General features: G+C 66.5%; 49 protein-coding genes (2 of these 49 running past the window's edge). 29 read left to right on the plus strand and 20 right to left on the minus strand.

Annotated elements, in window-relative coordinates; translation table 11 throughout:
- On the minus strand, positions 1 to 3,222 hold the 5' portion of the coding sequence (locus AC06FB_RS03120) for a phospholipase D-like domain-containing protein (protein WP_478053385.1). 87 nt of this gene lie to the left of the window's left edge; the window shows 3,222 of its 3,309 coding nt (coding positions 1-3,222); the start codon lies at positions 3,220 to 3,222; its stop codon lies beyond the left edge, outside the window.
- 2 nt (positions 3,223 to 3,224) lie between these two features.
- Positions 3,225 to 6,404 (minus strand): type VI secretion system Vgr family protein, encoded by a 3,180-nt coding sequence (locus tag AC06FB_RS03125; protein WP_478053371.1) that lies wholly within the window; start codon positions 6,402 to 6,404, stop codon positions 3,225 to 3,227.
- A gap of 297 nt (positions 6,405 to 6,701) precedes the next feature.
- Between AC06FB_RS03125 and AC06FB_RS03130 the strand changes: the two genes are divergently transcribed.
- From AC06FB_RS03130 to AC06FB_RS03155, 6 genes are all read left to right on the plus strand, one after another.
- The gene (locus tag AC06FB_RS03130) at positions 6,702 to 7,688 is read left to right on the plus strand and encodes a PhoH family protein (RefSeq protein WP_053516587.1); all 987 of its coding nucleotides are present in this window, start codon (positions 6,702 to 6,704) and stop codon (positions 7,686 to 7,688) included.
- The gene (gene ybeY, locus AC06FB_RS03135) at positions 7,685 to 8,170 is read left to right on the plus strand and encodes an rRNA maturation RNase YbeY (protein WP_053516586.1); all 486 of its coding nucleotides are present in this window, start codon (positions 7,685 to 7,687) and stop codon (positions 8,168 to 8,170) included. Before AC06FB_RS03130 ends, ybeY begins: the two co-directional genes overlap by 4 nt.
- Positions 8,171 to 8,234: 64 nt before the next feature.
- A complete protein-coding gene (locus AC06FB_RS03140; protein WP_053516584.1) occupies positions 8,235 to 8,789 on the plus strand; it encodes a hypothetical protein in 555 nt (184 codons plus the stop codon).
- A 64-nt stretch (positions 8,790 to 8,853) separates the two neighbouring features.
- Positions 8,854 to 9,735 carry an HlyC/CorC family transporter gene (locus AC06FB_RS03145; RefSeq protein ID WP_053516583.1) on the plus strand — a complete coding sequence of 294 codons (882 nt, stop codon included), beginning with the start codon at positions 8,854 to 8,856 and terminating at the stop codon, positions 9,733 to 9,735.
- The gene (locus AC06FB_RS03150) at positions 9,732 to 10,961 is read left to right on the plus strand and encodes a lipoprotein N-acyltransferase Lnb domain-containing protein (protein WP_478053372.1); all 1,230 of its coding nucleotides are present in this window, start codon (positions 9,732 to 9,734) and stop codon (positions 10,959 to 10,961) included. The genes AC06FB_RS03145 and AC06FB_RS03150 overlap by 4 nt, the downstream gene beginning before the upstream one ends.
- A gap of 6 nt (positions 10,962 to 10,967) precedes the next feature.
- Entirely contained in the window at positions 10,968 to 11,990 is a 1,023-nt protein-coding gene (locus AC06FB_RS03155; RefSeq protein ID WP_053516581.1) for a magnesium and cobalt transport protein CorA, read from the plus strand.
- 57 nt (positions 11,991 to 12,047) lie between these two features.
- On the opposite strand, the gene AC06FB_RS03160 is transcribed toward AC06FB_RS03155, so the two are convergent.
- The 10 genes from AC06FB_RS03160 to AC06FB_RS03205 form a co-directional block, all read right to left on the minus strand.
- Entirely contained in the window at positions 12,048 to 13,412 is a 1,365-nt protein-coding gene (locus AC06FB_RS03160) for an NAD-dependent succinate-semialdehyde dehydrogenase (RefSeq protein WP_478053373.1), read from the minus strand.
- Positions 13,413 to 13,475: 63 nt separating this feature from the next.
- Positions 13,476 to 14,318 carry an ABC transporter permease subunit gene (locus AC06FB_RS03165; protein ID WP_005415928.1) on the minus strand — a complete coding sequence of 281 codons (843 nt, stop codon included), beginning with the start codon at positions 14,316 to 14,318 and terminating at the stop codon, positions 13,476 to 13,478.
- Complete coding sequence (locus AC06FB_RS03170) at positions 14,315 to 15,247, minus strand: ABC transporter permease subunit (RefSeq protein ID WP_053516578.1); 933 nt, start codon at positions 15,245 to 15,247, stop codon at positions 14,315 to 14,317. The genes AC06FB_RS03165 and AC06FB_RS03170 overlap by 4 nt, the downstream gene beginning before the upstream one ends.
- Positions 15,244 to 16,380, minus strand: coding sequence for an ABC transporter ATP-binding protein (locus tag AC06FB_RS03175; protein ID WP_065176213.1), 1,137 nt, complete (start codon positions 16,378 to 16,380; stop codon positions 15,244 to 15,246). The genes AC06FB_RS03170 and AC06FB_RS03175 overlap by 4 nt, the downstream gene beginning before the upstream one ends.
- 164 nt (positions 16,381 to 16,544) lie before the next feature.
- The gene (locus AC06FB_RS03180) at positions 16,545 to 18,086 is read right to left on the minus strand and encodes an efflux transporter outer membrane subunit (RefSeq protein ID WP_478053374.1); all 1,542 of its coding nucleotides are present in this window, start codon (positions 18,084 to 18,086) and stop codon (positions 16,545 to 16,547) included.
- Positions 18,086 to 19,642 (minus strand): DHA2 family efflux MFS transporter permease subunit, encoded by a 1,557-nt coding sequence (locus AC06FB_RS03185; RefSeq protein WP_053516574.1) that lies wholly within the window; start codon positions 19,640 to 19,642, stop codon positions 18,086 to 18,088. Before AC06FB_RS03185 ends, AC06FB_RS03180 begins: the two co-directional genes overlap by 1 nt.
- On the minus strand, positions 19,639 to 20,805 hold the full coding sequence (locus AC06FB_RS03190; protein WP_459061797.1) for an HlyD family secretion protein: 1,167 nt from the start codon (positions 20,803 to 20,805) through the stop codon (positions 19,639 to 19,641). Before AC06FB_RS03190 ends, AC06FB_RS03185 begins: the two co-directional genes overlap by 4 nt.
- Before the next feature lie 149 nt (positions 20,806 to 20,954).
- On the minus strand, positions 20,955 to 22,064 hold the full coding sequence (locus AC06FB_RS03195; protein ID WP_322523475.1) for a polyamine ABC transporter substrate-binding protein: 1,110 nt from the start codon (positions 22,062 to 22,064) through the stop codon (positions 20,955 to 20,957).
- A gap of 92 nt (positions 22,065 to 22,156) precedes the next feature.
- Complete coding sequence (locus AC06FB_RS03200) at positions 22,157 to 23,554, minus strand: glutamine synthetase family protein (protein WP_065181214.1); 1,398 nt, start codon at positions 23,552 to 23,554, stop codon at positions 22,157 to 22,159.
- Positions 23,551 to 24,312 carry a gamma-glutamyl-gamma-aminobutyrate hydrolase family protein gene (locus AC06FB_RS03205; RefSeq protein ID WP_253119058.1) on the minus strand — a complete coding sequence of 254 codons (762 nt, stop codon included), beginning with the start codon at positions 24,310 to 24,312 and terminating at the stop codon, positions 23,551 to 23,553. Before AC06FB_RS03205 ends, AC06FB_RS03200 begins: the two co-directional genes overlap by 4 nt.
- A 161-nt stretch (positions 24,313 to 24,473) precedes the next feature.
- Here AC06FB_RS03205 and AC06FB_RS03210 point away from each other — a divergent pair, with 161 nt between their 5' ends.
- The 3 genes from AC06FB_RS03210 (at position 24,474) to AC06FB_RS03220 (ending at position 29,226) form a co-directional block, all read left to right on the plus strand.
- Entirely contained in the window at positions 24,474 to 25,751 is a 1,278-nt protein-coding gene (locus AC06FB_RS03210) for an NAD(P)/FAD-dependent oxidoreductase (RefSeq protein ID WP_065181213.1), read from the plus strand.
- A 98-nt stretch (positions 25,752 to 25,849) separates the two neighbouring features.
- Entirely contained in the window at positions 25,850 to 27,451 is a 1,602-nt protein-coding gene (locus AC06FB_RS03215; RefSeq protein ID WP_478053375.1) for an MASE1 domain-containing protein, read from the plus strand.
- Positions 27,452 to 27,645: 194 nt separating this feature from the next.
- A complete protein-coding gene (locus AC06FB_RS03220) occupies positions 27,646 to 29,226 on the plus strand; it encodes an MASE1 domain-containing protein (protein WP_277381557.1) in 1,581 nt (526 codons plus the stop codon).
- Between the two features lie 39 nt (positions 29,227 to 29,265).
- On the opposite strand, the gene AC06FB_RS03225 is transcribed toward AC06FB_RS03220, so the two are convergent.
- Positions 29,266 to 29,718: a hypothetical protein gene (locus tag AC06FB_RS03225; protein WP_368865423.1), complete on the minus strand. Its 453-nt coding sequence runs from the start codon at positions 29,716 to 29,718 to the stop codon at positions 29,266 to 29,268.
- A gap of 316 nt (positions 29,719 to 30,034) precedes the next feature.
- On the opposite strand from AC06FB_RS03225, the gene AC06FB_RS03230 reads away from it, so the two are divergent.
- The gene (locus tag AC06FB_RS03230) at positions 30,035 to 31,378 is read left to right on the plus strand and encodes a diguanylate cyclase (protein WP_065176205.1); all 1,344 of its coding nucleotides are present in this window, start codon (positions 30,035 to 30,037) and stop codon (positions 31,376 to 31,378) included.
- Positions 31,379 to 31,464: 86 nt separating this feature from the next.
- On the plus strand, positions 31,465 to 31,926 hold the full coding sequence (locus AC06FB_RS03235; RefSeq protein WP_053516564.1) for a bacteriohemerythrin: 462 nt from the start codon (positions 31,465 to 31,467) through the stop codon (positions 31,924 to 31,926).
- Here AC06FB_RS03235 and AC06FB_RS03240 read toward each other — a convergent pair whose 3' ends face one another.
- Both AC06FB_RS03240 and AC06FB_RS03245 read right to left on the minus strand, forming a co-directional pair.
- Complete coding sequence (locus AC06FB_RS03240; protein ID WP_053516563.1) at positions 31,927 to 33,207, minus strand: MFS transporter; 1,281 nt, start codon at positions 33,205 to 33,207, stop codon at positions 31,927 to 31,929.
- 149 nt (positions 33,208 to 33,356) lie between these two features.
- On the minus strand, positions 33,357 to 34,853 hold the full coding sequence (locus AC06FB_RS03245; RefSeq protein ID WP_111185727.1) for an aldehyde dehydrogenase: 1,497 nt from the start codon (positions 34,851 to 34,853) through the stop codon (positions 33,357 to 33,359).
- Positions 34,854 to 35,000: 147 nt separating this feature from the next.
- On the opposite strand from AC06FB_RS03245, the gene aptA reads away from it, so the two are divergent.
- From aptA to AC06FB_RS03275, 6 genes are all read left to right on the plus strand, one after another.
- A complete protein-coding gene (gene aptA, locus AC06FB_RS03250) occupies positions 35,001 to 36,353 on the plus strand; it encodes an omega-aminotransferase AptA (RefSeq protein WP_277381555.1) in 1,353 nt (450 codons plus the stop codon).
- A gap of 63 nt (positions 36,354 to 36,416) precedes the next feature.
- Positions 36,417 to 37,295: a ParB N-terminal domain-containing protein gene (locus AC06FB_RS03255; protein WP_197601199.1), complete on the plus strand. Its 879-nt coding sequence runs from the start codon at positions 36,417 to 36,419 to the stop codon at positions 37,293 to 37,295.
- A 115-nt stretch (positions 37,296 to 37,410) separates the two neighbouring features.
- Positions 37,411 to 38,697, plus strand: a complete 1,287-nt coding sequence (locus AC06FB_RS03260) for a DUF445 domain-containing protein (RefSeq protein WP_128987861.1) — start codon at positions 37,411 to 37,413, stop codon at positions 38,695 to 38,697.
- Positions 38,698 to 38,971: 274 nt separating this feature from the next.
- Complete coding sequence (locus AC06FB_RS03265) at positions 38,972 to 39,286, plus strand: DUF3649 domain-containing protein (protein ID WP_053518219.1); 315 nt, start codon at positions 38,972 to 38,974, stop codon at positions 39,284 to 39,286.
- Positions 39,283 to 40,911, plus strand: coding sequence for a PepSY-associated TM helix domain-containing protein (locus tag AC06FB_RS03270; RefSeq protein WP_277381554.1), 1,629 nt, complete (start codon positions 39,283 to 39,285; stop codon positions 40,909 to 40,911). The genes AC06FB_RS03265 and AC06FB_RS03270 overlap by 4 nt, the downstream gene beginning before the upstream one ends.
- Entirely contained in the window at positions 40,908 to 41,237 is a 330-nt protein-coding gene (locus AC06FB_RS03275) for a DUF3325 domain-containing protein (protein WP_065181206.1), read from the plus strand. Before AC06FB_RS03270 ends, AC06FB_RS03275 begins: the two co-directional genes overlap by 4 nt.
- A gap of 31 nt (positions 41,238 to 41,268) precedes the next feature.
- Here the strand turns inward: AC06FB_RS03275 and rlmKL are convergent, their stop codons facing one another.
- On the minus strand, positions 41,269 to 43,407 hold the full coding sequence (gene rlmKL, locus AC06FB_RS03280; RefSeq protein WP_277381553.1) for a bifunctional 23S rRNA (guanine(2069)-N(7))-methyltransferase RlmK/23S rRNA (guanine(2445)-N(2))-methyltransferase RlmL: 2,139 nt from the start codon (positions 43,405 to 43,407) through the stop codon (positions 41,269 to 41,271).
- 145 nt (positions 43,408 to 43,552) lie between these two features.
- Entirely contained in the window at positions 43,553 to 44,080 is a 528-nt protein-coding gene (locus tag AC06FB_RS03285; RefSeq protein ID WP_053518227.1) for an alpha/beta hydrolase, read from the minus strand.
- Between the two features lie 72 nt (positions 44,081 to 44,152).
- Between AC06FB_RS03285 and AC06FB_RS03290 the strand changes: the two genes are divergently transcribed.
- The gene (locus AC06FB_RS03290) at positions 44,153 to 44,719 is read left to right on the plus strand and encodes an N-acetylmuramoyl-L-alanine amidase (RefSeq protein WP_065174726.1); all 567 of its coding nucleotides are present in this window, start codon (positions 44,153 to 44,155) and stop codon (positions 44,717 to 44,719) included.
- Positions 44,720 to 44,790: 71 nt separating this feature from the next.
- Here AC06FB_RS03290 and AC06FB_RS03295 read toward each other — a convergent pair whose 3' ends face one another.
- The 3 genes from AC06FB_RS03295 to AC06FB_RS03305 all read right to left on the minus strand — a co-directional run bounded on the left by AC06FB_RS03295 (position 44,791) and on the right by AC06FB_RS03305 (position 47,357).
- Positions 44,791 to 45,693, minus strand: coding sequence for a sulfurtransferase (locus tag AC06FB_RS03295; protein ID WP_065181205.1), 903 nt, complete (start codon positions 45,691 to 45,693; stop codon positions 44,791 to 44,793).
- The gene (locus AC06FB_RS03300) at positions 45,690 to 46,502 is read right to left on the minus strand and encodes a CoA pyrophosphatase (RefSeq protein ID WP_065181204.1); all 813 of its coding nucleotides are present in this window, start codon (positions 46,500 to 46,502) and stop codon (positions 45,690 to 45,692) included. The genes AC06FB_RS03295 and AC06FB_RS03300 overlap by 4 nt, the downstream gene beginning before the upstream one ends.
- A 153-nt stretch (positions 46,503 to 46,655) precedes the next feature.
- Positions 46,656 to 47,357, minus strand: coding sequence for an FKBP-type peptidyl-prolyl cis-trans isomerase N-terminal domain-containing protein (locus AC06FB_RS03305; protein ID WP_005408797.1), 702 nt, complete (start codon positions 47,355 to 47,357; stop codon positions 46,656 to 46,658).
- A 167-nt stretch (positions 47,358 to 47,524) separates the two neighbouring features.
- Here AC06FB_RS03305 and AC06FB_RS03310 point away from each other — a divergent pair, with 167 nt between their 5' ends.
- The 11 genes from AC06FB_RS03310 to AC06FB_RS03360 form a co-directional block, all read left to right on the plus strand.
- Positions 47,525 to 48,307 (plus strand): enoyl-CoA hydratase/isomerase family protein, encoded by a 783-nt coding sequence (locus AC06FB_RS03310; protein ID WP_053518212.1) that lies wholly within the window; start codon positions 47,525 to 47,527, stop codon positions 48,305 to 48,307.
- A 4-nt stretch (positions 48,308 to 48,311) separates the two neighbouring features.
- Complete coding sequence (locus AC06FB_RS03315; protein ID WP_478053376.1) at positions 48,312 to 48,665, plus strand: hypothetical protein; 354 nt, start codon at positions 48,312 to 48,314, stop codon at positions 48,663 to 48,665.
- Complete coding sequence (nth, locus tag AC06FB_RS03320) at positions 48,665 to 49,354, plus strand: endonuclease III (protein WP_053518209.1); 690 nt, start codon at positions 48,665 to 48,667, stop codon at positions 49,352 to 49,354. The genes AC06FB_RS03315 and nth overlap by 1 nt, the downstream gene beginning before the upstream one ends.
- A 193-nt stretch (positions 49,355 to 49,547) precedes the next feature.
- Entirely contained in the window at positions 49,548 to 50,759 is a 1,212-nt protein-coding gene (locus AC06FB_RS03325) for an OprO/OprP family phosphate-selective porin (RefSeq protein WP_053518208.1), read from the plus strand.
- 208 nt (positions 50,760 to 50,967) lie between these two features.
- On the plus strand, positions 50,968 to 51,987 hold the full coding sequence (gene pstS / locus AC06FB_RS03330; RefSeq protein WP_065174722.1) for a phosphate ABC transporter substrate-binding protein PstS: 1,020 nt from the start codon (positions 50,968 to 50,970) through the stop codon (positions 51,985 to 51,987).
- A 319-nt stretch (positions 51,988 to 52,306) separates the two neighbouring features.
- Entirely contained in the window at positions 52,307 to 53,395 is a 1,089-nt protein-coding gene (pstS, locus tag AC06FB_RS03335) for a phosphate ABC transporter substrate-binding protein PstS (RefSeq protein WP_053518206.1), read from the plus strand.
- 82 nt (positions 53,396 to 53,477) lie between these two features.
- Positions 53,478 to 54,446: a phosphate ABC transporter permease subunit PstC gene (gene pstC, locus AC06FB_RS03340; protein ID WP_053518204.1), complete on the plus strand. Its 969-nt coding sequence runs from the start codon at positions 53,478 to 53,480 to the stop codon at positions 54,444 to 54,446.
- The gene (pstA, locus tag AC06FB_RS03345) at positions 54,446 to 55,309 is read left to right on the plus strand and encodes a phosphate ABC transporter permease PstA (protein WP_053518203.1); all 864 of its coding nucleotides are present in this window, start codon (positions 54,446 to 54,448) and stop codon (positions 55,307 to 55,309) included. The genes pstC and pstA overlap by 1 nt, the downstream gene beginning before the upstream one ends.
- A gap of 19 nt (positions 55,310 to 55,328) precedes the next feature.
- On the plus strand, positions 55,329 to 56,159 hold the full coding sequence (pstB, locus tag AC06FB_RS03350; RefSeq protein ID WP_053518202.1) for a phosphate ABC transporter ATP-binding protein PstB: 831 nt from the start codon (positions 55,329 to 55,331) through the stop codon (positions 56,157 to 56,159).
- Between the two features lie 67 nt (positions 56,160 to 56,226).
- Entirely contained in the window at positions 56,227 to 56,934 is a 708-nt protein-coding gene (gene phoU, locus AC06FB_RS03355; RefSeq protein ID WP_053518201.1) for a phosphate signaling complex protein PhoU, read from the plus strand.
- A gap of 257 nt (positions 56,935 to 57,191) precedes the next feature.
- Positions 57,192 to 57,522, plus strand: partial view of an HvfA family oxazolone/thioamide-modified RiPP metallophore gene (locus AC06FB_RS03360; RefSeq protein ID WP_053518199.1) — the 5' portion only. 20 nt of this gene lie beyond the right edge of the window; the window shows 331 of its 351 coding nt (coding positions 1-331); its start codon is at positions 57,192 to 57,194; the stop codon falls past the right edge of the window.

Genomic DNA, 57,522 nt, shown 5'->3' on the forward strand with positions numbered 1-57,522 from the left:
AATGATCTCGTTCGGCATCGCGGCAGCAGGGTCATCCATGCCGCTGCCCCAGAGTAGCGGCATGGTGACCCAGAAGCCCTGAATTCCCTTGCGCTCTTCATTACCTCTCAGCATCTTTGTCGCCCTTTCTGCATCGTGCCGACCTACCGCACCGGTCACGTAGTTGCTTACAACGCTTGGCTCCAGCATGAACTCTGGTTGCAGGTCCGCCGGCTGCGCGTACAGGATGCGTTTGACGTGCCCTTTGTCACTCAGGCCTGCGGCGGGGAATCCATGAAGCACGGAGTCGTAGCGAGGGAACGAGTCGCGGGGGACATTGGTGAAGACACGCTGATAAGCGGCGGAATTTGAATCGGCAAGATTCCTGATGCTTCTCCACGTCTCGGCACTTGCGGGCCTGTCCACCGTCAAGGTTGGCACGTTCTTGTTGAACCACGGGTAGTAGTCCTCAGCCAACTTGGAAAAGGCGAAGTACTCATCCCCCTTCTCAGGCATCGTCTTGAGCTCCTGCCCCAGAAACTTCCTCCACAACTTCAACCGCAGCTCCCGAGCAAACGTTCGGGTTATTACCTGCACGCCGTTGCCCAGATCCATCCGCTTCGCCTCGCCATCAACGATCACCGCGGCGATCTCGGTATCACCCGTCCCCAGCAGACTGCGGTCATTGCAGTTCGCGCTGCCGATGATCGCCACCGCGTCATCAACGATCAGCAGCTTGGAATGCACATAGCACTGCTCGGTCACCACATACAGGGAGGGGCCATGCTCGGAGCCGATCGTGTGCGGCGGCAGATGATCGCTTCTGCGCGTTTCGGCCAGCACGCCGTAGCTGCGCAGATTCATCACCGACAGGTATTCCTTCCAGCGCCCGGCCTTGACCTCGGCCTGCAGGTCGGCCTCCTCCACGCTGGCCTCGCGGATGTCCTTGTCGCGTGCGATCAATGATCGGCAGATGCGCCGGATCAGGCTGTCGTCACCACGCAGCAGGGTCTGCTGCACCCAGTACTGCTGCTTCACCACGGCACCGTCTGCCAGGCTGCCCTCCGGGTGCACCGGCAGGGTGATGTACACATGGAAGCCTTGCCGGGCCAGGATCGCACGGCGGATGCGCGCGGCCAGGGCGGCCACCAGCGGGTTGCTGGCCGCCGACTTCACTCCCTGCCTGCGCTCCACAACATCCTGCACGATGTCGGCCCTGCCTACCGGGCCGCTCATGGCCACACCGCGTTCCACGTGACCAAGCTTCGCCTTTTCGGCATCCGTCGCATCCCGCCGCTCCCCGCCCTTCACTGCGGTTTCCACCACGCTGCCCGGATCCGCGTCGGACCAGCCACAGTCGGAAATGAGGAACTGCGTTTCCAGATAGATGTAGGCACTGGCCGATGCGATGCAGTTGACCATTGCGTCGAGAATGGAGTGCATCGGCTGCTCACGCTCCCAGTACGGCTGCAGGCAGCTGGCGTCGTCCAGGTTCAGGCCGAGTTCCCTGCACCCCTTCTTCTCCAGCGCATGCAGGGCGGTGCCCGAGGAACGCACGATCTGCACGCTGATCTTTCCCGCCGTGCCCGGCACCGTCAGGTTACCGAACACCGCCTGCATGCCCCCCATGGACTGCAGCCACTGATCGCTCAATGGCGTCAGTTCCATGCCACGCGCCAGGGTGGTCTGCTCGGGCAGCGCTGTGTCGAGCCATTCATTGGTCTTGCGAAGGCCCGTGTTCAGCCCCTTGCGCAGCAGCGAGCCGATGGTCCGGTCGCCGCGCTGGTTCTGCCAGACCATGGCATTCCAGCGGTGCATGAAGTTGCTGCAGATATCGAACACGGCCGGGCCCGCGATCTGCGCGTGCACGTCCTGCCAGGGCATGCGAGGCTGGCGGCCACTGTCGAGCAGCCGCTGGGTGCGATCAACCGGCGTATTGATCCACTGCACCAGCGATTCCCAGTCTTTCTTCGCCTTGTCGATCTTTGCTTCTATTTCGCTGAGTCGGCCTTCGATGTCCGCGCGCAGGCTGCGCGGATCGAGCAGGTAGCCCGCCGCTTTCTCTGCAGTCTGGAAGGGCCGCAGCGCTGCCGCCCGGATGTCGTTCTTCTGCTGGTCGAGCCAGCTGCCGAACTTCTTCGCCTGGATGGCGCTGAAGCCTGCCACCGCACGCCCTGCTGCGGCAGCCGCCTGGACCGGATTCAGTTTGATGGCTTCGTCGGCGGCACGGTTCGACGCGGCAATGACATCTGCATATTCCTTGCCGATCTCCTCCAGTGTCGTCTGGATGGCCAGGAACGTGCGCGCGACGGTGCGCTTGACCGCCATCCCCTCTTCCATGCCGGGGATGATCCACTCGGCGATCTTCCTGAGGCCTTCGCGCTCAAGCGCGTCGGGTACGCCCAGCTTGTCTGCATAGTCCTGCAGCTCCGCCAATGCGGCCCCGGCATCCCACTGCGCCTTCATCTGGTCCAGTGCGATGGCCATGCCAGGCACATACGCCTGTGCGAAGCCGGGACGGACGCGGCCTGCCGCATCCGGGCTGGTATCGGGCTTGTCCAGCGTGAGCTCCGTCTCATCATCCGTCATGCTCCGATACTTGCTCAGGCAGTTGTTGTAATGGTCATTGATCACGTGCAGCGTCGGGTCGTCGACCACGTCGAAGTTGCCGTCGTCCCAACGGCCATGGGCGACGTCGAGTCCTCCGACGAAGCCGATGCGTCCGTCTACCACCAGGATCTTCTGGTGGTGCGAGAAGGCGATGTTGAAGGCATCAGCGCGGCCGGTCGCCGGGTTGTGCAGGCCCACCTGGATCTGCCCGGGCGTCTTGTCATCCTGCATCTTGTACAGCGCCGTGCGTACCTCGTTCTCGTGGGTGTAGGCGGCCGCCTCCACGCTGTCGTAGAGCAGTACCCGCACATCCACGCCGCGCTGGTTGATAGCGTCGAACAGCAGCTCGCTCAGCCGCGCGGAGTGCGCGTCACCGCGCGCGTCCATCTCGGTATCGAAGTTCATCTGCCAGTCGGCGATGAAGATGAATTTCTGCGCGCCGCGGATGGCATCGGCCATCGCCTTCATGGCCGAGCGCCCGTCGGTGAACGCGTCGACGCGGTTCCCGTGCCGCACCGGCGCGAACTGACGGTCCGGTGGTGCGTAGTAGTCGCCGCTGGTCGTGCCTTTCTGGCCATCCCTGCAGATGAGGGAGGCGCGCTCGACCCTGCCCCATGCGTTGGCGTCTGCCATGATCAGATCTCCTTGCGCCGGGCCGGGCTGGCGTCGATGTGGGACTGGAACTCGTACTCGGCGCGCTGCCGGTAGGCATGCAGTGCGGCATCGTCGGGCAGGTCGGCCAGACTCTTGCCATAGTTGATCGCCTCCAGCGTGTCCAGGGTTGCCCGCACCCCCGGGGAGCCGCTGCATGGCCGGGGCCGCTGCAGCGGGATCACGTCGATTCCGTGTACCAGGAACAGGCAGCCGGGATGGCGGCCTGCGTCACTCCAGATCCTCGCGCACAGCGCATCGTCCAGGCTGACATCGCCCTGTGCGTCGGCCTCACCTTCGGCCAGGGTCTCGGCCCAGCGTTCCGGCAGCAGGGCGCTGTCACGCTGCTCATCGTCCAGGGCGCGGTGCGTGCGCACGATCCTCCAGGGCTGCCCGCCCAGCGGCACACCCTGCGGGCCCGGGATGTCCTGCAGCCTGAAGGCAAGTTTCGGAACCTGCCCGTCCAGCGCGCTGGACGGCATGTCCGGCAGGGGACGGGTCAGCTGCGCCGGGCCGACGAAGGTGCGCTGCCCGGCCTGCACGGTCACCGTGCCGGGGCAGACCAGCACCAGGTTGCCATCTTCCAGCGCAATGCTGGCGCCACCGGCGGTGGCGATGTGCAGGGTGCGCGGTGCGGCAAGCTCCACAGCCCCTTGCCCGCTCGCTGCACGCACGGTGCTGCGCGCCTGCAGGTGGATCGTTTCGGACTGGGCCCGGATGTCCAGTACCTCCTGCCCAGCGACGATGGTCAATGCCGCATCACCGGCAAAGCTGCGGCCACTGGCCGCCAGCATGCCCACCGCCTGCGCCGCGTGCAGGCGCGCACCGCCGGCCACGTTGGCATCGGTGTGCCCGCCACTGGACAGTGCCACATTCCGGGCACCGCCCCAGTGCAGTGCCTGCCCGGCCACCATCATCAGACCGGCCTGCCCATGCAGGCCCAGCGTTGGCTGGCCGGTATGCGGAACATCGCCGGGCGCGGGGCGGCCCTCGTCATCGGCGCTGGCCTGCGCATAGGAAAGTCCGTTCACACTGGCCCGCGCAACCCGTTGCAGACCTGCCACGCCGGTGCTGTCCTCCCGTACTGCGTGGCTGTCCAAGCCAGCCGTGCCGTGCATCGTAGCCGCGCCATGGCTGGACGCGGCCAGGAGGGCGGCCTGCTGCAGCAGCGCGCCGGCCGCAGCCACTTCGCCTGCGGGTGACAGCGCAGCGTGGCCACGCGCGGTCAACCAGACGCCCCGTTCGGCACGCAGCGCGCCCCACGCGTCAGTGCGCAGTTCCGCGCCTTCTCCGCGCAGGGAACCACGATGGTTGTCAGCCATGTGCAGCAGATGACCAAGATTCAGCTCGCTGCTGGCGTGGCTGCTGGCCAGCTGCACGCGCAGCTGTGCGTCGGAATCATCGAAGGCCAGCCGGTTGTAACCCGTTCCGGACCATTCCCGTGACTGGATGCCCCATACCGCCCCGGCATGCCGGTGCTGGTCCTGCCCCGGTGCCATCGCGTGCCAGACAGGCGCATGGCCGCCGGCCGCATTGCCCTGTGCGCTCGGGCGGGAGTCGGTGGCATGCCCGAACAGGCCGCCGCTTTCGTCTGCGGCCGCTGCTCCGGCCGGGGTGCGCGCAACGCCCGCCTCGCCACGACCGTTGTACAGCGCGCCCAGCACCAAGGGCTGATCGATGTTCCCGTCCAGAAAGCCGATCACCACCTCCTGGCCGACACGCGGCAGGAACTGTGCACCGACGCCCGGTCCAGCGTAGCGCTGCGCGACCCGCAGCCAACAGGTCGTACCGGCATCTGTGGCGTCCTGAAGATGCAGACGTACCCGTACCCGGCCCAGGTGATCGGCGTACAGAGCGGCATCATCACGGCCATCGCCAGCGATGACCGTAGCGGTCTGATGGCCTGGCGCGAGCGGCCGCGGGTGGATGCGTTCGCCGGTGCCATCGGCCAGCACGGGCCGCCACGGTCGATTCCGATCGACGGCGCGGAAGCGATTGGCATAACCCAGGGGCGCGTTTGTCTCCAGCGCCACGCCGGGCATGGCTGAACCGGCCTCAAGCCAGCGGGCCGGTGCCGCAGCGCGTGGTTGCTCCGCCCCCTGCGTGATCGGCGGCGGATTGCACCCGTAATGCAGTAGTTCGGTCGGCAGCAGGCTCGGCGTCGAACCAGCGCCCGCGGCCAGAACGCGGATGAAGCGACCGACCTGCAGGCTGCGTACGCTGCCTGCCGCCAGCCAGCCTGCACTGCCGGCCTCGTGCGCTTCAGCTGCTCGCCGCGCGCGACGATACCCCTCATCGGCGCCAGCCAGGGCGTGGGTGCCCACCGGCTCATAGACCTCGCGCGGGCTGCGCCCGGCGTCCTGCAGTGGCATCTGCGCATGTCGGACGGTGGCCGCCGGGCCATCGTCGGTGACAAGCGAGAGCCGGCTGCTGCCCAGCCGACGCCACCTGCCCAGCTGCTGCAGGGCATCTGCGCGCTCGGTGGCGTCGTCACGGTGGAAACGGATACCGCCGTCTCGGGCCGATTGTGGATTCTCAGGTTGCACGCTGCTGTCGGCGAACAGCACGAGCGTCAATCCGCCGCTGCTGTCGCTCTCGAACGTGCCCGCAATGCCTTCATCGGCCAACAGCCGCTGCACGAACTCAAGGTCCGGCTCCCGATACTGGATGCAGCAGTCACGCACGGGTGCGGCGGCCAGAGCGGCCAGGGCATCGTCGCTCCAGCGCCAGCGGGCCAGTCCGCTGTGCGTGCCGAACACGTCCTCGACGATGTCCCGGACGGTCCGCTGCTGATGGACACGGCTGCGCCGCGCATGCCGCAGGAACCACGTCCATGGCACGAGATGCAGCCGATAGCGCGCCAGACCGCCGTCTGCGCCAAGGAGGTGAGCGGCGGCGATGTAGCCGCAGCGATGGTGGTCCTGGCCATCATCGAGGCAGGTGACCAGCGCGGCGCTCAGTCCCGGCCAGTCTGCGCATGACAGGCCCGCATCCGGGTGCACGGCATCTACCCAGTAATCGAAACCGTTGACCAGGCTTTCGTGGCCCCACCACTGTTCGACGAACAAGGGAGGCAGGCCCTCAGCCTGCAGCCGATGCAGTTGCCCGTTCGACCCGAGCCCCGCCAGCGGCGCGTGCGCAGCTGCCGTATGTGAAACATCCATGACCTCTCCCTGGCCGGGCGCTCCGCCCCGACGCTCAATGCCTGTGAACCTTCCCGTGGCCACCGCTGCTTCCGGTTTCCGTTCCCCACCCGGTCGTGACGCTTTTTTCACCACCGGCGCAGGAAGCTTGTGGCACAAGCATTGCGAACGTCTATCCACAGGTTCCCGCAGGCCCGATCCACACCCCGTGTGGAAGACCGCGTAGCAACCCCCGTACTGGCCGTGTGCGCCCCCGCGCGCTACCCTTGTTTCCCCTTGAAGACACTGTGGTGGAAGGCTTCCGCCCCACCTCCAGCAATGAAAAACATCGAGCATCGAGACTTCACCCTGTCGCCGGAAGACAACGCGCGCCTGGCCAACCTGTGCGGCCCGTTCGACGGCCATTTGCGACAGATCGAACTGAAACTCGGCGTGGAGATCGCCAATCGCGGCTTCGTGTTCCGTATCAGTGGACCGAAGGAAGCCAGCGTGGAAGCGCAGAAGCTGATCGAGGCCCTGTACGCCGAAGCCGGCGAGACCACCTTCGACAACCACGCCATCCACCTGCGCCTGGCCCAGGCCAACGTGGAGCAGATCGCCGAACGCTCGTACGAAGCACAGGACGTGGCGATCCGGGTCAAGCGTGGCACCGTGCGCGGTCGCGGCGCCAACCAGGGCCGCTACCTGCACCAGATCGCCACCCATGACATCAACTTCGGCATCGGCCCGGCCGGTACCGGCAAGACCTTCCTGGCCGTGGCCAGCGCGGTGGAAGCGCTGAACGAGTCGCGCGTGCAGCGCCTGATCCTGGTGCGGCCTGCGGTCGAGGCCGGCGAGAAGCTCGGCTTCCTGCCCGGCGACCTGACCCAGAAGGTCGATCCCTACCTGCGGCCGCTGTACGACGCCCTGTACGAAATGATGGGCGTGGAGAAGGTGGTGAAGCTGCTGGAGAAGAACGTCATCGAGATCGCACCGCTGGCGTACATGCGTGGCCGCACGCTCAACGACGCGTTCGTGATCCTGGACGAGGCGCAGAACACCACCATCGAGCAGATGAAGATGTTCCTGACCCGGCTGGGCTTCGGCTCCACCGCCGTGGTCACCGGCGACCTGACCCAGACCGACCTGCCCAAGCATCTGAAATCGGGCCTGCGCGATGCCATCGACGTGCTGCGCGATGTCGAGGGCGTGAGCTTCACCTTCTTCGAATCGCGCGACGTCGTCCGCCATCCGCTGGTGGCCCGCATCGTCAGTGCCTACGACCGCCGCGACCTGCATCAGATCCAACCCGGAGCGACATCATGACCCGTGGTCCCGTACGGCTGGACGTCGCCGTCAGTTACGCCCTGCCCCGCGCCGGACTGCCGGCCGCGGTGAGCTTCCGCAGGTGGGTTGCCGCGGCCCTGAAGGGGCGGATCCGCGAAGCCGACCTGGCGATCCGCGTGGTCGATGCCAAGGAGGGGCAGTCGCTGAACCGCCACTACCGCGGCAAGGACTACGCCACCAATGTGCTCAGCTTCCCGGCCGAAGTGCCCGAAGGCCTGCCCAAGGGCGTGAAGTTCCCGCTGCTGGGCGACCTGGTGATCTGTGCCCCGGTGGTCGAGCGCGAGGCCGGTGAGCAGGGCAAGGCGCTCAACGCCCACTATGCGCACCTCACCGTGCACGGCGTGCTGCACCTGCTCGGCTGGGACCACGAAGACGACAAGGAAGCCGAGGCGATGGAGCAGCTGGAACGCGAGATCCTGGCCGAGCTCGGCATCGCCGACCCTTACGCCGGCGAGCGCTGAGCCCGCCGCCCCCCTGACCGGAAGGCAGCCGAGCCCAGGCTCGGCGCCACCACGGAGTGCCGCTGTGTTCCTGCCCCTGCTGCTTGCCACCTCTGCGTCCGCCGCTCCGCTGGACCTGCCGGCACTGATCGAATGCCGCCAGGACGTGGCCGCCCATGCCGCGCTGGCACCGCTGCTGGCCGACCCGCTGAAAGCGGTCGCCAGCGGCCTGCAACCCCTGCCGCAGGGCAACCGGTTCCTGAGCGAGTACCGGCTGGCGCAGCCCATCACGGTGTTCGGCACCCGCACGGACCGGGTCGCAATGGCCGGTGCCAGCATCATGGCCATCCTCGATGAGGCCGACCCCCGGCCACTGGCCAGGCGGCTCGGGCTGGAGACCGGATACGACCAGGACGGCAAGTTCATGGCGGGGCGCGAACTGGTCAGCCGTGACGTGACCGACCCGACCACCGGCGAGGCGCAGATCGAGTCGATCATCCTCAGTGTCTCAACGGTGGCCTCCCACCCAGGCCGGACGCTGGCCGGCTGCACCTACAGCCTGGACCTGCCCGAAGCACCGGCGTCCCGGCCTGAACTGGCGCCGCCCCCGATCACCGGCCCCGGCAGCGGGGGGCGCTGACAGGCCGCTACATCCTGCTAGACTGGCGCCAACGCCCGGCATGCCGGGTGCCCTTTTTCCAGAGATGTCTGAAGACGACAGTAGTAGCTCCCTGCAGGAGCACAGTGAAAAGAAGCGCGGCTGGCTGGAACGCCTGACGTCCGCATTCTCCGGCGAACCCCATACCCGCGACGAGCTGGTCGCTGTCCTGCACACCGCGCAGGAAGAAGGTCTGATCGCCGCCGATACCCTGAAGATGATGGAAGGCGCCATTTCGGTGGCCGAGCTGACCGTGGGCGACGTGATGATCTCGCGTTCGCAGATGGTCTCGCTGCCGGTCGAAGCGCCCTTCCTGGAACTGATGAAGCAGGTGGTCGAATCCGGCCATTCGCGCTTCCCGGTGCATGGCGAGAACAAGGACGACATCCTCGGCATCCTGCTGGCCAAGGACCTGCTGCGCGGCGTGGTTGCCGACCACGGCCCGGCCAACGTACGCGAACTGCTGCGCCCGGCGGTGCTGATTCCTGAAGCGAAGAAGCTCAACGTGCTGCTGAAGGAGTTCCGCCTGTCGCGCAACCACATGGCCATCGTGGTCGACGAGTACGGCGGCGTCGCCGGCCTGGTCACCATCGAGGACGTGCTGGAACAGATCGTCGGCGACATCGATGACGAGCACGACGAAGCCGAGGACCCGTCGGCACAGATCGCGATCCAGGCCGACGGCCAGTACGTGGTCGATGCCCTGACCCCGATCGGGGATTTCAACGAGCGCTTCGGTGCCACGTTCTCCGACGAGGACTACGACACCATCGGCGGCCTCGTCACGGAAGCGGTCGGTCACCTTCCGGAGATCGGAGACGAACTGGCGCTGGACCGCTTCATGTTCCGTGTCGCGCGTGCCGATGCGCGCCGGGTACAGGCCTTCCACGTGACGGTGCTGCCACCGGACGCGCAGGACGACGCTTGAAGCGGCGCGGGCTGGTCCTCACCCTGTGGCTGGCACTGTGCATGCTGGCCACGGCCGTGCCTGCCATCGCCTTCGCGCAGGCGACGGCTACAGTCGCCGGAACCCCGGCGCCGCGCATCGGCGTGGTGACGATGCAGCCCGGCACGGTGTTCTTCGAGCGTTTCGGTCATGACGCCATCGTGGTACTCGATCCGGCCAGTGGTGAAGCAACGTCGTACAATTTCGGCTACTTCGATCCGTCCGAGGATGACTTCATCGGTCGTTTCGTGCGTGGCGACATGATGTATTACCTGGTGGCGCTGCCCCTTCAGCAGGACCTGTCGTACTACGACGAGACCGGCCGCGGAGCGAGCGTGCAGTGGCTGGATCTGCGCCCGGACCAGGCGCGCGCACTGGCCGCCGACCTGGCCGAGCGGGCCAGGCCGGAGAACGCGCGCTACCACTACGACTACTACACCGCCAACTGCGCGACGATGGTGCGCGACACGCTGGACAAGGCGCTGGGTGGTGGACTGCATGCGCAGCTGTCCGGACGCTCGCGCGGCAATACCTACCGCAGCGAATCGGTCCGCCTGGCCTCGCCCGCGCCGTGGATGTGGCTGGGCTTCGACGTGGGCCTGGGCCCGTTCGCCGATCAGCCGCTGTCACGCTGGCAGGAAGCGTTCGTGCCGATGCGCCTGGCCGATGCCCTGCGCCAGGCGCGCAACAGCGACGGTCGTCCGCTGGTGCAGTCCGAGCAGGAACTGCTGCCGCACCGCATCGATCCGGAGCCCAAGGAATTCCCGCGCCGCTGGTGGCCGTGGCTGCTGTGCGGCCTGGCCATCGCTGCCGGCGTGCTGGCGTTGCGCAACCGGCCGCGCCTGCTGGCCGGACTGGGACTGCCGTTGTGGCTGCTGTGTGCCGTCGCAGGTGGCCTGCTGGTGTTCCTCTGGGGCTTCAGCACCCATTACGCCGCCTGGGCCAACCGCAACCTGCTGCTGCTTTCGCCGTTGTGCGTGCTGCTGCCGCCGGGCGCGGTCCGGCTGCTGCGCCGTCGCCCGCCGGGCCGCATGTTCACGGTCGTGCTGTGGCTGGTGGCACTGCAGGCCCTGGCCGCGCTGGTCCTGCACTGGCTGAGCCTGCAGGCACAGTACAACGTGCAATGGATCGTGCTGCTGCTGCCGATCCATGCGGCCCTGGCCTGGGTGCTGGGGCGCGATCGTCACTTGTCGGATACGCGGCACTGACGCACGATGGCGGGCATGTCACTGCCCGCCTCCGCTGCCGCACCTGCTTCGGCCAATCCCGCCTGCGTCATCAACTGCGTCCACTACGATGAGCAGGGCGTCCGCCATGACATCAGCCTGGACGCCATCAGCGACGTCATCGCCAGCGGCAACGGCTTCGTCTGGGTCGGCCTGTTCGACCCCAATGAAGACGTGCTGCTGAAGCTGCAGGAGGAGTTCTGCCTGCACGACCTGGCGATCGAGGACGCGCGGAATGCGCACCAGCGGCCGAAAGTGGAAGCCTACGGCAACTCGCTGTTCGTGGTGATGACCACCGCGCAGATGGTCGATGAGCGCATCCAGTACGGTGAAACCCACGCCTTCCTCGGGCCGCGTTTCCTGGTGACCGTGCGCCACGGTGCTTCGCTGTCGTATGCACCAGTACGTGCCCGGGTGGAACGCGAGCCGCAGCTGCTGAAGATGGGTCCGTCGTATTGCCTGTATGCCGTCACCGACTTCGTGGTCGACAACTACCTGCCGATCACCAACCGCTTCCGCGACACGCTGGAGCTGCTGGAGAAGGACATCTTCGCCGAGAGCTACAAGCGCAGCACCGTGGTGCGCCTGTACGAGCTCAAGCGCGAGTTGAACAAGATGCGGATGGCCGTGGCCCCCTTGCAGGACGTGCTGGCGCAGCTGCGCCGCTACCAGGGCGAATTGATTCCGGACGAAGTGAAGCTCTACGTGCGCGACGTGCATGACCATGCGGTGCGCATCAGCGACGTGATCGATACCCTGCGCGAGATGCTGGGTACCGCACTGAGCGTGAACCTCTCGCTGGTGACGCTGGCGCAGGGCGAAACCGTAAAGCGGCTGGGTGCGTGGGCGGCCCTGCTGGCGGCGCCGACACTGATCACGAGCTGGTACGGCATGAACTTCAGTCACATGCCGGAGTTGAGCCAGCCATGGGCGTACCCGCTGATGATCGTCGGCGTGGGCGGTGTCTGCGTGGGCCTGTACCGGTTGTTCAAGCGCGCGCGGTGGTTGTAGAGCCGAGCCCAGGTTCGGGCTCGGCTGCTTCTTTACCGTGGCACACGGAATGCATCATCAGGCCACGTAGACAGTCTTGATGTTCATGAACTCATGGATGCCATGGTCCGCCAGTTCGCGGCCGAAGCCTGACTGTTTGCTGCCGCCGAACGGCAGCCGCGCGTCACTCTTGACGATGGCATTGACGAAGGCCGCACCGCATTCCATGCGCTGGGCGAAGGACTCGCCACGCACCGGGTCACCGGTCCAGACACTGCCGCCCAGCCCGAAGCGGGTGTCGTTGGCCACGCGCAGCGCTTCCTCTTCATCCTTGACCCGGATCACCGCCGCCACCGGCCCAAACAGTTCCTCGTCGTAGGCGGGCATGCCCGGCCCGACCTGGTCCAGCACGGTGGCCGGATAGCCGGCATGCGTGTCCGCGATCGGCTCGCCGCCCAGCAGCACCCGCGCCCCCTTGGCCACACTCGCCTGCACCTGCTTGTGCAGCTCGTCGCGCAGGTCCGCGCGGGCCATCGGTGCCAGCGTGGTCTCGCGCTCGCTGGGGTCGCCATACCGGCGCTGACCAGCCGCCTCGACGAAGCGGCGGGTGAATTCATCGGCCACGCGCTCCACCACGATGAAGCGCTTGGCAGCGATACAGGTCTGCCCACTGTTGTCGAAGCGTGACTTCACTGCGGCCGCCACGGTCTTGTCGAGGTCGGCATCGTCCAGCACCACGAAGGCGTCACTGCCCCCCAGCTCCATCACCGACTTCTTCAGCTGGCTGCCCGCATTGGACGCGATCGAACGCCCGGCGCGTTCGCTGCCGGTCAGCGTCACCGCCTTCACCCGCGCATCGCGCAGCACCTCGGCTGCCTGGTCGTTGTCGATGTGCAGAACGTCGAACACACCGGCCGGCAGGCCACCGTCGCGGCACACCCCCAGGATCAGGTCCGCACACTGGGGCACGTTGCTGGCGTGCTTGAGCAGCGCCACGTTGCCGGCCATGAAGGCAGGCGCAAGGAAGCGGAACACCTGCCAGACCGGGAAGTTCCATGGCATCACCGCGAACACGCAGCCGATCGGCTCGTAGCGCACGTAGCTGCGCTGTGCCTCGGTATCGATCAGCTGGGGCTTGAGGTAGTCGGCGGCGTGATCGGCGTAGTACTCGCAGGCCGCCGCGCATTTGTCGACCTCGGCCAATGCCTCGGCCTTCAGCTTGCCCATCTCGTGCGTCATCGCCTGCTGCAGCTCGTCACGCCGCGTGCGCAGCTGCGCGGCGATCCCTCGCAGGACGGCACCCCGCTCCTGCAGCGAACGTGCGGCCCAGCCCGGGAATGCGTCGGCAGCGGCCTGCAGGCGCTGCTCGACGTCGGCAGCGCCCATCAGTTCATGGCGGTAGGTCACCTGGCCGGTGGTGGGATCGATGATCTCGACAGTCATGGGGGATCTCCTTCAGGCAGATCCCCAGTGTGCGCCCTTGCCCGTGAGCCGCGCGTTGCCGGATCAGCCGTTGTCCTGCCGGGCCAGCTGCAGGTCGCGCTGGCGCCGCTTCTCGGCGCGCGCGTTGATGTACCAGCCGATCACCGCCGCGATCGACACCGCCGATACCAGCAGCGTGGCCAGCGCATTGATCTTCGGGCTGATGCCCATGCGGACCGAAGCGAAGACCTTCATCGGCAGTGTTGTCGAGCCCGGCGTGGCGACGAAGCTGGCCACCACCACGTCATCCAGCGACAGCGTGAAGGCCAGCAGCCAGCCCGCTACCAGTGCTGGGGCGATGATCGGCAGCGTGATGCGGGTGAACACGGTCAGCCGGCTGGCCCCCAGGTCCATCGCCGCTTCTTCCAGCGACAGATCCATTTCCTGCAGGCGCGAAGACACCACCACGGTGACGAAGCACAGAGTGAAGGTGACGTGGGCGATCCAGATGGTCGCCAGTCCACGCGCCGGGAAGCCCGGAATGGCCCCCATCGAGGCCAGCAGCGCCATCAGCGAGAAACCCAGGATCACGTCCGGCATCACCAGCGGCGCGGTGACCAGCGCGCCGAACAGCGGCTTGCCGCGGAAACGCTTGAATCGGGTCATCACCATGGCCGCCAGCGTACCGAGCACCGTGGCGGTGCAGGCGGTCCAGAACGCCACCACCAGGCTGGTCCACATCGCGTCCATCAGTGCACGGTCGGCGAACAGATCGCTGTAGGCGCGGGTGGAGAAGCCCGCCCACACCATCGCCAGCCGCGAACTGTTGAACGAATAGAACATCAACAGCAGGATCGGCAGGTACAGGAAGGCGAAGCCGAGCAGCAGCACGCCCAGACCCAGGCCCTTGGCGGTACGCGGGCTCATGCCTGCTTCCCTTCCAGCAGGCGCTGCTGGGAACGGTTGAACAGCAGGATCGGCACCAGCAGCAGCAGGATCATCGCCACCGCCATCGCCGAGGCGCCCGGCCAGTTGCGGTTGTTGAAGAACTCGTTCCACAGCTGCCGGCCAACCATCAACGTCTCCGATCCGCCGAGCATCTCAGGGATGACGAACTCGCCGACCGCCGGAATCATCACCAGCATGCAGCCGGCGATGATGCCGGCCCTGGACAGCGGCAGGGTGATGCGCAGGAAGGCCTGCCACGGCTTCGCACCGAGATCGTAGGCCGCCTCCAGCAGGCGGTGGTCATGCTTGACCAGGTTGGCGTACAGCGGCAGCACCATGAATGGCAGATAGCAGTAGACGATACCGATATAGGCCGCGGTCGGCGTATCGATCAGCTGCAGCCTGGGCAGCCCCATGCCGGTCATCAGCGTCTGCAGACCGGTGAACTGCAGGAACTGGTCGAGCAGGCCGTTGCGGTCCAGGATCGCCTTCCACGCGTACACGCGGATCAGGAACGAGGTCCACGACGGCAACACCACCAGCATCATCGCCACGTTGCGCGCCGCCGGCGACAGCCGGGCGATGGCATAGGCCATCGGGTAGCCGATCAGCAGGGTCAGGAAGGTGGAGATCGCTGCGATCTTGATGGAACTCAGGAACGCCTGGGCGTAGATCGAATCGCGGAACAGCGCCAGATAGTTCTCGAGGTTGAGCTTGAGCGAGAACCCGCCGTCCACGTACTGCAGCAGCCAGGTGTACGGCGGCGAGCCGACACGGCTGTGCGAGAAGCTGATCATCAACACGATCAGGAAGGGCACTGCGAAGAACAGCAGCAGCCACAGATACGGGACACCGATCACCGTGGCGCGCAGTCCCGGCAGCCAGCGCTTCAGCCCGGCGACACTCATGAGGTCAGCACCACGCCGTCATTGTCGCGCCAGTGCACCCACACGCTGTCACCCCAGGTCAGGCCATCGCTGGCCCAGCGCTGCGAATTGGCGAAGTTGGCCAGCACCTTGGCTCCACTGGGAAGGCGCACGTGGTAGACCGAGTGACTGCCGAAGTAGGCGATGTCCTCGATCACACCCTGTGCCTTGTTGGTGTGCCCTTCCGGCTCGTCCTTGCCGATCATCACCTTTTCCGGGCGCAGCGCGAATGCGACCGGCTGCCCTTCATATCCAGTGATGCCATGGGCGATGTAGATCGGCGCCGGGAACAGCGGCGATCGTACGGTCACATACTCCGGCAGGTCCTCGTCGATCACGCCGTCGAACAGGTTCACCGAGCCGATGAACTCGGCGACGAACCGGTTGGCCGGCTGCTCGTACACTTCGTCCGGCTTGCCGACCTGCTGGATCCAGCCCGCATCCATCACCGCGATGCGGGTGGCCATGGTCATCGCTTCTTCCTGGTCGTGGGTGACCATCACGCAGGTCACGCCCGACGATTCGATGATGCTGACCAGTTCCAGCTGCATCTGCGAGCGCAGCTTCTTGTCCAGTGCACCCATCGGCTCATCCAGCAGCAGCAGCTTGGGGCCCTTGGCCAACGAGCGTGCCAGCGCCACGCGCTGCTGCTGTCCGCCGGACAGCTGATGCGGCTTGCGCTTGCCGAGGTGGCCCATCTGCACCAGCTCCAGCATTTCGCCGACGCGCCTGCCGATCGCATCCTTGCCCAGCCCGTCCTGCTTGAGGCCGAACGCGATGTTCTGCTCGACCGTCATGTGCGGGAACAGGGCGTAGGACTGGAACATCATGTTGACCGGCCGCTGATAGGGCGGCAACGCGTCCAGACGCTGCCCATCAAGGGTGATACTGCCCTTGGTGGGTGTCTCGAAGCCGCCCAGGCAGCGCAGCAGGGTGGATTTGCCGCTGCCGGAGCCGCCCAGCAGGGCAAAGATCTCGCCCTTGCGCACGTCCAGATTGACGTCGTCGACGGCGACGAAGCCGTCGAATTCCTTGCGCAGGTCGCGAATGGAGAGATAGCCGGGCGCACTCACCGTATCAACGGCGGCGGCTTCCGGCTGGGCTTCAACGGGCATGGGGGCTCCGGGAGCGGGCGGTGGACAGCGGGCGCCATTCTACCGGCCAGGGGGCGATGACGGTATGACGGGGTATGGCGAGCGGCCGTTGCCCGCCGGGCATGGCCAGGCGCTACCCGCATGGCCTGGCTCCGGTAGCGCCGGGCCATGCCCGGCGGAGAGGATCAGCGAACAGCCACCGGCGGCGCCTCCTGCCAGCCCAGCCCCAGGCTCTTCTGCAGCGCCACATACCGCACCAGCAACTGCAGCCGCGCCTGGGCGGCGGCATCCTGCGCCTGCAGCCGCTGGCGCTGTACGTCCAGCAGATCGATCTGCGAGGTGGCACCCACCTGTCGACGCTGGCTCATCAACGCCAGCGAACGGTCCGCCGAAGCCTCGGCGCGGACACTGGCCTGCAGTTGCTGCCGGGCCGCACCGAAGCGCGCCAACGCGGTGTTGGCATCCTGCAGTGCAGCCAGCACCGTGCCCTCGTAGGCCGCCAACCGGGCCTCATTGCCGGCCCGAGCCTGGGCCACACGGGCCTTGTTCACGCCGAAGTCGAACAGCGACCAGCGCAGGAACGGGGCGACGATGGTGGCGGCTGAATCCCGCCCCAGGTCGGAAACCGAGGTGGCGCCCGCGCCGATGCTGCCCAGCAGGGTCACCTGCGGAAAATACGCCGAGATCGCCTGGCCGATCTGCGCCGAGGATGCCGCCAGCTCGCGCTCAGCCTTGCGCACATCCGGCCGGCGCTGGATCAACGCGCCCGCATCGTCCACCGGGACGCTGGCCGGCAGCACCGGCAGCGGCTGGTCTGCCGCCAACCGCGCATCCAGCGCCCCCGGCTCGCGGCCAACCATCAGGGCCAGCACATCTCGGGCTTCGTCGGCCTGTGCCTGTAGCGGCGGCAGCGCAGCCTGCTGCTGTTGCAGCTGGGCCTGCGCGCGCTCCACCTGCAGGTCCGAATCCGCACCGCGTTGGCGACGCTGACGGGTCAGCTGCAGGCTTTCATCGGCGGCTCGGAGGTTGTGCTCGGCCAGGGCGATACGCTCGCGGCTGCTGCGGTAGCCGAGGTAGACCTGGGTCAGTTCCGCGGCAAGCTGCACCTGCGCATCGGCCAGTGCTGCGGCGTTGGCCTCGGCTTCGGCGGCGGCCTGCTCGGCCGCGCGGCGTCGGCGGCCGAACAGGTCCAGTTCCCAACTGGCGTCGAAGCCGGCCACGTACAGCTCGGTGTCCAGATCGATATCGGCGAACTGCTGGCGCAGCTGCGCCGCCTCCTGCGGACGGCCGTTGGCCTCGGCCACCCCGGCGATGTTCTCGCCCAGACCGCGCACGCTGTTTTGCAGCGAATCCGGTGCCTTGATGTTGGCGTAGCCCGCCGCCGCGCCCACGCTGGGCAGCTGCTCGGCGCGGCGCTGGCGCTGCAGCGCGCGCGAGGCCAGCAGCTTGGCCTGGGCTGCGCGCAGGTTGGGGCTGTTGCGCAGCGCCTCGTCCACCAGCTGGTCCAGCAGCGGATCGTTGAGCGCGCGCCACCACTGGCTGGGCGGGCTGGCAGGCTGCACGCCGGCCTGCGCCGCGCGTGGGAGCTGCGCCTGCGCGGTAGCGACCGTGGCCACGTCCGGTTTCACGTAATCCGGCCCCACCATGCAGCCCGCCAGCAGCAGCGGCAGGGTGGCCGGGCACAGCCGGCGCAGAAGGGGGGAAACGGGCAAGGTCGTCGAAGTCATCAGTGCATCGCCAATGGAACGCCCTTGGGCAGGGGCTTGAGCAGGAAGACCAGCGGCAGGGTGGCCACCACGATCAGGCCGAAGATCCAGAACAGGTCGTTGTAGGCCATCACCATCGCCTGCATCTGCACCGTCTGCGCCAGCACGGCCATCGCCTGGGTCGCGTCGCCCAGCTGCTGGCCGTAGGCATGCAGCGCGTCCTGGGCGATGGTCGAGTTTGCAGTAACGCTGCTGCCGATCGCATCGATGTGCAGGGTGGTGCGGCGTTCCTGGAAAGTGGAAATGATGGCCAGCCCGATCGAGCCGCCGAGATTGCGCGCGGCGTTGAACAGGCCGGACGCATCGCTGGTGTACTCGCGCGGCACCGAGGTGATGGCCGCCTGGTTCAACGCCATCATCGCCAGCGCCAACCCACAGCCCTGCAGCAGCTGGCCTATGACGAAGTGCGGGCCGATGCTGTCCGGAGTCAGCCCCAGATTGACGAAGCAGGCAGCGGCGAAGCACAGCATGCCGCCGAACACCATGATGCGTACGTCGACCGTTTCCAGCATCTTCGGCATCAACGGCATCAGCAGGATGGTCGGCAGGCCGGCCAGCAGCAGCACATAGCCGGCCTGCTCGGTGTTGTAGCCGGCGATGATCGCAAGGAACTGCGGGATCATGTACATGACCCCGAACAGGATCATGCCCACCGCCATCACCATCACGAACACTGCGCCGAAACTGCGCTGGAACAGGATGTTGAGGCGGATGACCGGCGCTTTGCTGGTGAACTGCGAAAGCGCGAGCAGCGCGAAGCCCAGCACCGAGACGATGCTGAGAACCACGATCATCGTCGATTCGAACCAGCGCTCGCGCTGGCCGTCTTCCAGCACCACGGTAAGCGCGGACAGGCCGGCGGTCATGCCGACGATGCCCAGCCAGTCTGCGCGCAGCAGCCCACCCCAATCAGACGTTTCATGCGGAAGGCCGAGCAGCAGCAGGGCAACCAGGCCGGCGCAGATCGGCACGTTGATGAAGAACGCGTAGTGCCAGCTGACGTTCTCGGTCAACCAGCCGCCCAGCAAGGGGCCGATCACCGGGCCCAGGATGACGGTCATGCCGAACAGCGCCGTACCCAGCGGCTGCTGCTTCGGCGGCAGCCGCGTGCCGACGATGGTCAGCGCGGTCGGGATCAGCGCACCACCGGCAAAACCCTGCCCTACCCGTCCGGCGATCATCATCGGCAACGAATCGGCCAGGCCGCACATCACCGAGAACGCAGTGAACAGCGTGGCGCAGATCAGCAGGAAAGTGCGCAGGCCCAGCGTGCGCACGAACCAGCCGGTCAGCGGAATCATCACGATTTCCGAGACAAGGAAGGCGGTGGAGATCCAGGTGCCTTCGGTGCCGCTGGCGCCCACTTCGCCCTGGATGGTGGGCAACGCGGCGTTGACGATGGAGATGTCCAGCGTAGCCATGAACGAACCGATGGTGCCGGCCGCCACGGCCAGCCAGGCCGCGGCATCCGCCTTGCCTCCGGCGACAGGTGCTGCGTGGGCACGGGTGGCGTTCATCGCGCCGGCGCGGCCATGGCCTCGGCCTCGTCCTGGGTGCGCTCGCGCGCATCCTTTGCATTGCGGGTATCGACGGTCACTTCCACCGACATGCCCGGCACCAGCACCTTGCGTGCTTCGGCACCTGCGTCCACCCGGATGCGCACCGGCACGCGCTGCACGACCTTGGTGAAGTTGCCGGTGGCGTTCTGTGGCGGCAGCAGCGCGAACTGCGAGCCGGTACCCGGCGAAATGCTCTCCACCGTGCCGCGCAATGGGGTGCCTGGCAACGCATCGACCTTGATTTCGGCCGCCTGGCCGGCGCGCATCAGGCCCACCTGGGTTTCCTTGAAATTGGCGACGAGGTACAGCGAAGCAACCGGCACGATGGTCATGGTGCGGGTACCGGCAGCAACAAACTGGCCGACCTGCACGGTCCTGTTGCCGACACGGCCATCGATGCGGGCGCGCAGCTCGGTGTCCTCAAACGCCACTCTGGCCTGCGCAGCGTCGGCCTGCGCCTGCTTCAGTCCGGCCTGGGCCTGCTCGAGCTGGGCCTGGCTGGCTTCGATCTGGCTCTGCGCGCCCTGGATCTGTGCCTTGGCCGCATCGTACTGGGCCTGGGCGCGCTCGACATCGTGGCGCAGGCTTTCAACGTGTTCATGGGTGTCGGCACCACTGGCCGCCAGCGGGGTGAAGCGCGCCAGCTCTGACCGGCCGAAACGCAGCGAGGCGGCGGCCGCGGTGAGCTGGGTGCGTGCCTGCAGCAGGCTGGACTGCTGGCCCTGCACCCCAGCGGCAGCAGCGGCGATGTCGGCTTCGCGCACGGCGATCACGGCCTCGGCCTGGTCCAGCGTGGCACGGTAGGTGCGCGGGTCGATGCGCAGCAGCGGTTCGCCAGCCTTGACCCACTGGTTGTCCTGCACCAGCACTTCGGTGACGTAACCGTTGATGCGCGGAGCGACCGCGACAGCGTCGGCCTGCAGATAGGCGTTGTTGGTGTCCTGCAGGTAGCGGCCGACCAGCAGGTGGTAGATCAGCCAGGCAACCAGGGCGATGACGACGACGACGCCGATGATGGCCAGCGTCCAGCGGACCTTGGGGTTCTTCAGCGGCGATGGCTTGTCCTCGGTGGAAGGCGTTTCGTCAGGGGCGGCGTCGGCGCGCTGGGGCTGTTCGGTCATTGTCTGAAGGCGGTGGTCGGTGCCATACGGGACGGTAGGGGAAGCGATGCGGAGGCAAGGTGAAAAAAAAACGGAGGCCATTGGCCTCCGTTTCCTGTGCGCTGACGTCTGCCCGCACCCGCCGGGCATGGCCCGGCGCCACCGTCATCTCACCTGCCGGTCTTCACCTCGGTCCACAGACGGGTGTACAGCTTGTCCGTCTCCGGGGTGTTGATCGAATAGGTGAACATCTTCGCGGCCACATCGGCCGGCGGGTAGATGGTCGGGTCGGTACGGATCGCCTCGTCCACCAGCGGGGTCGCGGTCGGCACCGGGTTGGCGTAGTGGATGAAGTTGGTATTGGCCGCAGCGACCTTCGGCTCCAGCAGGTAATTGATGAACTTGTAAGCGGCTTCCGGATGCTTGGCGTCCTTCGGGATCGCCAGCATGTCGAACCACTGCGGTGCGCCTTCCTTCGGAATCGAATAGGCGACATGCACGCCGTTGCTGGCCTCCTCGGCGCGGTCGCGGGCCTGGATGATGTCACCCGACCAGCCGACCACCAGGCAGGTGCCGCCGTTGGCCAGCGAACCGACGTACTGCGAGGAGTGGAAGTTCTGCACGTACGGGCGGATCGACTTCAACAGGTCGGCCGCCTTCTGCAGCTCGGCCGGATCGCCGCTGTGCGGGTCCAGGCCCAGATAGTGCAGTGCGATCGGGATCATGTCAGCCGGCGTGTCCAGGATGGTCACGCCGCAGTCCTTCATCTTGCTGATGTTCTCCGGCTTGAACACCAGGTCCCAGCTGTTGGCGATGTCGGTGCTGCCGCCGAAACGCTCCTTCAGCATGTCCACGTTGTAGCCGATGCCGGTGGTGCCGACCATGTACGGCACGCCGTAGCGGTTGTCCGGATCCTGGGTGGCGATGCGCTTCATCACCGCCGTGTCCAGATTGGCCAGGTTCGGGATCTTGCTCTTGTCCAGCGGCAGGAACACGCCCGCCTGGATCTGCCGGCCGAAGAAGTTCAGCGTCGGCACCACCACGTCGTAGCCGCTGTTGCCGGCCAGCAGCTTGGTCTCGACCATCTCATCGCTGTCGAACACGTCGTAGGTCACCTTGATCCCGGTTTCCTTCTCGAAGGTCGGGATGGTGTCCTCGGCAATGTAATCGCTGTAGTTGTAGACGTTCAGGACCTGGCTGTCCTGACTGCCACCGTTGCCACCGCCACAGGCGGCGAGCATGGCGGAGGCCAGGCCGAGCGTGAGGATACGCAGCTTCATCGGGTGCTCCAGAATGCGGGGAGGGGGGCCGGCTCGGGCCGGCGACGGATGCCAGCCTACCCCCCGGCGGCGGATTTTTCTATTCCACGCTTTCACACGTTCAGCAGCAGGAACTCGCGCTCCCACGAGCTGATGACACGGAAGAAGGTCTCGTACTCCTTGCGCTTGACCGAGATGTAGGCCCGGCAGAAGCGCTCGCCCAGCAGCGCCTGCAGTTCGCCGCAGCGCTCAAGCCCGTCCAGCGCTTCGCCCAGCGAGCGCGGCAGGTTGTAGCCCAGCTCCTTGGCGCTGCCGGTGACCGGCGCGTCCGGCGCCAGCCGCTCGCGGATGCCGAGCAGGCCACAGGCCAGGGTGGCGGCCATCGCCAGGTAGGGATTGGCGTCGGAGCCCGCGAATCGGCTCTCCACCCGCATGTTCTCCGGTGTATCCAGCGGCACGCGCAGGCCGCAGGTGCGGTTGTCGAAGCCCCAGTGCACGTTGCTCGGCGACACCTCGCCGAACACCAGCCGTCGATAGGAATTGACGTTCGGCGCGAAGAACGCCATCGCCTGCGGCGCATACTTCTGCAGCCCCCCAAGATAATGGCCGAACACCGGGCTGAACTCGCCTTCGGCATCGGTCTCACCGGCGAACACGTTGCTGCCATCGCTCACCCGCACCAGGCTCTGGTGGATGTGCATGGCGCTGCCCGGTTCGTTCTCCATCGGCTTGGCCAGGAAAGTGGCGTACACGCCGTGGCGCATCGCCGCCTCGCGCATGGTGCGCTTGAACAGGAAAACCTGGTCGGCCAGATCCATCGCATCGGCATGGGTGAAGTTGACTTCCAGCTGTGCCGCGCCGGATTCGTGGATCAGCGTGTCCACGTCCAGCTTCATGGCATCGGCGTAGTCGTACATCAGGTCGAGGATGGGGTCGAACTCGTTGACCGCATCGATCGAATACGACTGCCGCGCTGTTTCCGGGCGACCGGAGCGGCCGGCAGGCGGCAACAGCGGGAAATCCGGGTCGGTGTTCTTCTGCACCAGGAAGAACTCCAGTTCCGGCGCCACCACCGGGCGCAGGCCCAGCTCGGCGTAGGCCGCCAGCACGCGACGCAGCACATTGCGCGGCGCCAGCTCATGCGGCTCGCCATTCTTGGTGTAGCAGTCATGGATGATCTGCGCGGTGGCATCGGCGGCCCACGGCACCATGCGCACGGTATCCGGATCCGGGCGCAGCATCATGTCCGAGTCCGACGGCGAGGTCAGTTCGTAGTAGTCATCCGGAAACTCGCCGGTGACAGTCGTGGCGAAGATGCCCTCGGGCAGGCGGGTACCGTAGTCGTGCGAGAACTTATCGGCGGGAATGATCTTGCCGCGCGCGTTGCCGGTGATGTCGGGCACCAGGCATTCGACTTCGGTGATACGCCGCTCCTTCAGCCAGCGCAGCAGGCTGCTCTCCTGCGGTGCGGGGGGCGTTGCCGTCTTGCGCGGGCGCGTTCGGGAACTCATCGGGAATCCAGTTGGTTCTGTTGATGCTGCCGGCAAGCTTGGCCGAACGCACGGAAAATAGCGTGATAGAACGGCGCCTGCATGACGCGCCACTCCGGGTGCCACTGTACGCCGAGCACGAAGCGGTGGCGCGGGCTGCGTGCCGCCTCGACCAGCCCGTCATCGGCGCGGGCCTCGACCTGCAGGCCGCTGGCCAGGCGGGCAATGCCCTGGCCGTGCACCGAATTGACCTGCACCCTCCCCTCGCCGTGCCAGCCCGCCAGCCACCCATCCGCCACCAGTGTGACCGCGTGGGACGGCCCGTACTGCACGTCCACGGGCGCCTGCGGATCTTCGCGATGATCGGCCAGCCCGGGTACCCGATGGACCTGTGGATGCAGGCTGCCTCCCAGGGCGACGTTCAATTCCTGGAAGCCACGGCAGATCGCCAGCACCGGCAGGTCCATCGCCAGCGCCTCGTCCAGCAGTGCGAAGGCATTGGCATCGCGCGCAGGATCATGCGCATTGCCGGGCCAGCTGCGGCCACCGTCGTAATGCTGCGGCTCGATGTTGCTGACCGCACCGGTCAGCAGCAGACCGTCGAGGCCCTGCAGCCAATCGCGCGCAGGTAGCGGCGGCTGCAGGCTGGGCAGCACCAGCGGCGTGACCTCCGCTGCCTCGGCCAGGGCGCGGACATACTTCTCGCCGGCCACCGCAAAGCGATGATGGCCAAGCACCGTACTGTCGGTGGGCAGGCCCACCCAGGGCAGGCGACGCATGGGGAAACTCCTTGGCGTGCAGACACGTTACCCGCAGGTCCGCGAGTGCGGCAAGTCGTCGCCATCACGCGCGAGGTGCCAAGTATCGGCGAAACTGGGGGCGTGAACGCCGATCAACCTCCTCCGCCCCGTCTTCCCACCCTGCGCCCGCGAGGCCCGCAGTGACGTCCGCCTTTCCAGCCAGCTGGTATGCCGCCAGCCTGCCGGAGCCGGCCGCCCTGCCTCCGTTGCAGGGCGACATGCAGGCCGATGTCGCAGTGCTCGGTGCAGGCTACACGGGCCTGACGGCGGCGCTGGAACTGGCCTCACGCGGCCAGCACGTGGTCCTGCTGGACGCCCACCGGATCGGCTGGGGCGCGTCCGGTCGCAACGGTGGCCAGGCGCTGGTGGGCTATGGCTGCGAGGTGGACGAACTGGAACGGCAGCTGGGCCGGGACGATGCCCGCCATCTGTTCGACTGGTCACGTGACGCCGTGCAGGCCATGCGCACCCGCATCGACCGCTACGGCATCGACTGCCATTGGCGTGAGGGCCACGCCAGCGTCGCCATCCGTGCCCGCCACGAGCGCGAGCTGCGTGCCCACTGCGAGCACCTGCAACAGCAATACGATTACCCGATGCAGTGGTGGGATCGGCAGACACTGCGTGGGCAGCTGGACAGCCCGCGCTATCGCGCGGCCATGTTCGATCCACTCAGCGCGCACCTGCACCCCCTGGCGTATGCGCGCGGCCTGGCCGACGCAGCGCGCGCGGCCGGGGTGGTCATCCACGAGAACTCTGCGGTCACCCGCGTGCAGCGCGGGCCTCGCCCGGCCCTGCACACCGCGCACGGCAGCGTCAGCGCCGCGCATCTGGTGATCGCCGGCAATGCCTGGCTGCAGGGCCTGCTGCCAGTGCTGGAGCACCGCATCATGCCGGTAGGCACCTATATCGGTGCCAGTGCGTGCCTCGGCCCCGAACGGGCCCGCGCCCTGATCCGTAATGACATGGCAGTAGCAGACACTGCCTGGGCGCTGGACTATTTCCGCCTGAGCCACGACCACCGTCTGCTGTTCGGGGGCCGCGCCAGCTACTCGGCGCTACCGCCGCCCGGGCTGCGCGGAGTGATGCAGCGACGCATGCACGCGGTTTTTCCGCAGCTGGCCGACGTCGCTCTCGATCAGGTCTGGGGCGGCTATGTCGACATCACCCGCAACCGCGCCCCGCATTGGGGACGGCTGGACGGCAATCTGTACTTCGCGCAGGGATTCTCCGGCCACGGCGTGGCGGCAGCCGGCCTTGCGGGTGACGTGATCGCCGCGGCAATCGCCGGCCAGAGCGAGCGCCTCGACGTGTTCCAGCGCCTGAAGCACGCGCCGTTCCCGGGCGGGCGCCTGCTGCGCATGCCGCTGCTGGTGGCTGCGATGTCGTGGTACAGGCTGCGGGATGCGTTGTGGTGACGATATCAGCGCCCTTGACGGGACTCCACGGCAGCGCGACTTGATCCCTTCACACCGATTGTTTGCATAATCTGCACAGGAGCAGGGGGAGCACGTGGATGCAGTGGTGGAAGGAAGGTCTACCGGTGAACATCCGGATCAGTCCCCAGGGACTGGTGCTGATGCTCATCTATGCCGTCGCCTGCGTGGCCACGCGCAAACTTTCGGTAGACCAGTTCTACCTGCCGGCAGGTGTGCGTGTGGCCGCCTTGCTGCTCTGTCCACCGCGCCTGTGGCCTTACCTGTTGCTGGGCGAGTACGCCTACTTCGCCCATCTGCGGATTCCGCTGCTCGAAAAATACGGGTTGGCATGGGTGCTTCTGGCCTCGGCATTTCTCATGCCGGCAGTGATGCTGATCGTACGCATGCACCGGAAGTTGCTTGCGCGCACCACGGTCCTCGGCGTGATCTCGATCGCGGTCTGTGCCGCGACGATCATCAGCCTGCTCAACCTCGGAATCTCGTACCTGCTCTGGGAGCCGCTGCATAACGCGTCGTTTATCACCAACGTAATGCGCTATGCGCTGGGCGACTTCACTGGGATCCTCATCCTGGCGCCACTCGCGCTGCTCTGGATCCGTCGCGCCGAGGAACAATGGACACCCCGGTCCGTTGCGGCCACAGTCGGAGCACTAGTAGCCATGCTGGTCATTGGCCTGCAGGCGACGCCGGTACCCGCCTCGATCACGGCCCCTGGCTCGCTGCAGTTGTTGTTGATCCTGCCTATTCCCGCAATCGCCCTGACCTGCCTGCTGGGATGGCGCGGGGCGGCCGTCGGTGTCGCCGCAGTGAACATGATTCTTGGTCTGAGCACCCCTTCTGACCACCCCGCATCATTCGATCAGGCGACCTTTGCCACCCAGCAGGCCATGGCCATCGCCAGCGTCGCCCTGTTGTTGCTGGGTGCGCGCATCACGCATTTCCAGAGCCAGCATCGGCTGCGTGAGGAAGACGGCAGAAACTCGATGAAACTGGCCCGCAGTACGCACATGGCCAGCGAAATGGATCTGCGAGAGCGAGCGGCGCACCTGCGCAGGCTGGGCGAGGGGATGGACCTGTCGCTCAACGAGATGGTGAACTGGCTGCACGCGCAAGGGCACCACGCTGTCGCCAACAGCCTGAAACACACATCAGAAGTCCATTCGCGCCAATTCCGCGCGCAGGCGAGCATGATCTACCCATCCGCCCTGGAGCGTCTCGGGCTTTACGTCGCTCTTCGTGCAGGTGGCGTGCGGGAGGCATGGGACAATACGCACCGGGTTACGCAGCCCCGGCTGACGGGCGACCCATGTCAGTTGGGAGTGGATCTGCAGCTGGCCGCATACCGGACCGTGGTGGAGGCCGTATCGTTGCTGCTCAGGTATGAGCCCGGTCAGATATCCGTGCGCATCAGGTGCGGCGTCTTCAGACAGATGCACGGAGTACTGATTTCCGCCGCTCTTGTCGATCCTCACCATGCGCTTTCGCAACAGACTCAGGAACTGGTCAGTTCACAGCTATTGGGCCGGATCGTCGCCTATTCCGGGGTCGTCGATGTTCAGAAAAACAGGATCCGGATCGCCTTGCTGGATGGGCTGGCCACCTATCCGCACGCCCCTCTGGCAGCACACCGTCCAGATGCGCCGTGGCCGTTCGACCAAGGTCGGCAATCTGCAACCTGACACAGAATTGCCAGTCAAAGCGCGATGGATGTCACTAATTCGCAGCAGTGCTGAACTGGTGTCGGCGGCAAAGAGCCAGGTAACGAAGAAGAGATCCGATTGCGTAGGCGGGAATCTGCCGATACTGTCGCCAGAGGTGTAGACGTCCAGAGTGGATGGAACGCCACCATGGTACGAGCAAGGGAGGCTTGGGATTGAACTGGTGGAAGAACGATGTCGAGCTGAGCTTCCGGATACGCCCCATCGGACTTTTCATCGCTGGGATGTACGCCGTCACGTGCTGGGCCGCTCGTCAGGTCTCGCTCGACCAGTTTTACCTGCCGGCAGGCATACGTGTCGCTGCGCTGCTGCTCTGCCCTCCGCGCCTTTGGCCCTATCTGCTGCTTGGCGAATATGCTTACTTTGCCCAGATGCGATATCCACTCATCGGGAAGTATGGGCTGGCTTGGGTGATCCTGGGCTCCGTGTTCCTCATGCCAGCGGTAGCCTTGGTCGTGCGGGCGCATCGCAGATTCATGACTGCGACAACGGAGGGCTGGCTTCTCTCGATGGCGGTTTCCGCCGCGCTCATCGCCACCGCATTGAAACTGGGCTTGGCCCACCTGCTCTCCGAGAACCCGTCTTCCGTGCCATTTGCGACACGAGCTGTCCGCTTCGTGCTCGGTGATTACATCGCAATACTGACTGTCGCCCCACTCGCACTGCTCTGGATCCGGCGCCGGTCACTGTACGAGTGGAAGTTTTGGAAGCACGCGCCTACCGTAGCCGCATTGACACTACTGATATCACTGGGCGCATTCATGGCCTCGGGTGTCGAGCTCCCAGATGCCACCAAGACATCCCTGCAACTGGTGATGGCTTTGCCGGTTGTTGCCTTGACCTGCATCCATGGCTGGCGAGGAGCAGCTGTGGGTGTTCCGCTGTTGAACATAGTGATTGCAATGACAACACCAGCATCAGGACTGCCTGGTTCGTTCGACCAGCGAACATTCATGATGCAGCAGCTCATTGCCGTTGCAGGGACGGCGCTTCTTCTACTCGGTTCCCGCATCACTCAGCACTATCATCAGCATGCGCGCCATGATCTGGATGGGAGTCAGACGGCCAGACTTTCGAGAACTGCTCATATGGCCAGCGAACTCGATCTGAGGCAGCGGGCGCTTGATCTCAGGAAGATCGCAGACGGCGTCGAGAAATCACTGAACCAGACTGCCGATCTTCTGAAAATGCACGGACACCATGCACCTGCAATGGATCTGCTGCACACCTCGACGACACATTCACGCCAGTTCCGTGAACTCACAAGCCTGGTGTATCCAACCGAAGTCGAGCAGGTCGGGTTGTATGTTGCCCTGCAGGTCAGCGGCATCAGCGAAAACTGGGACCGGACCAGCAGGGTTGCGCTCCCCCGCATGACGGGCGACCCCTGCAGGCTGAGCATTGCACTGCAGCTTGCTGCCTATCGAACCCTTACCGAAACGGTCGCACTGCTGCTCAAACACGAACGGGGGCAGATCCAGATCCAAGCACGCTGCGGCAGCCTGCATGGTCAACAGGGCATCCTGATCAGTGCATCTCTGTTGGACAGAGATCGCCACTTGTCGCTGGAAACCGCAAAACTGATCGTCGAGCGCCTGAGTTCACGTGCACTGGCCTATGGCGGTAAAGTGCAGACACGTCAAAACCGCGTAAGAGTGCTACTGCAGGAAACGGCCACGAGTGCAACCCACGGCAGCACGCATGCAGCGTGGATTGCTCGCGCCGACATCACCTGACTCTCACTCATCCGCCTCGATCAAGGAAAAGATCATGCTTCAGCGACTCGTGGCCGGCAGTTCGATCGCCCACGTTGCGTTGCTACCAGCACCATAGACGACCAGCGAGAACTCGGCTTGCCTGAGTACCACATGCCGCTGGGACTTTTCCGGCAATGCCAGCCGCTGCGACGGCAATGACACGGTAATCGGACTTTTGCCGGCCGGGAGCGTCCAGAACGTGGTGTCAACCTTGCCGATTATCAGCAGGACCTGTCCGGAGAGGTCATTCACCTGATAATAGTTGATTCCCTCACGCTCGAACCCATACACCAGCCAGTTCGGATCTGCACTCAGATTCGTCGCTGCTGGACGGGACTCACCAAGCCCCGCCTGAGCCATATGTGTTCCGTTGTCGTCACTCGGGCAGCATGCCGCCTCGGCGACGGCAGGTGCGGACAACAGAGTCATTGCAGGCATCAAAAAACGCAGACCAGAGAAATTCACACTCACCCCCGTGTTCGGTTGGACAACGCCAGGCAAACTCACTTCGCCACCCCATGACTGGATGGGCTCTCGGCCTCGCTTGCGGGCTGCCTCAGCCGGACGGAGTCAACCTCAGGCCGCCGGCAGGGTGGCGCAGCCAGCATAACCATCATCCAGCACCAGCGCCACGAGCAGAACTTCCGCCACTCCGCTCGCCGGGCCCCGACACTGAACGTGTCGGCCGGCGTTCACGCGATGACAACGCATGCGGTACCACCACTAAAGTTACGGCCGAAACCGCCGCTACCCGTGCCAAGACTTCCCTGACGTGAGCCTCCGCATCATGCCCGTCCTGCCGCAGGCCGCCGTCGATGGCGACCTCGCCGATCCGCTTCCGCAGCGGATCCTGCTGGTCGAAAACTCCCGTGCCTTCACCGGCATGCTGCGCGAGGCGATCGAACAGCGCCTGGAGCTGCCCGTCGTGGTCGCCTCCACCCTGGCCGAGGCCGACCGCCTGCTCAATGAGGGCGGCGGCTGGTTCCTGGTCCTGACCGGCCTGGTTCTGGCCGATGGCGACAGGGACGCGGTGGTCGAATTCTTCCTGAAACGCGATCTGCCCACCGTGGTGGTCAGTGGCGTGTATGACGAGGATCTGCGCAAGCGCGTGCTGCAGCAGCAGATCATCGACTACGTCCTGAAGAACACGCCCGGCAGCATCGACTATCTGGTGTGGCTGGTGCAGCGCCTGGAACGCAACCGTCGCATCGCCGCGCTGGTGGTGGACGATTCGCCCTCGGCACGCGGCTATGCGGCCGCGCTGCTGCGCATGTACGGCCACGAAGTGTACGAGGCTGCCGATGGCAATGAAGGCCTGGCGGCGATCGAGGCCCATCCTGCGATCCGGCTGGCGGTGGTCGACCAGGAGATGCCCGGCATGCAGGGCGTGGAATTCACCCGCCGCCTGCGCACCCTGCGCTCGCGCGACAAGGTGGCGGTGATCGGCATTTCCGGCAATACCGACGCATCACTGATTCCGCGCTTCCTGAAGAACGGCGCCAACGACTTCCTGCGCAAGCCCTTCTCGCGCGAGGAATTCTTCTGCCGCGTGTCGCAGAACGTGGACCAGCTGGAGCTGATCGGCACCCTGCAGGATCTGGCCACCCGGGACTTCCTGACCGGCCTGCCCAACCGCCGCTGCTTCCTGGAACAGAGCCAGCGCCAGCTGCCCCAGCTGCAGACCCATGGCCAGAGCGTGGCGGTGGCGATGATCGACATCGATCACTTCAAGCACATCAACGATACGCACGGCCATGAGGCCGGCGATGACGCCCTGCGTGCCGTGGCCGGGGCGGTGGCCGTGCATGCGCGCAGCCAGGACTTGATCGCGCGCTTCGGCGGTGAGGAGTTCTGCCTGCTGGTGCCGGACATGGAGCAGGACGAGGCAATGCTCTACTTCGAGGAACTCCGCCAGCGCATCGCGGCGCTGGAAGTGGATATCGGCACCGCCACACTGCGCATGACCGTCAGCATCGGCCTGTGCTGCCTCCGCCCGCAGCGCGATGCGCTGCATCGCCTGATTTCCGAGGCCGACCGTCAGCTGTACCTGGCCAAGGCCGGTGGCCGCAACCGGGTCAGCTGCACCACCATGGGCAGCCCGCTGCGTCCGCGCGAGCCCGCCCTGCCCTGATCGATCCGCTTTGATCCAGATCAACGCTGCCTGCCGGCAGCAGCCCTACAGTCGGCCCCGACATCACGCATGAAGGGGAGCCGGGGATGGCATTACTGGTCTGGCAGGACGATCTGAACATCGGCATCGATGTGATCGACCAACAACACCGCCGCATCATCGAGATGCTCAATCACCTGCATGTGGCCCAGGCCAGCATGCAGCGTGCTGCTGTCGGCGAAGTGATCGACGAGGTTGTTGATTACACCATGTCGCACTTCGCGTTCGAAGAAGAGCTGATGGAGGAAGCCGGCTATCCGTTCTGCGCTGCCCACAAGCGCGTGCATGAGGTCTTCATCAAGCGCGTGGCCGAGTACCGGCTGCGGTTCCAGGCCGGCGAGGACATCAGCGACGAGCTGCGCACGATGCTCTCGCGCTGGCTGTTCAACCACATCCGCGGCGACGACCAGGCCTACGCCGAACAGGTCAAGTCACATCTGAACCAGTTCACCCGTGAACACCAGGGCGGGGGCTGGCTGGGCCGCACGCTCAAGCGGATCTTCGGCTGATCAGCGCACGCGACGCTGCAGTGCCACCAGCGCGGCCAACGTCGCAACCGCGGTCAGGCACAGGTAGTAGCCGACCGCGACCAGGCCGAAGCGCTCGGCCAGCCAGGTCGCCAGGTACGGAGCGGGCGCCGCGCCGAGAATGCCGGCCAGATTGAACGACAGCGATGCGCCGGTATAGCGCACTTCGACCGGATAGATCTCGGCCAGGAATGTGCCGCAGGGACCATAGGTCAGGCCCATCAGGAACAGACCCAGGCACAGGAAGCCCAGCACCAGCCACGGGCTGCCGGGCTGGAACAACGGCGCAAACAGCAGGCCGAAGCCCAGGATCAGCAGGCTGGCCACGATCATCGTCCGGCGGGTGCCCCAACGGTCGCCGTAGCGCGCCGACAGCGGGATGCCCAGCGCGAAGAACAGCATGGCGGCCATCTGCATCAGCAGGAACTGCTCGCGGCTGTAACCGAGTACCGCCGTGCCATGGCCCAGGCTGAATACCGTCATCAGATAGAACAGCACGAAGGTGGCGAATGCGCCCAGCGTACCCAGCAGCATCGGCACGGGATGGTCGCGCAGCACCGTCCACATCGGCAGCCGCACCGGCGCTCTGCGTTCCAGCGCCTTCTGGAAGTCCGGCGTCTCATGGATGTTCAGGCGCACCCACAGGCCCAGCCCGACCAGCAATGCGCTGGCCACGAACGGAATACGCCAGCCCCACTGCAGGAAGTCGTCCTGCCCCATGCTTCGGCCCAGCACCAGGAAGATGCCTGCCGACAGCAGGAAACCGAGCGGCGCGCCCAGCTGCGGGAACATGCCGTACCACGCGCGCTTGCCCGGTGGTGCGTTCTCGGTTGCCAGCAGCACCGCCCCGCCCCACTCGCCGCCCAGCCCCAGCCCCTGGCCGAACCGGCACAGCGCCAGCAGCGCCGGAGCCCACAGCCCGATCTGCGCATGGGTCGGCAGCAGGCCGATTGCGACAGTCGACAGTCCCATGGTGAGCAATGCCGCGACCAGGGTGGCCTTGCGGCCGATGCGGTCGCCGAAGTGGCCGAATACCGCCGAACCCACCGGCCGCGCGATGAACGCCACGGCGAACGTGGCCAGGGATTGCAGCAGCGCGGCCTGGTCACTGCTTTCCGGAAAGAACAGATGCGGGAACACCAGCACCGCGGCGGTGGCGTAGATGTAGAAGTCGAAGAACTCGATGGTCGTGCCGATCAGGCTGGCCAGCAGTACACGGCGAGGGGAATTCACGGGTGACGCGGCAGCGGTGATCGTCGACATCGGCAAGGCAGGCAATCCGGATCGTCCGATTCTGCCACGCATGACCCGGCAGGCGTGACGATGGTTTCAGCCGACACGGATGCAGCCACACGCGATGCGATGTGTTCAGGGCGGTGGTGCCGCCGCTCCCCTCGGGGCGCGGCCCGCTGCTACAGCTGGATCCAGGTGGCCTTGATCTCGCTGTACTTGTCGAAGGCATGCAGTGATTTGTCGCGCCCATTGCCGGACTGCTTGTAGCCCCCGAAGGGGGCGGTCATGTCACCGCCGTCCCAGCCGTTGACCCAGACGCTGCCCGCGCGCAGCTGCCGCGCGACCCGGTGCGCCCGGCCCAGGTCCCGTGTCCACACGCCCGCCGCCAGGCCGTAGCGGCTGTCGTTGGCCAAGCGCACCGCTTCGGCCTCGTCGTCGAAACCCAGCACCGCCAGCACCGGACCGAACACCTCCTCGCGCGCCAGCGCCTGTTCCGGCCGGACCTGGTCGAACACGGTCGGCTGCACGTAGCAGCCGCCTGCTTCCACCTCGGCGCGGCGTCCCCCCAGCAGCAGGCGCGCTCCGTCAGCTTCGGCCATGGCGATGTCCGCCAGTACCTTGTCCACGTGCGCGGCATCGACGAGGGCACCCATCGGTGCGTCGGCCTCCAACGGGTGACGCGGCTGCATGCGCTGGCCATGGGCGATCACCCGATGCACGAACTCCTCGCGGATCGAACGCTGCACCAGCAGCCGCGAGCCGGCGGTGCAGACTTCTCCCTGGTTGAAGAAGATGCCCTGCGCCACCCCCTTGGCCGCCCGCTCCAGGTCGGGCGCATCGGCAAACACGATATGCGGGCTCTTGCCGCCGCACTCCAGCCACACCCGCTTCAGATTGGAGCGCCCGGCATGCTCGAGCAGCTTGGCGCCGGTGGCGGTGGAGCCGGTGAAGGCCAGCACGTCGACGTCCCTGTGCAGCGCCAGCGGCTCGCCCACGCGGGCACCATCGCCCGGCAGAACGTTGAGCACGCCATCGGGCAGACCGGCCTCGCTGGCCAGCGCTGCCAGCCGCAAGGCCGTCAGCGGCGAGCGTTCGGAGGGCTTGAGGATCACCGAATTGCCCATGGCCAGCGCCGGCGCGATCTTCCAGCAGGCCATCAGCAACGGGAAGTTCCACGGCACGATGGCGCCGACCACACCCGCAGGCTCACGCGTGACCAGGCCCAGCTCCTGGGGGCCGGTCGGTGCGATCTCTCCGTACAGCTTGTCCACCGCCTCTGCGGTCCAGGCCAGGCAACGCACCACGCCCGGCAGGTCGATGCGCCGTGCATCGCGCACCGGCTTGCCCATGTCCAGCGTTTCCAGCAGGGCCAGTTCGTCGGCATGCGCTTCCACCAGCGCCGCCAATGCCAACAGCACGCGCTTGCGTTGCGCAGGGCTCACCTGCGACCAGTGGCCGGCCTCGAAGGCGCGCCGTGCCACCTGCACGGCACGCTCCACGTCCTGCGCGTCGCAGTCGGCGACGGTGCCAAGCACGCGGCCGTCGATCGGGCTGACGCAGTCGAAGCGGGCACCGCTGGCGGCATCCACGTAGCGGCCCGCGATGAAGGCCTGGCCGGGAATGGAGAGCTGGCCGGCCAGCGCCTGCCAGTGGCTGCGGTCGGGGAAATCGGCCATGACAGGATCCTGCAGTGCGTGTCGTTCCGGTTATACCGGTGCCGCCGCGACCTCGCCGTGACAGGCCATGCCCCGTGTGCACGGCGGGCATGGCCCGGGCGATGACGGCTGCGCTACAGTCCCTGCATCGGACCCGACGGAACCGGCATGAAGAACCCCGCGAGCGACGTGCACGAGCTGGCCATCCAGCGCCCCGACTCCCTGGAGGCGTACTGGATGCCCTTCACCGCCAACCGCCAGTTCAAGGGCGCGCCGCGCATGCTGGTACGGGCCGAAGGCATGCATTACGAAGACGTGGACGGGCGCCCGGTTCTCGATGGCACCGCCGGCCTGTGGTGCTGCAATGCCGGCCACGCCCGCCCGCGCATCGTCGAGGCGATTGTCGAACAGGCACGCACCCTGGATTACTCACCCGCCTTCCAGATGGGTTCGCCACCGGCATTCGCGCTGGCGCAGGGCCTGGCCGCGCTGGCTCCGGCCGGGCTCAACCACGTGTTCTTCACCAACTCGGGCTCCGAGGCGGTGGATACCGCAATGAAGATCGTGCTGGCCTATCACCGCCAGCGCGGCGAAGGCCAGCGTACCCGTTTCATCAGCCGCGAGAAGGCTTATCACGGTGTGGGCTTCGGCGGCATGGCGCTCGGCGGCCTGCCCAACAACCGCCGCCAGTTCGGCCTGCAGCTGGCGGGCGTGGACTATCTGCGGCACACCCTGGATCTGCAGCGCAACGCGTTCAGCAAGGGCCTGCCGCGCCAGGGCGCGGAACTGGCCGACGATCTGGAGCGGCTGATCGCCCTGCACGACGCGTCCACCATTGCGGCCGTGTTCGTCGAGCCCATCGCCGGTTCTGCGGGAGTGATCCTGCCTGCGCCCGGCTATCTGCAGCGGCTGCGGGAGATCTGCGACCAGCACGGCATCCTGCTGGTGTTCGACGAGGTCATCACCGGTTTCGGCCGGGTCGGCATGCCGTTCGCCGCGCAGCGTTTCGGCGTCACGCCGGACCTGCTGACCTTTGCCAAGGGAGTCAGCAACGGCGCGGTTCCGCTGGGTGGCGTGCTGGCCAGCGATGCGGTGCACGCCGGCCTGATGCAGGGCCCGGCACAGGCCATCGAGCTGTTCCATGGCTATACCTATTCGGGGCACCCGCTGGCCTGCGCGGCAGCCCTGGCCACACTCGACGTCTATGCAGAGGAGCGCCTGTTCGAGCGCGCCATCGAACTGGGCGAGTACTGGCAGGAGCGGCTGCACGCCCTGCAGGGGCTCCCCAACGTGATCGACATCCGCAACTTCGGACTGGTCGGTGCGGTCGAGCTGGCCCCGCGCAAGGATGCTCCGGGCAGCCGTGGTCACGAGGTCTACCGGCGCTGTTTCCACGACGGCGGACTGCTGGTGCGCTGTACGGGCGACATCATCGCGCTGTCGCCGCCGCTGATCGTGGACAAGCCCCAGATCGACCAGATCACCAGCACCCTGGGCGAGATGATCCGGGCCACCGCGTAAGCCCGGGCCGGCGACAGCAAGCAGGTACAATGGTCGGTTCCGTTCCTGCCCGTTGCCGTGCCCATGGACATCGTCGTCAAAGAAGAACTCAAGGCCTACATCGACCCGCTCACGCCCGACGAACATGAGGCGCTGGAGCGCAGCATCCTCGCCGAGGGCTGCCGCGATGCACTGGTACTGTGGGGCGATGTCCTGGTGGATGGCCATAACCGCTACGGCATCTGCCAGAAGCATGGCCTGCCGTTCAACACGGTGCAGAACAGCCGCTTCCAGAGCATGGAGGACGTGCACCTGTGGATGATCGAACAGCACCTGGGCCGCCGCAGCGTGTCCGATTTCCAGCGCGGCGTGCTGGCCCTGCGCAAGCGCGACATCCTGTCGGCACGCAAGCAGATCGAGCAGGCCCAGCTGCAACGCGAAAGCGATGGCATCGCCGCATCGGCCGACGATGCCGGTGAAGACAGCCCACCGTGGGAACCCGCGCCGAAACTCAGCCGTGCGGAACTGGCCCGCGAAGCGAAGCTGAGCACCAGCCAAGTCGGGATGATCGAACGCATTCACGCACAGGCCGCCGCCGAAGTCGTGGAAGCGGTCAAGGCCGGCGTGATCTCGATCAGCGCGGCCGCGGCCGTGGCCGACCTGCCCGAGGAAGAGCAGCGCGCGGCAGCCGCAGGCGGCAAGGACGAACTGAAGCAGGCCGCCAAGCGCGTACGCGAGTCCAAGCGCAAGCCGCGCGCGGCGAAGCCAGAACCGGCGGAAATGGCATTCGATGAGCCCAGCGAGGACGAGATCGCCCTGCGCGATGCGGAAGTGCTGTCCGCGCTGGAGCAGTTGGGTGAGGATGCGCCGGCGCTGCGCCGACGCGTCGTCGCGCTCACTCGCGAGAACGATGCCCTGCGCACGCAGCTGGCGGCATTGCGCAGGCAGCTGGAAGCGCTGTAACGAATGGGTAGCGCTGGGCCATGCCCGGCGAGCGCAGCGGGCCCTGAAAAGCCGCCGGGCATGGCGCGGCGCTACCGATGCGCCGGCATCATCCGGTGGCGGTTAGACTGCCGCCATGACGTCCGCAATCGATCCGCGCCGCGCCCAGCTGCGACGCCTGAAAGCCATCGCCCTGGGCCTGCTGGTGTTGATGTTGGCCGGTTTTGCGGTCAGCCACTGGCAGGGCGAGCGCGGCGCCTGGGCCTGGGTATCCGCCTTCTGCGAGGCGGCAGCGGTGGGCGCGCTGGCAGACTGGTTCGCGGTGGTCGCCCTGTTCCGCAGGCCGATGGGCCTGCCGATTCCCCATACCGCCATCATTCCGCGCAGCAAGGAGCGCATCGGCGACAGCCTGGCGCTGTTCGTGCGCGATCAGTTCCTGGAACCACAGGTGCTGCTGGCCAAGCTGAAGGTGTTCGATCCGGCTGGCCGTCTCGGCAGTTGGCTGGCCGAACCGGCACGCGCACGCATGCTGGCCGACATGGCACGCGGCTGGGCGTTGCAGGCACTGGACTTCTTCGATGAACGCGCCGTGCGCCGGCAGCTGCACGCGTTCGTGGTGCAGCAGTTGCGACAGTGGAACGCGGCATCCACCGCCGGCGAGCTGCTTGCCCTGCTGACCGCCGACGGGCGCCACCAGCGTGTGCTGGACGAGGGCCTGCAGAGACTGGGACGCTGGCTGGAGCAGCCGGAAGTGAAGGAGCGCGCGTCGCAGCTGATCGTGCGCTACATCCAGCGCGAATGGCCGACGCTCTCAAGCACGGTGAACTGGGTGAAACCCATCGACGAGATCGGTGACAGCCTGGCCGAGCGGCTCGCACGCGCCGTGCTGGAGGAGCTGCAGCAGGTACTGGCCGAGCCGCAGCATCCGCTGCGGCAGGATTACGAGGCGTGGCTGGGCAACTACGTCCAGCGCCTGCGCGAAGACCCGGCGCTGGCCGAGCGCATCGAACAGCTCAAGCAGGAGATGATCGACCATCCTGCCCTGCAGGAGTACGTGCAGGGGCTCTGGGCACGCATCCACGCCAGTCTGCGCGCCGACCTGCAGCGCGAGGATTCGGCGCTGGTCGGCCACCTGCAGCGCAGCCTCGCCTCGCTGGGAAGCACCCTGCAGTCCGACCCGGCACTGCGCGATGCACTGAACCAGCATCTGCTGGAAGGCGCACAGCGCCTGACCGGGCGACTGCGCGAGGGGGTCACCACGCACATCGCACAGACGGTCAGGGGCTGGGACGAGCGCCATCTGGTCGAGCAGCTGGAACTGAGCGTCGGGCGCGATCTTCAGTTCATCCGCTTCAACGGCACGCTGGTTGGCGGCCTGATCGGCCTGCTGCTGCACGCGGCAACGGTGGTGTTCCGCTTCTGAGCGTGGGTCCGCTGACCTGCTGCGTGGGCACGGAACGACTCCTCTTTCGTCACGCAGCCTTGATTAACAGAATGCGAATGCCTATCATTTACTGATCGGTGGTGCGCTTGGCCGCACGGGCAAGGAAGACCTGTCCGGTGCCATGTACAGCCCTGACCTCCGGCTGCCCGTCTGCGCGGGCAGCGCTGCATTGATGGGACACGCTGGGCGACGTGCGCGGGGCGCAAGGGGGCCGCATGCGCGTTCGATCCCCTCCCCGACCGACAGGACCACCGTGGACCGCTCGCCCGCAACCGCCAGCTCCCGTGTTTTCTTCCGCAACCCGCGCTGGGGCATCCTGTCGCGCTCGCTGGCCGCGATCTTCGGTGGCTATGCGCTGGCCTCCATGACCGGCGTGTTCTGTGCCGTCGTCCTGCCGGGCGCGCGGGGCCAGACCGTGCTGACCGGCATGCTGCTGGCCATCCTGGTTGCCGCCTGTGCCGCGCTGTGGGCATTCGCCACCCGCAGTGCCCTGCGTGCGTGGATCGGCATCCTCGCCCCTGCCCTGCTGATGGCCGGCATCGCGCGGCTGATGGGAGCCTGGGCATGAAGAATGGATTCCGCCAGTCGATGGCCTGGCTGCACACCTGGACCGGCCTGCTGGTCGGCTGGCTGCTGCTGCTGATCTTCATGGCCGGTACCGCAAGCTACTACCGTGAAGAGATCAGCCGCTGGATGCGCCCGGAACTGCCGGCCAGCACCGTCAGCATCGATGTGGCCGCGCAACGCAGCGTGGACTACCTGCAGACCCATGCGGCGCAGGCCCAGACCTGGTTCGTGACCCTGCCACAGCCGCGCAACCCGGCCATGCAGCTGTTCTGGCGCCTGCCACCCGAGCTGGCCGATCCAAGCCGTGGCCGACGCGGTGCCTTCGGCGATGCCACGCTCGACCCGAACACCGGCGACGAACTGAACGCCCGCCAGACGCGCGGCGGAGATTTCTTCTACCGCCTGCATTTCGACCTGCACTACATCCCCGTGCTGTGGGCCCGTTACCTGGTCGGCTTCTGCGCCATGTTCATGCTGGTGGCCATCATCACCGGGGTGATCACCCACAAGAAGATCTTCAAGGACTTCTTCACTTTCCGCAAAGACAAGGGTCTGCGCTCCTGGCTGGATTTCCACAATGTCAGCGCGGTGATGGCGCTGCCCTACCACGCGATGATCACCTACACGGGCATCGTCACCCTGATGATCATGTACCTGCCCTGGGGCGTGAAAGTGGCCTACCCGCAGGATGAGGACAAATTCTTCAGCGAAGCCTTCGGTGGCCTGCCTGAAGTAACCGCGCCGGCCGAAGGCCGCGCCGCGCCGCTGCCGATCGCCCGCCTGCTGGACGATGCGCGCGCCCACTGGCATGGCGCCGAAGTGGCCGGCTTCACCGTGTCCAATCCGGGCGCGCGCAACGCGGTCATCGACATCCGCCAGCGTGACGGAAAGCGCCTTTCCATTGACACGCCTTCGCTGCGTTACGACATGGTGGACGGCAGGCTGCTGGAACAGACCCCGGCCTCCGGTGGTGCCACCGCCACCCGTGGCGTGCTGTATGGCCTGCACCTGGCGCGCTTCGCCGACTGGGGGCTGCGTGCGTTGTTCTTCCTGTCCGGCCTGGTCGGCTGCCTGATGGTGGCCAGTGGTGTTGTGCTGTGGGCAGTGAAGGAACGACCGAAGCATGCCAAGAGCGGGCGCACCGGCTTCGGCCTGCGCCTGGTCGATGCGTTGAACATCGGTACCGTGGCCGGCCTGCCGATCGCCTTTGCCGCCTACTTCTGGGGCAATCGGCTGCTGCCGCTGGATCTGGCCGATCGCTCCAATGCCGAAGCCAACGTGTTCTTCTATGCGTGGGGCGGCGCCCTGCTGGCCGCGTTCGTCTGGCCGAAACGGGTGATGTGGACGTGGCAGCTGTACGTGGGCGCAGCCGCATTCGCGCTGGTTCCGGTGGTCAACGCGCTGACCACCCACGCCCATCTGGGCATTACCCTGCGCAGCGGCGACTGGGTGCTGGCGGGCTTCGACCTGTCGATGATCGCCTTCGGTGCGATGCTGGCGCTGTGCGGCTGGCGCATGCAGCGCTGGACGCCACCGCTGTCTGCGGCCGAGAAGAAAAAGCGTGCCGCGGCAACCGTTGCGCCCAGGGCACCGACCGAAGCCACCGAAGTGGAGGCCAGCGCATGATGCTGCTGGCGCTGGCGCTTTCCTTCTCTGCGTTCACCGCGTTGTCGCTGGCGATGGAAAGGCACCAGCACGATCTGCACGGCAAAGCCGCCGCCGTTCCGGCACGGCGCGCCCAGTGGCGGGCGCTGGGCTGGTTGCTGCTGGCGGTCACCTTCGCCCTGTGCGTTGCCGACCATGGCTGGGCCATGGGCCCGGTGCAGTGGCTGGGCGTGATGACGGTGGGCGGCGTGACGCTGTCGTTCGGGCTGTATCCCTACCGGCCGCGGTGGATCGTGCCGCTGGCGATCACCCTGCCGTTGCTGGGCCTGGTGGTGGCGCTGGCATAGCCGGTAGCGCCGGGCCATGCCCGGCGAACCTTCAACCCAAACGCTTCAACTCCCACGCACGGTGGATGCGTGCGTTGCGCTCGAAGTCCGGACCGATGGTACGCGCAGTGATCTCACGACACTGGGCGAACTCGGCGATCGCGTTCTCTTCCAGCTTGAAACGGCGGAAGTTGTTGGAGAAGTACAGAACGCCTGCCGGTGCCAGCCGTGCCACCGCTGCACGCAGCAGCCGCAGCTGCTCGCGCTGCACATCGAAATCATCGGCGCGGGCGGAGTTGGAGAACGTCGGCGGATCGCAGAAGATCACATCGTACTGGCCACGGTCGGCTTCCAGCCAGGCCATCGCATCGGCCTGCACCAGAAGATGCTGGTTGCCGCCTTGACCATTCAGGGCCAGGTTGTCGTAGCACCATTGCAGGTAGGTGGCGGACAGGTCGACACTGGTGGTGCTGGCCGCGCCGGCCACGGCTGCCTGCACGCTGGCCACGCCGGTGTAGCAGAACAGGTTGAGGAAGCGCTTGCCACGCACCTGCTCGGCCATCATCCGGCGCAGCGGACGATGGTCCAGGAACAGGCCGGTATCGAGATAGTCGAACAGGTTCACCTGCAGCAGCGCATGATTCTCGCGCACCACCACGAACTCGTCGCGCTGCTCGAAACGGCCGTACTTGCTGCCGCCCTTGCCACGCTCGCGTGACTTCATCGATACCTGTTCGGGCGGCACGCCGAATACCTCACGCGCGGCGGCCAGCAGTTCGTTGCGGCGGCGGCGCACGTCGTTCTCGGGAATCGCCGCCGGTGCAGCGTATTCCTGCACGTGCAGGAAGGTACGGCGCTGTCCACCGTCCTCTTCGTAGACATCGATGGCCGCCGCGTATTCCGGCAGGTCCGCATCGTAGGCGCGGAAGCAGGTGATGTCCTCGCGCGCGCGCCAGCTCTTGAACTTCTTCAGGTTCTTGCGCAGGCGGTTGGCCACCATCTGCGCACCTTCGCTCAGCTCCCGCGGCAGTGCCGGATCACGCCCCGGCACCGCGATCAGGTCGCAGACGATCAGCGCGCATTCCAGCGCGCCATTGAACATCTGGTACTTCTTGGCCGCACGAAGACCCGTGGCGAAGGCCAGCTCGTCGTTGCCGCACAGCAGGCTGGCGCGCCACTGCGGCACCGCCTTCTGCAGCGCGTTGCCCAAGGCGCGGTACAGCGCCGGATCGGCGGCCAGGCGCTCGTCGTAGGGCGGGTTGCAGACCACCGCACCGATCTCCTGCTCCGGCGAGGTGAGCTCGGATACGTCGGCGCGGGTGAAGCGGATGGCGTGGGCCACGCCCGCCACTTCGGCATTCTCGCGTGCCGCTTCGATCGCCGTCGGATCGATGTCGCTGCCGTGGATCACCGGCTTCAGCGCGGCCAGGCCGGTGGCCTCGCGCTCGCGCGCCTCGCTCTGGATCGCCTTCCAGGCCACCTTGTCGAAGCCCAGCCAGCGGCTCGGCGGCAGGCTGCCGTGGCGCATCAGGCCCGGCGCGACGTCGGCCGCCATCAGCGCGCCTTCGATCAACAACGTGCCGCTGCCGCACATCGGGTCCAGCAGGCCACCACCGGCGGCATGCAGACGTGGCCACTGCGCCCGCAGCAGCAACGCGGCCGCCAGGTTCTCCTTCAGCGGCGCTTCGTGCGCGGCCCCCCGCCAGCCACGGCGGTGCAGCGGGCCGCCGCCGAGGTCGATCGACAGCGAGGCACGGCCCTTGCGCAGCGACAGGTTGACGCGCACATCCGGCAGATCGGTGTTGACCGACGGCCGCTCCAGGCCCTCATCGCGCATGCGGTCGACGATGGCGTCCTTGATCCGCTGCGCGGCAAAGCGGGCGTGGGTGATCTTGTCGCCGGACACATGTGCATCCACCGCCAGGGTCATCTCCGGCTTGATGTGCTCATGCCATGGCAGCGCGCGCACGCCGTCATACAGGGCCTGCTCGTCCGGGCATTCGAACTCGTCGATCGGCCACAGCACGCGGCTGGCCAGGCGTGACCACATCACGATCCGCAGCGCCTGCTCCAGCTCGCCCTCGGCATTGACGCCGGCAATGGTGGCAGTGGCCTTGTCCAGGCCCAGGGCCGACAGTTCATCGGCAAGCAGGTATTCCAGGCCCTTGGCGCAGGAGACGAAGAATTTCACGGGATCGGTTCGCAGGTGGTCGGGCGCGGCAGGGGAGCCGCGCCAGTCGGAAAGGAGGGCCGTGGGCACGGCCGGCAGGCCCGCGCCGGGGGCGGCGGGGCTGCCATTGTAGTCAATGCGGGCCGGCGCGCCGTGCGCCCCGGCTTCACAGTTGGCGCAGCAGGCGCTCGAAGGCGTGTGCGGATGCCTCCACGTGCCGCTCCAGGCGGTGGCCATCGTCCACCAGCAGCAGCTGCGCCGAGCGCGCCTGCGCCCAGGCGATCACCCCGGCGGCAGGCACAACATCATCGTGCCAGGCCTGGACCACGGTGGTGGGGACCGCTGCGGCGTCCAGCGCCGGCATGGGCCCCATGGTGGTCGGCGGGACCATCAGGAACAGGCCCGCCACCGGTACCTGCAACGAGGCGATCGCAGAGATGTAGGCGCCCAGGCTGGAACCGGCCAGTACCAGCGGCCCTTGTGCCGCCGCATGTGCAGCGCGTTCCAGCAGGCGCTGCAGACGCCCCGGCACGTCACCGACGCGGCTCACTTCGCTCATCGCGTCCAGATCGGTGTAGTCCGGCCGCTCATGGGTCCAGCCCAGGCGTTGGGCGACCTCGGCCAGTGCCGTGACCTTGGTGGCCTCCGGCCCGCTCTCGAAGCCATGGGAGAGGATGCAGTGACCGCGGCTCATGCACACGCTCCGCAGGCGCGCACCGACAACGAAAGAGAATGCAGGTTCATTGCGCAATGCTAGCATCGCCGCATGCCCAACCCGCTCCTGCCCGGCCTGCTGCTGCAGCCCCTGCCCTATCACGACCTTCTGCCGCTGCGCGCGCCGGACACGCTGGAGATGGTGGTGATCCACTGCACCGAGCTGCCCGACCTGGCCACGGCCCGTGCCTATGGCGAGCGGGTGCTGTACGACAGCGGCGCCGGCAACAGCGGCCATTTCTACATCGACCGCGACGGCAGCGTCGTGCAGTACGTGGCACCTGAGCGCGTGGCCCACCACGTCCGCGGCATGAACGCACGGACGCTGGGCATCGAGCTGGTCAACAGCGGGCGCTACCCCGACTGGTTCGACAGCCGTCACCAGGCGATGGACGAGCCGTACACCGAGCCGCAGCTGCAGGCCCTGGAACAGCTGCTGCTGGCCTTGGTGGCGCGCTACCCGTCACTGCAGCGGATCGCCGGCCACGACCAGCTGGACCGGGAACAGGTGCAGGCCAGTGACGATCCGACGTTGAGCGTGGCCCGCAAGCGCGATCCGGGGCCGTTGTTTCCGTGGGCTCGGGTGCTGGCGAAGGTGCCCCTGCAATCGATCGGGTAACCGGCAGGACTGCCGCCTGAAGGGGGCAGATCCGTTCTGCGCGGGAAAACGGATCTGACCCCGGTTCTGTCTCAGGTACCGCTGGCGACCGGTCGGCTGTTGTCGCTCACCCAGCCGCTCCAGGAATCGGCATAGATGCGCGCCCCGGACAGGCCCGCCGCTTCCATCGCCAGCAGCAGATGGCACGCCGTCACGCCGGAACCGCACATCAGTACGACCTGCTGCGGATCGCGATTGCCGATGATGCCCTGCAGCTCGGCACGCAGCTCCTGCGTATCGCGCATGCGGCCATCGAGCACATTGGATGCGAACGGGCGGTTGACCGCGCCGGGCACGTGGCCGGCCACCGGATCCAGCGGTTCGACTTCGCCGCGGAAGCGCTCTCCCGCGCGGGCGTCCAGCAACCAGCCCGGCGCATGCTTGAGCCGGGCGGTGATCTCGTCGGCGTTGGCGATCTGCGTGGTGTCAAAGCGCCCCGGATAGGCCGGCTGGGCCGGAACCTCGCCCGCACCGGTCGCCAGCGGCAGCCCCGCTGCCTGCCAGGCCGCAATGCCTCCATCGAGCACCGCCACCCGCGCGTGGCCCATCAGGCGCAGCAGCCACCACAGGCGCGCGGCGGCCATGCTGCCATCGCTGCCGTCGTAGACCACCACCTGGGTCTCCGGGGCGATACCCCAGCGACCCAGCCGTGCGGCGAACGCGTCGCTGTCCGGCAGCGGGTGGCGACCGTGGCCGGCACGCGTGAGGTCGGACAGATCCCGGTTGAGGTCGGCGTACACCGCACCGGGGACATGACCGGCCAGGTACTGGCCCTCGCCCGCCTGCGGATCGCCCAGCGACGCGCGCGCATCGACCACACGCACGGCGGTGCTCGCCGTTGCACGGGCGTCGACCACGCGCACGTCCTCGCCCAGTGCAGCGGCGAGGGTGGCGACATCGACCAGGGTGGTCCACGGCGGATCGATCGGCTTCATTGCACTTGCTCCAGGCGGCGACGCAGGTTGTAGAGAATGGCCGCCGTCGCCCCCCAGATCCGCTGGCCAGGCCAGCCGTACTCGAGCACATGACGGATGCGGCCACGATGGTTGATTTCGACCTGGCGCAGGTTGTCGGCCGCCATCAGGTAATCCAGTGGCACCTCGAACACCTCGGCCACTTCACTGGGCTGCGGCACGGGCACGAAATCCGGATCGACCACCGCCACCACCGGGGTGACACGGTAACCGGTGATGGTCACGAACGGATCGAGGTAGCCCAGCGGCTGCACCTGCGCAGGCGCCAGCGCGATTTCTTCCTGGCTTTCGCGCAGCGCTGCGGCCAGCGCATCGCGATCATCCGGCTCGGTACGGCCGCCGGGAAAGCCGACCTGGCCGCCGTGCTGTCGCAGGGTTTCAGTGCGACGGGTCAGGATCACCTGCGCGCCGCTGGCACGCGGCACGATGCCGGCCAACACCGCCGCTTCCACCGGCGGACCCGGCGGCAGCAGGTCGATCAGTTCACTGCGGTTCCAACCGTCACCGGCGGGCGGGGCGGCCAGCGGATGCAATGCGCGCAACAGGCGATCATGGTCGGCCAGCGAGCCGTGCAGCGATTGCTGCAGCTGCTCGCGCAGCGGCAGCACGCGATGCAGGATGTGGCTGCGTTCGCTGTCGCTCATCGACGACCACCGTGTGATCTCGTCGATGTGCCGCCGGCAACCGCGGCACAGCCGGTTGCCATCCAGCTTGCACGTTCCGATGCAGGGGCTTGCGACAACACGCGCCGGGTCTTCCGTAGTTTGCACGTTGCAACAGTAGCGCGATTGCGCTGAATTTGCGCGGGCTGAAGATGCGGCATGCGGTCCTTCGCCGAGCATGGCCCGATGCTGCCGGCCGCGCGCGGCGCAAACAAAAACGCGCCGGTGGGATCACCGGCGCGTTGATGTTGATGCGGAGGCTTACTTGACGCTGACCAGCTTGATCTCGAACTGCACGGCCACGTTCGGCGGGAACGGGGTGCGCGGGTCGGCACCGTACGCCTGGTCCGGCGGCAGGGTGACTTCCCACTTCGAACCCGCCGGCATCTGCAGCAGGGTCTCACGCATGGCCTTCATTTCGACTTCGCTGACCTTGATCGACGGAATCTGCTGGGCCGGGCGGGCCTCGGTCGGGCGCTGGCCGTACGGGAACGGACCGGCAACTTCCAGCTGCACGGTGCTGGCCTGGGTCGGCTTGGCACCCTTGCCGGCTTCGATCACGCGGTACTGGACGCCGCTCGGCAGGGACTGCACGCCGGCCTTGGCCTTGTTCGCCGCGATGAACTGATCGCTCTTGGTCTTGTTTTCGGCAGCGGCCTTTTCGTACTCGGCCTTGGCGGCCTGGGCACGACCCTGCTCGCGCTTCTGGAACGCTTCAACGGCCGGCTTCAGCTGCTCGGCGGTGATCGCCGGCTGCTTCTTGGCGTAGGCGTCCTGCAGACCCTTCACCACCGAGTTGATGTCCAGCTGCTCACCACGACCGGTCAGCTCCGCCAGGTTGTTGCCGTAGTCGTAACCGAAGTAGTAGCTCAGCTTGCCCTTTTCGGACGAGACGTCCTGGGCGAAGGCATTGCCCGTCAGGGCCAGGGCCGCGACGGCGACCGCGATAGAACGCAACTTCATCAAACAGTTCTCCAGGGGTGGTAACTCAGGGACGTTCTGCGCCGCCCTGAGGCGACGGGTTAGGATAACGGCCACAACGTGTAACCGCTACTCACCACGCAGGCTATGACCTGTCTGCGCGGGCAGAGTTCAAAATCACTCTTTTTTAACGTTCCAGGAGTTTCACCGTGGCCGATGACCTGATCGCTGTCACCGACGATGGCGCCATCCGCACCGTGACCGTCCAGCGCCCGGACAAGCTCAATGCCCTCAATGCCGCGACCCTGCAGGGTCTGGCCGATGCGTTCAGGGACGCCGCGGCCGACCCCGAGGTGCGTGTGGTGGTGCTGACCGGTGCCGGCCAGAAGGCCTTCGTCGCCGGCGCCGACATCGCCGAGATGAACACACTCAGTGCGGTTCAGGGACGTGATTTCTCCCTGCTCGGCCAAGGACTGATGCGTCAGATCGAACGCATGCCCAAGCCGGTCATCGCCCGCGTCAACGGTTTTGCCCTGGGCGGCGGCCTGGAACTGGCGCTGGCCTGCCATCTGCGCGTTGCCGCTGACTCGGCCAAGCTCGGCCAGCCGGAGATCAATCTCGGCCTGATCCCCGGCTTCGGCGGCAGCCAGCGCCTGCTGCGCCTCTGCGGCCGGGCTGCCACCCTGGAACTGTGCCTGCTGGGTGCGCCCATCGATGCCGCCCGTGCGCTCGCGCTGGGCATCGTCAACGAGGTGGTGCCGGCGGCCGATCTGGACACCCGTGTGCAGGACATCGCCCGGCAGCTGGCACGCTCGGCGCCCCTGGCGCTGCGCGCCCTGCTTGATGCGGTCCACGTCGGCGGCGAGTGCAGCCTGGAGGCGGGACTGGAGTACGAAAGCGCGCAGTTCGGCCTGCTGTTCGCCACCGAGGACATGCGCGAAGGCACCGGTGCCTTCCTGCAACGCCGTCCCCCCGCCTTCCAGAACCGTTGACCCCATGGCATCCCGACCCAACCCCGCGCTGCTGTTCGCCCGGGTCCAGGCAGACGATCTTGATGGTGCCCTGCAGGCCGGTCTGATGGACTATGTCGCCAACGAAGGCGACACACACGAGGTTCCCGGGCACCCGGAACTGCCGGAGGTGCTCAGCCAGGCGCGGCAGCAGTTGCAGCGCGCGTGGGCCGCACGTGACCGTTACCGCGCACGCGCGGTGCGCCTGGCCCGCCGCGACGCCGAACGCGATGCGCGTCGCACGCCGCGCCCGGCGCCGGACGTGAAACCTGCGCTGCCCGCCGCCGCGGCCGCCATCCTCGCCCGTGCCAAAGCACGCGCCACCGGCAAGGAGCACTGATGGCCACCGCGAAGAAGGCCGCCCGCGCGCCAGCGCGGCGTGGCAGCAGCATGCCGCGCGCCGACGTGGTGGAAATGTTCACGCGCCTGCGCGAACTCAACCCGCATCCGAAGACCGAACTGGAATACAGCTCGCCGTTCGAACTGCTGGTGGCGGTGGCCTTGTCGGCCCAAGCCACCGATGTCGGCGTCAACAAGGCCACGCGCCGCCTGTTCCCCGTTGCCAACACGCCCGCGCAGATCCTGGCGCTGGGCGAGGACGGACTGAAGAAATACATCGCCACCATCGGCCTGTTCAACGCCAAGGCGAAAAACGTGATCGCCACCTGCGCGATCCTGCTGGAGAAGCATGGCGGTGAAGTGCCACGCGATCGCCAGGCACTGGAAGCCCTGCCGGGTGTCGGCCGCAAGACCGCCAACGTCGTGCTCAACACGGCCTTCGGCGAACCGGTGATGGCGGTGGATACGCACATCTTCCGCGTTGCGAACCGCACGGGACTGGCGCCGGGAAAGAACGTGCGCGAAGTCGAGGACAGGCTGGTCAAGGCGATTCCTGATGAATTCCTGCTCGACGCACATCACTGGTTGATTCTGCACGGACGCTACGTCTGCAAGGCACGCAAGCCGGACTGCCCGGGTTGCGTGATCGCTGATCTGTGCCGCTTCAAGGACAAGACACCGGCCCCCTGAGGCATCCCCGCAGCGCCTGCGGGTAAATGCCATCGCAGCGCAATCCCCACGTCATATCGGCCCGGCATCAATGCCGGGCCCAGTCGTGGCAAGGGTCGCGGCGGACAGACTGCGCGCGGAAACTGTCACATTTACGCAATCTTTACCTTCTAGCCTGCGCGCATCTTCCCACCTGCCTGCAAGGCTCCTCTCCATGAAACTGCATCACCAACTCCTGACGGTGGCCGTGGCCGCTGCGCTCTATGTGCCGGCTGCCCACGCTGAAGTCGCCATCGACGTGATCGGCGGTTCGGAAATCACCTTCGAAGGCCTGGTCCAGGCCGACGGCAACTGGTTCCACAACGACGTCGTGGACCTCAATGGTGGCGATGCCGGCAACGGCAAGGACAGCGAGTTCGAGCTGCGCCGCGCCGAGCTGGTGCTCAAGGGCAAGGGCCCGGGCAACGTGGAGTGGGTGCTCGGCTACGACGCCAAGGCGGACAAGTTCCTCGACACCAACGTGAAGTACAAGCTGCTGGGCAATGCCAACCATTTCATCCAGGTCGGCCAGTTCAAGCAGCCCAACAGCCTGGAAGAGCTGTCCAGCACCAAGAACAACGACTTCATCTCCAAGGCCGCGGTCACCAACACCTACGCGATCGCCCGCCGCCTGGGTGGCGCCTACAGCTACGGCCAGGACAACTGGTCGGTCACCGCCAGCGCCTTCGGCCGCGAGCTGACCCGCAACCTGGCCCATGGCAGCGGCTATGGCGCGCGTGGCACCTGGGCTCCGATCAACGAGAAGGGCCAGGTCCTGCACTTCGGCCTGAGCTACGTGGACTACGACGCCGACGCCGACACCCTGCGCGTGCGCGCACGTCCGAACGCCGACCTGGCCACCGCCCGACTGATCGACAGCGGCAACCTGACCGACACCGACCGCGTCAGCACCGTCGGCGCCGAAGCCATGTATTTCCAGGGCCCGTTCAAGGCCCAGGCCGAGTACTACACCAGCAAGGCCAAGCGCTACGACCACGACAACTACACCAGCGACGGCTACTACATCAGCGGCCTGTGGAATGTCACCGGCGAGACCTGGAGCTACAAGGGTGGCACGCCCGGCACCGGCCTGCCGAACAACCCGGCCAGCGGCCAGTGGCAACTTGGCGTGCGCTACGACCACATGGACCTCAACGACGGCAACCTGGCCGCGAACCCGGTCGCCGGTCGCCCGCCGATCGTCGATGGCGTGCTCGGCGGCAAGATGGATGTGTGGACCGTCGGCGCCAACTGGTACTGGCGCTCGAACTTCAAGCTGATGCTGAACTACGTGAAGGTCGACAGCAAGAAGTACAGCTCCAGCGCCCGCGGCTTCGTCAATGACGATCCGAACATCCTGGAAGCCCGCGCGCAGTTCTTCTGGTAAGAGCCCGCGTCATCGCATCACGCATCGGCAAGGGCACGACTGCGGTCGTGCCCTTGCCACGTGCGGTAGCGCCTGTACCGCAGCGCGATCCCCTCATCCGATGTCACACCGGCGTCATATGACAGACCTTTCCGTGTCACGGAATGGTTATGGAATGTGCACCGATACGTTGGGCAACCGCCCTTCGACCACCCCAGGAGTCTCTCCCGTGATCCACGCCTTCAAGTCGCGCGCCGCTGTCGCCATCCTGGCCGCGTCGTCCGTGTTCGCCGCCAATGCTGCCGATGTCACCGGCGCGGGCGCCTCCTTCATCTACCCCGTGATGTCCAAGTGGTCGGCGGACTACAGCACCGCCACCGGCAAGAAGGTCAACTACCAGTCGATCGGTTCCGGCGGCGGCATTGCCCAGATCAAGGCAGCGACCGTCGATTTTGGTTCCTCCGACGCGCCGCTGAAGCCGGAAGAACTGGCTGCCGCCGGCTTGGCCCAGTTCCCGTCGGTGATCGGCGGCGTGGTGCCGGTGATCAACGTCGCCGGCGTCGCGCCGGGTGCGCTGAAGCTCGATGGCCCGACCCTGGCCAACATCTTCCTGGGCAAGATCACCACCTGGAACGATCCGGCCATCACTGCACTGAACCCGGGCCTGACCCTGCCCAGCGGCAAGATCACCATCGTGCACCGCTCCGACGGTTCGGGCACCACCTTCAACTTCGTCAACTACCTGTCCAAGGTCAGCCCGGAGTGGAAGAGCAAGGTCGGTGAAGGCACCTCGGTGCAGTGGCCGGCGGGCATCGGCGGCAAGGGCAACGAAGGCGTGGCCGCCTACGTCAAGCAGATCAAGGGTGGCATCGGCTACGTCGAGCTGTCCTATGCGCTGCAGAACAAGATGTCGTACGCGGCAATGAAGAACGCCGCGGGCAAGATCGTGCAGCCGTCGGACGCCTCGTTCTCGGCCGCCGCCGCCAGCGCCGACTGGGCCAATGCCCGTGACTTCTACCTGGTGATGACCAATGCCCCGGGTGCCGATGCGTGGCCGATCACCGCCACCAACTTCATCCTGGTCCGCAAGCAGCCGAAGAACGTCGCCGGTGCCAAGGCCACGCAGGAGTTCTTCCGCTGGATCTACAGGAACGGCGACCAGCAGGCCAAGCAGCTTGATTACGTCCCGCTGCCGGACACCCTGGTCCGCCAGATCGAGACCTACTGGACCCAGAACCTGAAGTACTGAGCAAGACCTCCCCCGCAGGAGCGGGGCCGGCGGGTCCTCTCTCCCCCGCCGGCCCCACCGGGCGCGAGATCCTCGGGATCTCGCGCTCTTCTCGTTTGTGGGGTCCGGCCTTCCACCGGACCGGCGACCCTGCCGGTGCGCAGATCGGGCGGCCGCGGCGGTCTCCGGGGATGTCCGCAGTGGGCGACGACCCTGTGAAACCCTTGTCGGAACGTGATCCAGGACACCTCTGTCATGGACGTCATACGGCTGTAACAAAAACATCATTTCATAGCCGCATCCGCCGACGCCGTCGGCTCTTCCCCGCTATGGAGTGACCATGAAACTGCACTCGGCCGGCCTCGCCGCCCTTTCCCTGGCCATTGCCCTGGGCCTGTCGGCCTGCGGTGGCGACAAGCAGGCCGCGCAGCAGCCGGCCGCCGACGGTGCCGCTGCCCCGGCTGCCGCCGGTGCGAAGGTGACCGCCGAAGTCTCCGGCGCCGGCGCGTCCTTCATCTTCCCGCTGGTGTCGAAGTGGTCGGCCGACTACAACGCCAGCACCGGCGCCAAGATCAACTACCAGTCCATCGGTTCCGGCGGCGGCATCGCCCAGATCAAGGCCGGCACGGTCGACTTCGGCTCGTCCGACAAGCCGCTGAGCAGCGAGGAGCTGGCGCAGGCCGGCCTGGCCCAGTTCCCGTCGGCCATCGGCGGCGTGGTGCCGGTCGTCAACATCGAAGGCCTGGAAGCGGGCAAGCTGCGCCTGAGCGGCGCCCTGCTGGCCGACATCTTCCTCGGCAAGGTCAAGACCTGGAACGACCCGGCGATCGTCGCTGCCAACCCTGGCGTGACCCTGCCGGACGGCAAGATCACCATCGTCCACCGTTCGGACGGCTCGGGCACCACCTTCAACTTCTCCAACTACCTGTCCAAGGTCAGCCCGGAGTGGAAGAGCAAGGTCGGCGAAGGCACTTCGGTGCAGTGGCCGGACGGTGTGGGCGGCAAGGGCAACGAAGGCGTCGCCTCGTACGTCAAGCAGATCAAGGGCTCGATCGGCTACGTCGAACTGGCCTACGCGCTGCAGAACGCCATGCCGTACACCTCGCTGCAGAATGCCGCCGGCACCTGGGTGCAGCCGAGCGCGGAGACCTTCGCCGCTGCGGCCGCCAGCGCCGACTGGGCCAGCGCCAAGGACTTCAATCTGGTCATCACCAATGCTCCGGGTGAGCAGGCGTGGCCGATCACCGCCACCAACTTCATGCTGATGCAGAAGCAGCCGAAGGATGCCAAGCGCAACCAGGACACCCTGGCCTTCTTCAAGTGGGCCTTCGAGAACGGCCAGGCCCAGGCCAACGAGCTGCACTATGTGCCGCTGCCGGCCGAACTGGTCACGCAGATCGAGGCCTACTGGGCGACCGAACTGAAGTGATGGATCCGACGGTGCCCGCCGCGTGCGGGCACCGTGTCTTCCACGCCGTGCCGCCCCGCCCCTTCCTGGCCCTGCCGTCCCCATGAATGCCATCGCCCAGCCTGTAGCCGCCCCGTCCACGCGTGACGCGCGTGATGCCCGCAACGACAAACTGTTCCGATGGGTGCTGGTCGGCACCGTCATCTTCGTCCTGATCGCCCTGGCCTGCGCGGCTCTGTCGATGCTGTGGGGCGGCCGTCATGCCCTGCAGATGCAGGGCCTGAGCTTCTTCTTCTCTTCCGACTGGAATCCGGTCGAAAACAAGTTCGGTGCGCTTGCTCCGATCTACGGCACCCTGGTCACCGCGCTGATCGCGATGGTCATCGCCGTGCCGGTCAGCTTCGGCATCGCCTTCTTCCTGACCGAAGTGGCGCCACGCTGGCTGCGGGGGCCGGTCGGCACCGCCATCGAACTGCTGGCAGGCATTCCCTCCATCATCTACGGCATGTGGGGCCTGTTCGTGCTGGTACCGGTGATGACCGAGTACGTCACCCCGTTCCTCAACGAAACGCTGGGCGAATGGCCGGTCATCGGCCCGATCTTCCAGGGCCCACCGCTGGGCATCGGCATGCTGACCGCCGGCTTCGTGCTGGCCATCATGGTCATCCCGTTCATCTCTTCGGTCATGCGCGAGGTGTTCCTGACCGTACCGACCCGCCTGAAGGAATCGGCCTATGCGCTGGGGTCGACCAAGTGGGAAGTGAGCTGGGACATCGTGCTGCCCTACACCCGTTCGGCGGTGATCGGCGGCGTCTTCCTCGGCCTTGGCCGCGCACTGGGCGAGACCATGGCCGTGGCCTTCGTGATCGGCAACAGCGTGCGCCTGTCGCCGTCACTGCTGGAGCCGGGCACCACCATCGCCGCCCTGATCGCCAACGACTTCGGCGAGGCCACTGAAACCTACCGCTCGGCGCTGCTGCTGCTTGGCTTCGTCCTGTTCATCGTCACCTTCGTGGTGCTCGCCATCGCCCGCCTGATGCTGATGCGCCTGGCCCGCAAGGAGGGCAACTGATGTCCACCACCGCTGACTCGCTGTACCTGCGCCGCCGCATCGGCAATGTCGTCGCCATCGCGCTGTCCTGCGCCACCGCGCTGTTCGGTCTGTTCTTCCTGGGCTGGATCCTGTTCACCCTGGCCGCGAAGGGCCTGGCCGGCATCAACCTGGACCTGTTCACCAAGATGACACCGCCGCCGATGCAGGAAGGCGGCCTGGCCAACGCCTTCTTCGGCAGCGCGGTGATGTGTGCGCTGGCGATCGGCATCGGCACCCCGCTGGGTGTCCTGGCCGGCACCTGGCTGGCCGAGTACGGCAATGCCCGCAAGGCCGGCACCGTGGTCCGCTTCGTCAACGACATCCTGCTGTCGGCCCCGTCGATCGTGCTGGGCCTGTTCGTCTACACCCTGTACGTGATGCAGACCGGCGGCCAGTTCTCCGCCTTCGCCGGTGCGCTGTCGCTGGCCTTCATCGTGCTGCCGGTGGTGGTGCGTACCACCGACGAAATGCTGCGCCTGGTGCCCTCGCAGATGCGCGAAGCGGCGCTGTCGCTGGGCATCCCGCAATGGAAGGTGATCGTGCAGGTGCTCTACCGCAGCGCCTCGGCCGGCATCATCACCGGCATCCTGCTGGCGCTGGCCCGCATCTCCGGTGAGACCGCACCGCTGCTGTTCACTGCCTTCGGCAACCAGTACTGGAACAGCAACGTGTTCCAGCCGATGGCCTCGGTGCCGGTGGTGATGAACCAGTTCGCCGGCAGCCCGTACGAATCCTGGCAGGTGCTGGCCTGGGCCGGTGCCCTGGTGCTGACCGTCTTCGTGTTGCTGGTCAGCCTCGCCGCCCGCGGCCTCCTGCTGCGCAACCGCATCTCCCATGACTGACCTTTCCGTGGAAACCACCATGAACGATCTTTCCAATGCCGTGCCGATGCAGCGCATCGCCGTGCCGGCCTCGCACGAGAACCTGCATACCCCGGCTCCGGTCAAGCTCGCTGCGCGTGGCCTGGACTTCTACTACGACAAGTTCCACGCCCTCAAGGGCATCAACCTGGAGATCCCGGAAAAGCGCGTCACCGCGCTGATCGGCCCCTCCGGTTGCGGCAAGTCGACCCTGCTGCGCATCTTCAACCGCATCTACGCGCTGTACCCGAAGCTGGAAGCACGCGGCGAAGTGCTGCTGGACGGCGAGAACATCCTGTCGCCGAAGTTCCCGATGAACCGGCTGCGCAGCAAAGTAGGCATGGTGTTCCAGAAGCCGGTGCCGTTCCCGATGACGATCTTCGAGAACGTGGCCTACGGCATCCGCCACCACGAGAAGCTGTCCAAGGGTGAGATGAGCGACCGCGTCGAGCAGGCACTGCGTCAGGGCGCGCTGTGGGACGAGGTGAAGGACAAGCTCAACCAGAGCGCGCTGGGTCTTTCCGGTGGCCAGCAGCAGCGCCTGTGCATCGCCCGCGCCGTCGCCCTGCGCCCCGACGTGCTGCTGCTGGACGAACCGACTTCGGCACTGGACCCGATCTCCACCAGCCGCATCGAGCAGCTGGTGGAAGAGCTCAAGAACGATTACACCATCGTCATCGTCACCCACAACATGCAGCAGGCCGCCCGCGTATCGGACTACACCGCCTTCATGTACCTGGGCGACCTGATCGAACATGACCGCACCGAAGTGATCTTCTCGCAGCCGTCCAAGCAGCAGACCGAGGACTACATCACCGGTCGCTTCGGCTGACCGGACCGCGGCTTCTTCACAGACAACGCCAGTCGGGCATGGCCCGGCTCTACATGACGGAACAACCATGAATCTTCCCAACGACCACATCGTCAAGAGCTACGACGAAGAGCAGCAGCGCCTGGTGGCCGAAATCGTGCGCATGGGCGAGATGGCCGTCGCCCAGCTCGAAGCATCGATGGACGTGATCGAGAAGCGCGATGAGAACGCCGCCCATCGCATCATCGCCAACGATGAGGCGATCGATGCACTGGAGCAGCAGATCAGCCACGACGTGATGCGCCTTGCGCTGCGCGGCCCGATGGCGCGCGACCTGCGCGAAATCCTTGCGGGCCTGCGCATCCCCGCCGACATCGAGCGGATCGGCGACTACGCGGCCAACGTTGCCAAGCGTTCGATCGCACTGGGCAAGGTGCCGCCGCTGCCGCAGATCCAGGGCCTGCGCGCCCTGGGCCGGCTGGCCGCACAGCAGGTGCGCCGCGCCATCGCGGCCTACCGCGACAATGATGCCGAGGCGGCGCTGGCCCTGCGCGAGGATGACGCGCGCCTGGATGCGCAGTACACCGCGCTGTTCCGCGAACTGCTGACCTACATGATGGAAGATCCGCGCAACATCACACCGTGCACCCACCTGCTGTTCATGGCCAAGAATCTGGAACGCGTGGGCGACCACGCCACCAACATCGCCGAGAACGTCTGGTTCCTCGTTCATGGAGAGCAGCCGCTGCCGCCGCGCGAGAAGCGCGACGAAACCTCCAGCACCGGTCAGCCCTGACGCTGCACTGCAACACGGGAGTCGACTCCAGAGTGGCCGCTGTCCGCGCGAGAGCGGCCTTTCTTTTTGGGCCTTCCAGCATTTCCAAAGGCGCCGCGCCTGGCTGGCAAGGCCCCGCCCCCTGACTGCGCGGAAAATCTCACGAAAATTTGAGTTCTCTGCGAGGATTCGTTGAGTAGGATCGGCGCACGATCGCTTCCACCGGCACCTCTGCCGGCCACCCGGGCACCCGCCCACACCACCCAGGAGCACAACCGATGAGCAGTACCAACAAGACCCTGTCCCTGCTGACCGCTACCGCCCTTGTCGCCGGCCTGGGCATGACGGCCAGCGCTTCGGCTCTGAGCATGAGCGATCTGGCGCAGGGCTATCTGGTGGCCGGCCAGGCCGCCAAGGCCACCGATGCCAAGGCTGCCGACGCGCGTACCGGCGACGCCGCCAAGCATGCCGAAGGCAAGTGCGGCGCCGATGGCAAGAGCGCCGAAGGCAAGTGTGGTGGCGACAAGGGCAAGGCCGCCGCCGGCACCGATGCAAAGGCCAAGAGCACCGGCGACAAGAAGGCGGCCGAAGGCAAGTGCGGCGAAGGCA

It is taken from the genome of Stenotrophomonas sp. Steno-C15 (assembly GCF_056393265.1).

Excerpts from the sequence above, each read along its gene's own strand:
- AC06FB_RS03315 (WP_478053376.1), top strand. The coding sequence starts at position 48,312 with ATGGCATCCCGACCCAACCCCGCGCTGCTGTTCGCCCGGGTCCAGGCA.
- AC06FB_RS03170 (WP_053516578.1), bottom strand. The coding sequence starts at position 15,247 with ATGAGTGTCGCCGGGCTGAAGCGCTGGCTGCCGGGACTGCGCGCCACG.
- AC06FB_RS03165 (WP_005415928.1), bottom strand. The coding sequence starts at position 14,318 with ATGAGCCCGCGTACCGCCAAGGGCCTGGGTCTGGGCGTGCTGCTGCTC.
- AC06FB_RS03190 (WP_459061797.1), bottom strand. The coding sequence starts at position 20,805 with ATGACCGAACAGCCCCAGCGCGCCGACGCCGCCCCTGACGAAACGCCT.
- AC06FB_RS03175 (WP_065176213.1), bottom strand. The coding sequence starts at position 16,380 with ATGCCCGTTGAAGCCCAGCCGGAAGCCGCCGCCGTTGATACGGTGAGT.
- AC06FB_RS03215 (WP_478053375.1), top strand. The coding sequence starts at position 25,850 with ATGCAGTGGTGGAAGGAAGGTCTACCGGTGAACATCCGGATCAGTCCC.
- AC06FB_RS03270 (WP_277381554.1), top strand. The coding sequence starts at position 39,283 with ATGAAGAATGGATTCCGCCAGTCGATGGCCTGGCTGCACACCTGGACC.
- AC06FB_RS03290 (WP_065174726.1), top strand. The coding sequence starts at position 44,153 with ATGCCCAACCCGCTCCTGCCCGGCCTGCTGCTGCAGCCCCTGCCCTAT.
- AC06FB_RS03230 (WP_065176205.1), top strand. The coding sequence starts at position 30,035 with ATGCCCGTCCTGCCGCAGGCCGCCGTCGATGGCGACCTCGCCGATCCG.
- aptA (WP_277381555.1), top strand. The coding sequence starts at position 35,001 with ATGAAGAACCCCGCGAGCGACGTGCACGAGCTGGCCATCCAGCGCCCC.
- AC06FB_RS03275 (WP_065181206.1), top strand. The coding sequence starts at position 40,908 with ATGATGCTGCTGGCGCTGGCGCTTTCCTTCTCTGCGTTCACCGCGTTG.
- AC06FB_RS03125 (WP_478053371.1), bottom strand. The coding sequence starts at position 6,404 with ATGGATGTTTCACATACGGCAGCTGCGCACGCGCCGCTGGCGGGGCTC.
- AC06FB_RS03155 (WP_053516581.1), top strand. The coding sequence starts at position 10,968 with ATGGCGGGCATGTCACTGCCCGCCTCCGCTGCCGCACCTGCTTCGGCC.
- pstC (WP_053518204.1), top strand. The coding sequence starts at position 53,478 with ATGAATGCCATCGCCCAGCCTGTAGCCGCCCCGTCCACGCGTGACGCG.
- AC06FB_RS03160 (WP_478053373.1), bottom strand. The coding sequence starts at position 13,412 with ATGACTGTCGAGATCATCGATCCCACCACCGGCCAGGTGACCTACCGC.
- AC06FB_RS03205 (WP_253119058.1), bottom strand. The coding sequence starts at position 24,312 with ATGCGTCGCCTGCCCTGGGTGGGCCTGCCCACCGACAGTACGGTGCTT.
- pstB (WP_053518202.1), top strand. The coding sequence starts at position 55,329 with ATGAACGATCTTTCCAATGCCGTGCCGATGCAGCGCATCGCCGTGCCG.
- AC06FB_RS03305 (WP_005408797.1), bottom strand. The coding sequence starts at position 47,357 with ATGAAGTTGCGTTCTATCGCGGTCGCCGTCGCGGCCCTGGCCCTGACG.
- AC06FB_RS03240 (WP_053516563.1), bottom strand. The coding sequence starts at position 33,207 with ATGTCGACGATCACCGCTGCCGCGTCACCCGTGAATTCCCCTCGCCGT.
- AC06FB_RS03255 (WP_197601199.1), top strand. The coding sequence starts at position 36,417 with ATGGACATCGTCGTCAAAGAAGAACTCAAGGCCTACATCGACCCGCTC.
- ybeY (WP_053516586.1), top strand. The coding sequence starts at position 7,685 with ATGACCCGTGGTCCCGTACGGCTGGACGTCGCCGTCAGTTACGCCCTG.
- AC06FB_RS03200 (WP_065181214.1), bottom strand. The coding sequence starts at position 23,554 with ATGAGTTCCCGAACGCGCCCGCGCAAGACGGCAACGCCCCCCGCACCG.
- pstA (WP_053518203.1), top strand. The coding sequence starts at position 54,446 with ATGTCCACCACCGCTGACTCGCTGTACCTGCGCCGCCGCATCGGCAAT.
- AC06FB_RS03245 (WP_111185727.1), bottom strand. The coding sequence starts at position 34,853 with ATGGCCGATTTCCCCGACCGCAGCCACTGGCAGGCGCTGGCCGGCCAG.
- AC06FB_RS03180 (WP_478053374.1), bottom strand. The coding sequence starts at position 18,086 with ATGACTTCGACGACCTTGCCCGTTTCCCCCCTTCTGCGCCGGCTGTGC.
- AC06FB_RS03235 (WP_053516564.1), top strand. The coding sequence starts at position 31,465 with ATGGCATTACTGGTCTGGCAGGACGATCTGAACATCGGCATCGATGTG.
- AC06FB_RS03295 (WP_065181205.1), bottom strand. The coding sequence starts at position 45,693 with ATGAAGCCGATCGATCCGCCGTGGACCACCCTGGTCGATGTCGCCACC.
- AC06FB_RS03145 (WP_053516583.1), top strand. The coding sequence starts at position 8,854 with ATGTCTGAAGACGACAGTAGTAGCTCCCTGCAGGAGCACAGTGAAAAG.
- AC06FB_RS03130 (WP_053516587.1), top strand. The coding sequence starts at position 6,702 with ATGAAAAACATCGAGCATCGAGACTTCACCCTGTCGCCGGAAGACAAC.
- pstS (WP_053518206.1), top strand. The coding sequence starts at position 52,307 with ATGAAACTGCACTCGGCCGGCCTCGCCGCCCTTTCCCTGGCCATTGCC.
- AC06FB_RS03325 (WP_053518208.1), top strand. The coding sequence starts at position 49,548 with ATGAAACTGCATCACCAACTCCTGACGGTGGCCGTGGCCGCTGCGCTC.
- AC06FB_RS03260 (WP_128987861.1), top strand. The coding sequence starts at position 37,411 with ATGACGTCCGCAATCGATCCGCGCCGCGCCCAGCTGCGACGCCTGAAA.
- nth (WP_053518209.1), top strand. The coding sequence starts at position 48,665 with ATGGCCACCGCGAAGAAGGCCGCCCGCGCGCCAGCGCGGCGTGGCAGC.
- phoU (WP_053518201.1), top strand. The coding sequence starts at position 56,227 with ATGAATCTTCCCAACGACCACATCGTCAAGAGCTACGACGAAGAGCAG.
- AC06FB_RS03285 (WP_053518227.1), bottom strand. The coding sequence starts at position 44,080 with ATGAGCCGCGGTCACTGCATCCTCTCCCATGGCTTCGAGAGCGGGCCG.
- AC06FB_RS03185 (WP_053516574.1), bottom strand. The coding sequence starts at position 19,642 with ATGAACGCCACCCGTGCCCACGCAGCACCTGTCGCCGGAGGCAAGGCG.
- AC06FB_RS03195 (WP_322523475.1), bottom strand. The coding sequence starts at position 22,064 with ATGAAGCTGCGTATCCTCACGCTCGGCCTGGCCTCCGCCATGCTCGCC.